The organism is Burkholderia sp. HI2500 (genome assembly GCF_002223055.1).
Lineage (GTDB): Bacteria > Pseudomonadota > Gammaproteobacteria > Burkholderiales > Burkholderiaceae > Burkholderia.
Window position 1 is genome coordinate 2007334 of the sequence record NZ_NKFL01000006.1, and the last position, 55833, is coordinate 2063166.

A 55833-nucleotide genomic window follows, 5' to 3' on the forward strand; every position below is an offset into this window, starting at 1 on the left:
CACCCAACAGCACACCGACCAGGGTCAACAGGTCCATGCGTGCCTCCTCGTCATGCGTCCGATGCCGATGCGACCGGCACCGTGCCCGCCGCCGGCGCCTTCGCCGCGCGCACGGCATCCAGCACGCGTTGCTCGATGTCCTCGATCTCGACCGGATCGAGCTTGAGCTCGCGGCGCATCACCCACGACACCTCGTTGCGCCGCGCCTCGGTCATCACGGAGAACAGCTTGTCGGCTACCGCGCGATCGTCGAGATTCGCGATCAGCTTCGCGAGATCGTAGGTATCGAACGCGCTGATGACGTCGAACAGCGTGCGCTGGTCGATCGACACGAGATCCTCCAGCGCGCGCACCTCTCCCCGTCGCGCGTTGCGTCGCGAGAAGTACGTCACGCCCTTCTGTTCGACGTAACTGAGCACCTTCGATTTGCGGAACGCGAACAACTCGTCTGCGATCTCGCCGTTCGACAGTTTGTTGAGCAGCATCGTCTTCTCGACACCGATCAGCGCTTCGAGATCGGCCAGTTCGATGAGTTCGAGTTCGCTGTTGATCGACAGGTCGAGATCGTGATCGGCCACCTGCTGCGCGCGATCGATCACGCGCGCGGCGTCGAACGTGACGACTTGGCGCGCATCCGACGACGCAGAATAATCGACCGCTCCGCCCGCATGGTCCGCCTGCGCGGCCTCGATCGTGACGAGATTGAGCTTCTCCATGCGTCGCAGCATCGCGAGCACGTGCGGCCGCGAGTGGCCGGCAATCGCGCGGCATTTGCGGATCACGTCGGCGAGCGGCACCGAGGTTTCGGCCGCATGGGCCTGCATCGGCCGGCGCGCCCAAGCGTCGCCGCCATCGCGCGCTTCGGCCCCCGCCATCAGCGACAGCACATGCGCATACGACAGCACGCCCGGCATGAAGTCGGCATGGGTGTAGGTGGCGAGTTGGTCGTCCTTGCGCTTCACGCGGCGGATCATCGTTCGCACGATGTGACGCAGCAGCGCCGATACACGCTCGATTTCCTCGTCGAGCATGCCGGCCGGCACGACCGTCAGCTGACAGAATGAAAGTGCCTTCGCGGTATGAGCACGCGGCTCGGCTGCGAGCAGCGCCGATTCACCGAAGAACTCGCCGCGGCCGAGTGTCGCGACGACGACGCGCTTGTCCTCGCATCGCGTCGACAGCTCGACCTTGCCGTCGGTGATCAAGAAGATGACGGGCTCGCCCGCAAAACCCTCGGAGTAAATGATTTCCCCGGGCGCCGCTGTACGCGTCCACGATTGCTGACGATTCACGTCGATTCCCCTGCTGCGCTGATTTTTTCGGACTGCGCGTCACACGTCGAAAGCATGTGATCGCGAGTCATCCCCGTGACTCGTTTACGTCAGCGGGCTCAACATCCTTTAGGGAATTCGTCCTCGTTTCGAACCGAAATCAAGGTAAAACGTTTGCGGATCCTGCGGCCACACCGGAAAGTTCATTTCGATGCCTGCGCGTGTAGTGCAATTGAAAGCGCCGGACGAACCCGCGCGTCAGAACTCCATGTCGAGTTCGTCGATGTCTTCGTGCTCCGCCTTCGCCGCATCGATCCATTCCGTCACGAACGGATGCGCGAGCACCTGCATGCAGTACTCGGCGATATCGGGTTCCAGTTTCACGTCGTAGGTCAGGAAGCGCGTGACGACCGGCGCATACATCGCGTCGGCGATGCCGATCTCCGCGCCGAACAGCCAGGGGCCGCCGTACGCGGCCAGGCACTCGCGCCAGATCGTCACGATCCGCTCGATGTCGTGCTGCGCACGCGACCAGATGCGGAAGCCGGGGAAGTGCGCGCGCAGGTTCATCGGCAACGCGGAGCGCAACGCGCTGAAACCGGAATGCATCTCGCCGCAGATCGACCGGCAATGCGCGCGGGCTCGCCGGTCTTCAGGCAGCAGCCGCGCCTGCGGCCGGATTTCATTCAGGTATTCGGCGATCGCGAGCGTGTCCCACACCGTATTGCCGTCGTGGGTGAGGCACGGCACGAGAATCGACGGCGACAGCAACAGCAACTCCGCGCGCGACGCGGCGTCGATCGGTACGCTGACCGTCTCGAACACGAGGCCGCTCAGCTTCGCGAGCAGCCAGCCGCGCATCGACCACGACGAGTAATTGCGGCTGCTGATGGTCAGCGTCGTCTGTCTTCCGGTGACGTCCATGTCGTTCCCCTGTTCAAAACCGTTCGTGCCCCTGCACCGAAAACAGACGCTGCGTGGTGCCGCCCGCACCATGCCGGTGCCGCGCATTCGCCGAACTGGCGCAGCGCAGCACGCTGTCGCGTCACGTGCCGCACGACAGGTCGGCCGGGCAACGCATCACGTGCGGCTGCCGTGTGTCGCGTGCCGCCTGCGTCGCCGCGTTTCCGAACCGCGTGCAACGCGCGTGCCAGCCGCAGGCTGGCACATCGCTTGCCTCGTTCCATGCAACGCGGCACAACGAGCGACAGCCATGAATCTGCTTGCCTATCCGTTCTATCAATGGTCTGCAGAATGCACGCGCCCGGCGCGCGCATGGGCCGCCGCCGCACGCGCGACGATGTCGCTGTGGCCGCCCGCCACCGCGACGCCGACCGGCCGCATGCTCGACGCGCTGTGCGAACTGCTCGAATGCTGCGCGTTCTCGCATCGGCGTCCGCCGTTCGGCATCGCGTCGATCGTCGTCGACGGTGAAGCGGTGCCGATCGTCGAGGAAGCCGCCGCGGGCACACCGTTCGGCACGCTGCTGCATTTCCGCAAGGCATTGCCGGTGGCGCGCCAGCCGCGCGTGCTGATCGTCGCACCCATGTCCGGGCATTTCGCGACGCTGCTGCGCGGCACCGTGCACACGATGCTCGCCGACCACGACGTGTACATCACCGATTGGCACAACCCGCGCGATATCCCGCTGACGGCCGGACGGTTCGGCTTCGACGAATACGTCGCGCACGTGATCGACTTCATCCACCAGATCGGCCCGGACGCGCATGTGCTCGCGATCTGCCAGCCGACCGTCGCCGCGCTCGCGGCAGTCGCGTTGATGGCTGCCGGCGGCGATCCGGCGCAGCCCGCGAGCCTGACGCTGATGGCGGGCCCGATCGATTGCCGCGTGAATCCGACGAAGGTCAACGCGCTCGCGACGAGCCAGCCGATCGAATGGTTCGCGCGCAACCTGATCAGCGTCGTGCCGGCGGGCTTCGTCGGTGCGCAGCGCTGCGTGTATCCGGGCTTCGTGCAGGTGGGCGCGTTCATGTCGATGAATCCCGATCGCCATGCGGCGTCGTTCGCCGATCTGTATTACGAACGCGCGAAGGGCGACCCGGCAAAAGCCGACACGCTGCGGCACTTCTACGACGAATACTTCGCGACCGCCGATCTCACCGCGGAGTTCTATCTGGAAACGGTCGAGAAGGTGTTCCAGCAATACGCGCTCGCGCGCGGCGAGCTGACGGTCGGCGACCGGCTCGTCGAGCCGGCGGCGATTCATCGCACCGCCCTGTTGACGATCGAAGGCGAGAAGGACGATATCTGCGCGGTCGGCCAGACGGTGGCCGCGCAGGAGCTGTGCTCGGGGTTGCCGCCGTACCTGAAGACGCATCACGTGCAGACGGGCGCAGGTCACTACGGCGTGTTCAACGGCAGCCGCTGGGAAAAGCAGATCTATCCGATCGTGCGCGCGACGATCCACGACAACGAGCCATACGATCGCACTGCCGATGCAGACGGTCACGCGGACGGCACACACTACGTGACGCTGCGCGCGCTGCTCGACGCCCGCGCAACCGCGCCCGATGCAGCGACCGACACGCAATCGCAGCTCGCCCACTGAAGCCGGACGGCGCTGAAAATGAAACGCCCCGCCGGGGGTGGCGGGGCGTGAGGTGCTGCAGCGTGCGGACGACGCGCGAGGGAGCGGCTCGCGCGTCAGCCTGCGTTACGAACAGGCCTTGCCGTGCGACGCGTGGTAGCCCTTCGCCTTCGCGTCGGCTTCCGACATGTAGCTGCCGTGCTTCGTCTTGCCGTAGTACTTGTCGGTCGAGCAGTGATAGACCTTCGTGCTGTCATTGGCCCATACCTTGCCCGCGCCGCCGCCCGGCGCTGCCGCCGCGGTCGTCGCTGCCGCGCTCTTCGCCGGCGCGGTGGCGGATGCCGGGGCTGCCGTTGCCGGTGCGGCGGCCGGTGCGCTCGCGGCTGCCGCCGACGATGCGCCGTACCAGGTCTTCACACCCTTGTGGCCCGCGCATGCGCCCTTCTTCGATGCGCCCGAGTAGAACGAGCCGTCCTTGCACAGACCGGTCGTGCCGGCCGGCGCGCTGGCCGGAACCTGCGCGAACGCACCGATCGACATACCCATGCCGGCGACCAGCGCGGCGATCAACATCGTCTTTTTCATAGTCCTCTCCTGATTTGCCTGAATGAAGCCTGCGTTCCGGGTATCCCCGGGAAAGTCGCGGTTACCGCACCCAGCGGCACACGCGATGGTGGTGATGATCGAAATGACACACACGGTGCGAATGCGCTTCGGCCAGTGCCGGAGCAAGAACGGCACATGCCACTGCGGTGGCCGTCAGGATCTTCGCGATGCGCTTCATGAAACTCTCCCGGGTAACTCAACCGGTGATCCGGCTGGTACTTCCTTAACGCCGGTCGTCGACTAGCCGTGCACCGCATCCACGCGCAATTGACGATCTTTGACATCGCGGCGCCGTCAACGCAGCGAAGCTGACGAATGTCTTTCTTTTCTTTCTGGATCTTCAGCTTCGCGACCTTTCGGAATTCGAAAGAATGTGAAGCAGGAAACGCGGATCGCACGGAAACCTCCGTGGAACGCGCAAGAAAAAACCGCCACGAAGGCGGTTTGTCACAAACAGGCGTAAGGACGATGCACGCGAATGCACGGCGGCAGCTACGCCCCCGCCTCGCCCCACGGTGTCGGCGGCGGCACCGCGCACGGCCCTTCGACGTCGATCGACTTGAAATCGGCGGGCCCGACGATCTCCAGATACTCCATGTCCGGCGAGTAGTCGAACAGATAGTGGACGATCCCCGGCGCCTGGTGCACGCAGTCACCGGCCGCCACCAGCGTTTCCTGGTCGCCGTACATGAAGCGCGCCCAGCCCTTCAGCATGATTACGATATGGAACTCGGCCTCGTGACGGTGCCAGCCGGTGCCCGCCTCCGGTGCATGATTCGCCCTGACGAGTTGCGCGACGACCTTGCCGTTCGTCGCGGCCGCGATACCGAGATCGCGATACAGGAAGAAGTCGCGCAGGCCTTCGCCGCGATACGCGGTGTCCTGCGGCTTCACATGGGAAAAGGCGGTGGTGGTCGGCGTGCTCATCGCGGTGCTCCTTCATCGAAAGGATCCCGCGTGACAAGCATTTAGCGTTCCAGTATGCGGCGTCGCGGATGATGCGCGACGCCGCCTGCCGGCTTACTTCAACCGCCCCGACAGAAACTGCCCGAGCCGTTCGCTCTTCGGATTCACGAGAATCTCCTGCGGATTCCCTTCCTCCTCGATCTTCCCCTGATGCAGGAAGATCACGTGATTCGACACGTTGCGTGCGAAACCCATCTCGTGCGTGACGACGACCATCGTGCGGCCTTCCTCGGCGAGCTTCTGCATCACCTTCAGCACTTCGCCCACCAGCTCCGGGTCGAGCGCCGACGTCGGCTCGTCGAACAGCATCACCTCCGGCTCCATCGCGAGCGCGCGTGCAATCGCCACGCGCTGCTGCTGGCCGCCCGACAGGTGCGACGGATACATGCCCTCGACGCGCGGCGCGAGGCCGACCTTCTCCAGGTACTTGCGCGCCCGCGCGATCGCTTCGTCCTTGCTGACGCCGAGCACGGCCATCGGCGCTTCGATGATGTTCTCGAGCACCGTCATGTGGGCCCACAGGTTGAAGTGCTGGAACACCATCGACAGCTTCGTGCGCATCCGCTGCAGCTGCTTCTGGTCGGCCACGCGCAGCGAGCCGTTGCGGTCGCGCGTGGTCTGGATCGGCTCGCTGCCGATCGTGATCTGCCCGGAGCACGGCTGCTCGAGGAAGTTGATGCAGCGCAGGAACGTGCTCTTGCCGGAGCCGCTCGAGCCGATGATGCTGATCACGTCGCCGGCCTTCGCCTTCATCGACACGCCCTTCAACACCTCGTTGTCGCCGAACTTCTTGTGCAGGTTGTCAACGGTAAGCTTGTACATGCTGGGTCCTTCCTTGCGAATCTTGCGAATGCGTTAATGGCCGCGCGGCGAGAGGTACGCGAGCCAGCGCGTCTCGAGCTTGCGGAACGCCCAGATGAGCGTGAACACGACGGCGGCGTACAGCACGGCCGCGATGCCGTAGGCCTGGAACGACATGTAGGTGGCCGAATTGACGTCGCGCGTGATCTTCAGGATGTCGGGCACGGTCGCGGTGAACGCGAGCGTCGTCGCGTGCAGCATCAGGATCACTTCGTTGCTGTAGCTCGGCAGCGAGCGGCGCAGCGCGGACGGCAGGATGATCCGCGTATAGAGCTTGAAGCGCGACATCCCGTAGGCCATGCCTGCCTCGATCTCGCCGGCCGACGTCGCCTTGATCGCGCCCGCGAAGATCTCGGTGGCATACGCGCATTCGTTCAGCACGAACGCGAGCAGCGTGCAGTTCATCGCGTTGCGGAAGAACGTGTCGAGCAGCACGTGGTTGTGCACGACCTGCAGGCTGTAGATGCCCGTGTAGCACATCAGCAGCTGCACGTAGAGCGGCGTGCCGCGGAACACGTACGTATAGAGCCACACCGGGCCGGAGATCCAGCGGTTCGACGATGCGCGCGCGATCGCGAGCGGCACGGCGAGCGCGAAGCCCAGCGCGATCGACACGACCAGCAGCCACAGCGTGATCGCGAGGCCGCTGAAGCGGTAGCCGTCGGTGTAGAGATAGCTTTGCCAGTACTGGCTGACGAGTTCGATCACAGTGCGAGCCTCCGGACGCCGACGGAATAACGCTTCTCGAGGTGATGCAGCACGACGTTGGACACCGTCGTGATCGCGAGGTAGATCGCGCCTGCAGCCAGCGTGAAGAAGAAGAAATCGAGCGTGCTCTTGCCGGCGTCCTGCGACGCCTTGACGACGTCGGCGAGGCCGATGATCGACACGAGTGCGGTGGCCTTCACGAGCACCTGCCAGTTGTTGCCGATGCCGGGCAGCGCGAAGCGCATCATCTGCGGGAACAGGATGCGGTGGAACACGCGCCAGCCGCTCATCCCGTACGCGAAGCCCGCTTCGAGCTGGCCGCGCGGCACCGCGAGGAACGCGCCGCGGAACGTCTCGGTGAAGTACGCGCCGTAGATGAAGCCGAGCGTGATGACGCCGGCCACGAACGGGTCGATGTCGATCTGGTCCCAGCCGAGCATGTCGGTGACGTTGTTCAGCAGGATCTGGATCCCGTAGAACAGCAGCAGCATCAGCACGAGGTCCGGCACCGCGCGGATCAGCGTCGTGTAGAAGGTGCCGATCGACTTGAGCATGCGGTTCGTCGACAGTTTGGCGCTCGCGCCGATGAGGCCCAGCACGAGCGACGCAGCGAGCGACAGCACCGCGAGCTTCACGGTTTCCACCGTGCCGGCCCACAACAGCGGGCCAAATCCTTGGAAGATCATATGAGGGATCCAGAACGATGTGGCTGGATTGTCAATAGCCATTACCCGGGCATCAAACGATATCTACGCACTACCTGATGCAGCCTGCTCATCAAGTCGGACGCATCGCGCGAAGCGGGCTGCACCCACGACAGACGCGGCACGCACCGCAACCGATGCGCGCCGCATGGAAGATCAGCCGCCGTAGACGTCGAACGCGAAGTACTTCTTCTCGAGCTTCTTGTACGTGCCGTCCTTGATGATGTCGGCGATCGCATGGTCGATCTTCGCCTTCAGGTCGGCGTCGTCCTTGCGCAGCCCGATGCCGGCGCCGTTGCCGAGCGTCTTCGGATCGTCGATGTCCTTGCCGGCGAATGCGAAGTTCGCGCCGCGCGGCGTCTTCAGGAAGCCGATGTCGGCCTGCACCGCGTCCTGCAGCGCCGCGTCGAGGCGGCCCGACATCAGGTCCTGGTACACGCCGTCCTGGTTCTGGTACGGCACGACCTGCACGCCCTTCGGCGCCCAGTAGGCCTTCGCGTAGGTTTCCTGGATGGTGCCCTGCTCGACACCCACCGACTTGCCCTTCAGCGATTCGGCCGTCGGCTGCAGGTTCGCGCCCTTCTTCGTGACGAGGCGCGTCGGCGTGTTGAACAGCTTGTCGGAGAACGCGATCTGCTCGGCACGCGCCGGCGTCATCGACATCGACGACAGCACGCCATCGAACTTCTTCGCCTTCAGCGCGGGAATCATCCCGTCGAAGTCGTTCTCGATCCACACGCATTTCGCCTTCAGGCGGGCGCAGATCTCGTTGCCGAGATCGACGTCGAAGCCGACGACCTTGCCGCTTGCGTCTTTCGATTCGAACGGCGGATAGCTGGCGTCGACGCCGAACCGGATCGTCGACCAATCCTTGGCGTGGGCACCGACCGCGATGCAGGCAAGGGCAATACTGAGCGCGAGTTTCTTCATGGCGTTCCTGTCAGAGGCGAACGGGGCCGGGTTCCGTCGGGCAGCGCCGCCGTGAACCCTTCCAACCCGGAAGCCGCCCGTTCCGGCGACACTCCAAGTTGTACATACAACTTTGCCTTTTCGGAGGGTGCGCCAGCAATCCGTGTTTATCTCTAATTGTCGGACCAATAGGATCGTGGGTCGCAAATTTCCTTATATTTCAATTAATTGCGAATTACATCGAGCTAAACAACCGCTTTCTCCGCGCGCCGGCGCACGGCCGGGAGCGGGATTTCAGTTGTCTAGACCTGCCGATGCCGCACCACGCGGCCCGTCCGCCATGCCGACCGTTTCCAGACCGACCAGCCGGTAGCCGAACTGCAACTCCGTCAGCAGGTGCCGCGGGCGCGCCGGCACCGGTTCGAGCTTTTGCCGCAGGTTCGTCATGTACACGCGCACGTAATGCGCGCGGTCCGCATCATGGATGCCCCACACCTCCGCCAGCAATTGCCGCGCGGCGATCACGCCGCCCCGCGCGCGAATCAGCGCGGCGAGCAGCCGGAATTCGAGACGCGTCAGGTGGACCGGCGTGCCGCCGCGCGCGACTTCGTGCTTGCCGAGATCGACGGTCACGTCGCCGAACCGCACGATCGACGACGATTGCCCGTCGGCCGATACGAACGCCGCGCGCCGCAACTGCGCGCGTGCCCGCGCGAGCAGTTCGGGCACGCCGAACGGCTTCGGCAGGTAGTCGTCCGCGCCCGCGTCGAGCGCCGCGACCTTCTCCACTTCCTGCTGCCGCGCCGACAGCACGATCACCGGCACCGTCGACCACTTGCGCAACTCGCGGATGAAGGTCTTGCCGTCGTCGTCCGGCAGCCCGAGATCGACGATCACGAGATCGGGCTTGCTGCTCGACGCATACATCCGCGCCTCGCGGGCCGTCGATGCCTCGCAGGTGTCGAGCCCCTCCTGTTCCAGCGCCATCCGCACGAAACGGCGGATGTCCGATTCGTCCTCGACGATAAGTACGCGCGATCTGATCATGTCCGGCTCTCGTGTTCGATATCGGGCGGCGCACCCAGTGGCAGGCGAACCTCGAACCGCGCGCCGTGCGGATCGAGCGGCACCGCGCGGATCGAGCCGCCGTGCGCATTGACGATGCTGCGGCACAGCGCGAGCCCGAGGCCGACGCCGCTGATCGACGATTCCTTGCGTTCGCGCTCGAACGGCTCGAACAGCGGCTCGGTGTTGCGCGCGATGAAGCCGGGGCCGTCGTCCTCGACGAACACGTACAGCGTTTCGCCGAACACGCGCGCCCGCACCGCCACGGCCGCGTCCGTGCCCGCATATTTCGACGCGTTGTCGAGCAGGTTCATCAGCACGCGCTCGATCAGCAGCGCGTCGACGTCGATCAGCGGCAGGTCGGCCGGCAAGTCGGTGCTCACGTCGCGGCCGGCCAGCACGCCGGCCGAATGCGCGAGCGCGCTGCCGACGATCTCGTCGAGCATGTGCCATTCGCGATTCAGCCGCACGCCCTCGCTCTGCATGCGCGCGAGATCGAGCAGGTTCACGACGAGCCCGTGCAACGCCTCGGCCTGGTTGCGGATGCCGTGCGCGAGCGCCGCCGGCTGCCCGTCGGCGAGCCGCTCGGGCCGTTCCAGTGTCTCGGCGAGCCCGCGGATCGCGGTCAGCGGCGTCTTCAGGTCGTGCGACACCGCGGCGAGCAGCGCGTTGCGCAGCCGCTCGCCTTCGATGCGGACCAGCGTGTGCTGCGCGACGCCGACGTAGTGCACGCGTTCGAGCGCCATCGCGATCGACGAGCACAATGCGTCGATCAGGCGGCGATCGTCGGGGTCGGTGGGGACCGGCTGTGCGTCGCCGAACAGCACGAGCACGCCGCGCACGCGCATCGGCGCCTTCAGCGGCAGGTACTGCGCGGCCGCGCGCTCGAACGGCGGCAGCCCGCCCCCCGCGCCACGCGCATTCTCGTAAACCCAGCGGGCGATCGGTGCTTCGACGAACCGGGTGTGCTGCGCCGGCATCAGGTGATCATCCGCATCCGGCAATACGAGCGCGACGCGCACGCCCAGCAGCGGCGCGATCGTGCCGGTGCAGATCGATGCGATCTGCTCGGTCTCGATCGCCGCCGACAGGTCATGCGCGACCCGGGCCAGCGCCGCGGAGCGCTTCTCGTTCGCGCGCGCGGCCCGCGCCTCCGCACGCAGGCGCGCCGCGAGCTGGCCGATCGCGAGCGCGACGGCCAGCATCAGCGCGAACGTGAACACGTACTGCGTATCGGACACCGCGAACGACAATCTCGGCTCGACGAAGAAGAAGTCGAAGCAGCCGACGCACACGAACGCGGCCCAAGCGCCGGCGAGCCGGCCGAGCCGCAGCGCGATCAGCACGACGGTCATCAGGAACAGCATCACGACGTTCGACAGGTCGAACACGCGCAGCAGCGCGCTGGCCGCGAGTGTTGCCAGCGCGCACACGAGCGTGGCGAGCAGCAGCGGCACCGCGTACTGCGACATCCACACCTGCGTGCGCGGTCGCGCTTCGCGCACGGCCAGCATCGGCTGCGTGTCGGGCCCGGCGCCCGCGATGCGGTCGGCCAGCATCGCGCATGCGCGCAGCACGCCGCGCCAGCGGTCGCGGCGCACGCCGTCCCCGCCGCCGCGGGCGGCGGTGTCCCGCGGCCCCGTTGCCCGTCGATTCGCTTCGCTCACGTTCACATTCACATCCATGATCGCTTCCGGCAATTGAAACGCCGAACGGCCCCGCGCACGCCGCGAAGGCGTGAGCGGGGCCGCGACGGCGCGTTCGGTCAGATAAACGGCGTCAACAGCATGTCGATCAGCTTGATGCCGATGAACGGCGCGATGATGCCGCCCACGCCATAGATCAGCAGGTTGCGCCCCAGCAGCTTCTCGGCCGGCTCCGCGCGATACTTCACGCCTTTCAGCGCGAGCGGGATCAACGCAACGATGATCAGCGCATTGAAGATCACGGCCGACAGGATCGCCGACGTCGGGCTGTGCAGCCCCATCACGTTCAGCGCGCCGAGCGCCGGATACGTCGCGACGAACGCGGCCGGAATGATCGCGAAATACTTCGCGAGATCGTTGGCGACGCTGAACGTGGTCAGCGCGCCGCGCGTCATGATCATCTGCTTGCCGACCTCGACCACCTGCATCAGCTTCGTCGGGTTGCTGTCGAGGTCGACCATGTTGGCCGCCTCCTTCGCCGCCTGCGTGCCGCTGTGCATCGCGACGGCCACGTCGGCCTGCGCGAGCGCGGGCGCGTCGTTGGTGCCGTCGCCCGTCATCGCGACGAGATGGCCCTTCGCCTGGTGCTCGCGGATCAGCCGCAGCTTGTCCTCGGGCGTCGCCTCGGCGAGGTAGTCGTCGACGCCGGCTTCCGCCGCGATCGCGGCCGCGGTGAGCCGGTTGTCGCCGGTGATCATCACCGTCTTCACGCCGACCTTGCGCAGCTCGGCGAAACGCGCGGCGATCCCGTGCTTGACGATGTCCTTCAGCTCGATCGCACCGAGCACGCGGGCACCGTCGGCCACGACGAGCGGCGTGCCGCCGCGTCGCGCGATGTCGTTGACCGCCGTCTCGACCGCTTGAGGAAACACACCGCCGAGCGCATCGACGTGTGCGCGGATCGCCGACGCCGCGCCCTTGCGCACCTGACGCTCGCCGATGTCGAGGCCGCTCATGCGCGTGCGTGCGCTGAACGGCACGGTGATGCTGCCGGCCGTCGCGGCCACGTCCAGCGAAAAGCGTTGCTTCGCGAGCGCGACGATCGAGCGCCCCTCAGGCGTTTCGTCGGCGAGCGACGACAGTTGCGCGGCCTCGGCCAGCGCACGCTCGTCCACGCCCGGCGCCGGCCGGAACTGCACGGCCTCGCGGTTGCCGAGCGTGATCGTGCCGGTCTTGTCGAGCAGCAGCACGTCGACGTCGCCGGCCGCCTCGATCGCGCGGCCCGACGTCGCGAGCACGTTCGCCCGCATCATCCGGCTCATCCCCGCGATGCCGATCGCCGACAGCAGCGCGCCGATCGTCGTCGGGATCAGGCACACGAGCAACGCGATCAGCACGGTCAGGCTCACCGCCGTGCCCGACGCGTTCAGCAGCACGCTGAACTGCGAGAACGGCAGCAACGTCACGCACACGAGCAGGAAGATGATCGTCAGCGCGACGAGCAGGATCGTCAGCGCGACCTCGTTCGGCGTCTTGCCGCGCTTCGCGCCTTCGACCATCGCGATCATCCGGTCGAGAAATGCCTCGCCCGGTTGCGCGGTGATTTTCACGATGATCCAGTCGGACAGCACGCGCGTGCCGCCCGTCACCGACGAAAAATCGCCGCCCGACTCGCGGATCACCGGCGCGGATTCGCCGGTAATCGCCGATTCGTCGACCGACGCGACGCCGTCGATCACTTCGCCGTCGGCGGGAATCGTGTCGCCGGCTTCGACGAGCACGATGCAGCCGGCCGCGAGCTCGTCGCTCGGCACGCGATGGCTGGTGCTGCCGAATTGCTTCGGCTCGTCGAGCACCTTCGCATACACGCGCTTGCGCGCCGCGCGCAGCGCATCGGCCTGCGCCTTGCCGCGCCCTTCGGCCAGCGCCTCGGCCGCATTCGCGAACAGCACGGTGAACCACAGCCAGCACGCGACCGCGAAGATGAAGCCGGCCGGCGCGTCGCCCGTGCCGGCCAGCGCCTGCAACCACAGCACGGTCGTGACGATGCTGCCGAGATACACGACGAACATCACGGGGTTCTTCAACTGCACGCGCGGCGCGAGCTTGCGGAACGCCTCGCGCAGCACGGCCGTCCAGCGCATCGGCGGCACGCCGCCGACCGGCATCGCCGCTGGATTGATCGGGGTTTCGATATGGGACATGAGTGACTCCGTGGTTCCTGCTATTGCTTCGCGCCGGCCGCGTGGCCGAATGCGCGGTCCAGCGCGAGGTTCAGGTCGAGCACGCGCACGCGCGGTTCGCCGAGCACGCCGAGCTGGCGCGGCAACGCGATCCGATCGACCAGCGCCGTGACCTGTGCGGCATCGACGCCGCGCGCCTGCGCGACCCGCGCCGCCTGCAGCCGCGCGTTCGCGACCGAGATCTCGGGATCGAGCCCGGACGCCGATGCGGTCACCGCATCCGCCGGCACCGGCGTGCCGACGGCGAGCGCGTTCTCCTGCCGGTAGGTACGCACCCGCTGCGCGATATCCGCGAGCAGCTTCTTGCTGGTGGCGCCCTGGTTGCTGGCGCCGCTACCGGCCGCGTTGTACGGCTGGTCGACCGTCTTCGACGGATCGGCCGGATCGGTGCCGACCGTCGCGCTCGGCCGCCCGTGGAAGTAGCCGGCACGCGTGAACTGCTGCCCGATCACCGCCGAGCCGACCGTCGTGCCGTGCTGCTGCACGAGACTGCCGCGCGCCTGCGACGGGAACAGCACGTTCGCGACGCCGGTGGTGAGCAGCGGATACGCGATGCCCGTGACGAGCATGAACAGCACCGACGACGCGATCACGGGCCGCACGAGGCCGCGCGTCGCCGCGCCGAACGAAGAACCGGGTGCCGGCGCGGCGGCGGCCGCTGCCTGGCGATTGCCTTGCATCATGATGTTTTCCTCAGAACAGTTGGCCGCCCGACATCATCAGGTGCTCGACGATCGGGCCGAGCGCGAGCGCCGGCAGGAACGTGAGGCCACCGACGACCAGGATCACGAAGACCAGCAGGCCGGCGAACAGGCCCGTCGACGTCGACAGCGTGCCGGCGCTTTCCGGCACGCGCTTCTTCGCGGCGAGGCTGCCCGCGACCGCGAGCATCGGCAGCAGCGTCAGGTAGCGGCCGATCAGCATCGCGAAGCCGATCGTCGTGTTGAAGAACGGCGTGTTCGCGTTCAGGCCCGCGAACGCGGAGCCGTTGTTGGCCGTGCCCGACGTGTATGCGTACAGCACTTCGCTGAAGCCGTGCGGGCCGAGGTTCGCGAGGCTGTCCATCGTCGAATGCAGCATCGCCGCCACCGCGGTGAAGCCGAGGATGCTGAACGGATGCGCGAGCACCGCGAGCATCACGAGCTTCATCTCGCGCGCCTCGATCTTCTTGCCGAGGAATTCCGGCGTGCGCCCGATCATCATCCCGACCAGGAACACCGTGAGGATCGCGAACGTGAACAGGTTGATCAGCCCGACGCCGTCGCCGCCGAACACGTTGTTCAGCATCATCTGCGCGATCGGCACGAGCCCGCCGAGCGGCGTCAGCGAGTCATGCATCGCGTCGACCGACCCGGTGGTCGCGGCCGTCGTGACGGTGGCGAACAGGCTCGTCTGCGCGATGCCGAAGCGCATCTCCTTGCCTTCCATGTTGCCGCCCGGCTGCGTGGCGCTCAGCTGCGGATCGACGCCGAGCCCGGTCACGAGCGGATTGCCGTGCTGCTCGGCCGAATAGATCACAGCCAGGAAGCCGACGAACATCACCACGAACGCAGCGAGGATCACCCAGCCCTGACGGCGCCGGCCGATCATCGTGCCGAGCGCATAGGTCAGTGCGGACGGTATCAGCAGCATCGACAGCATGTGCAGCGTGTTGGTGAGCGGCGTCGGGTTCTCGAACGGATGCGCGGCGTTCATGCTGAAGAAGCCGCCGCCGTTCGTGCCGATATGCTTGATCGATTCGAGGCTGGCTACGGGCCCCATCACGATCTGCTGGCGCGCGCCTTCGAGCGTGGTCGCCCACGCGTCGGACGCGAGCGTCTGCGGCATGCCCTGCCACACGTACACGAGCGCCATCACGAAGCTGAGCGGCAGCAGCACGCGATAGGTCACGCGCGTGAAATCGACCCAGTAGTTGCCAAGGTCGGCCGCGCTCTTGCGGCTCAGCCCGCGGATGAAGCCTCCCGCGGCCGCGACGCCGGTCGCCGCGCTGACCACCATCAGGAACGTGATGACGGCCATCTGCGAGAAGTTCGACAGGCTGCTTTCGCCCGCATACGCCTGCCAGTTCGTGTTCGTGATGAACGACGCGGCGGTGTTGAACGCGAGGTCGGGGCTTTGCGACGCGCGCTGCAGCGCGTCGAACGGCAGCGTGTCCTGGATGCGCAGCAGCAGGTAGCCGAGCAGCATCATCCCGGCATTGCTGAGCAGCAGCACCATGCCGTAGCGCTGCCACGACATCGCTTCGTCGGGATTCACGCCGAGCAGCGCATAGGTCCGGCGTTCGACCCACGCGTGGCGCGGGCTCGTCAAGGCATGCGCGAGCCACTTCCCGACGATGGGCACCAGCGCCAGCATGATCGCGAGAACGATCGCGAATTGAATGAGATTGTTGAACATGTCGACGCTCGCTCAGATCCGGTCAAGGCCGGTGATGAAACCGGCCGTCAAGGCAAAGAACGCGAGCGTGAACAAGATGAAAAGCAGATCGCTCATGACATTCACCGATATTTTCGAATTCCTGTTGAATCGCGCCGATCAATACCGCTCGGGTTGGATCAACGCATGAAACAGATAGATAAAGAGCGCGAGCGACAACGCGCCGGTGATCCACAACATGGCTTTCCCCTTTTTCCTATGCGCGGCAACGCCGCGCGATCGTCGGCGCATCGGGCCTTGCCGTGTCGGCGCAAGCCCGCGTGACGCCCCCATGCTCAGTTGGCGAATGGGATGCGACAGTGTAGAAATCCGCGTATCAAAGCGGTGTTCAATTTCTTTACGCGGAGTAAAAAAGCTGTAAAGACGAAAGCCGGCGGCGATGGCGTTTTTATGTGTTCTTTTCAGGGCCAATACGAGTCTATACACCGTATCTTCACCGCGATTCCTAGAATGGGCGACATGTCCAAGACGAGATCTCCGCGGTGCGGAACACGATGCGACCCGGGGATGCCAGCATGAAACCGACCAGAACCGAAACCGCCGCCTCACGCGACCTGCCGCCCGTTCGTTCACGGCGCCGGTGCTCTGCCGACGCGCTCGTGCTGCTGTCGATCCGCGTCGAATCGGACAACCTCGTCGTCGTGCGGCGCCTGCTGCACCAGGCGGTCGGCACCGCGCTCAATTTCTATACGGCCGCGATCGACAACCGCACCGGGCGCGCGTGCATCGAGCTCGAAGTCGCGCGGTCGCAGGCGTCACCCGCGATCCTGTCGATTCTCCGCCTGCTGCCGGCCGCCGAATTCGGCACGATCCGCCTGCTGCAGCACTAGCCGGCCTCCGATGCGGCCGCGCGTGACACGCGTCACGCGCCCGCTCCCCCTTTCATCGATTCGAACGCGCGTTGCCGACGCGAACGCGTGCGGTTCGTCTTCGTCACGAGCCGCGCTCGTTCGCCGCCGGCATGCGCGCCGGATCGTCGTTCCCGTCGCTACGGGCCTTTCCAGGAAGCACACTCAATGAAAAAAGCAGTCGCCGGTACCCTCTCCGTCGCGTTCCTCAGCGCCGCCGCGCAGGCGCAAAGCAGCGTCACGCTCTACGGGATGCTCGATGCGGGTATCGTCTATACGAACAACCAGTCGGGTAAAAGCGCATGGCAGCAAGGCAGCGGCCTGCTGTCGAATACGGTCTTCGGCCTGAGCGGCAACGAGGATCTCGGCGGCGGCCTGCATGCGCTGTTTCGCCTCGAAAACGGCTTCAACCTGAACAACGGCACGCAGTCCTACAAGAACACGATGTTCGGCCGCCGCGCGTACGTCGGCCTGCAGAGCGACCCGTACGGCACGCTGACGCTCGGCCGCCAGTACGATGCCGTGGTCGATTATCTCGGCCCGCTCGCGATGGCGAACAACGGCGACGGCAACAACCTCGCGTCGCATCCCTTCGACAACGACAACCTCGACGATTCGTTCTACATCGACAACGCGGTGAAATACACGAGCCCGACGCTCGCCGGCTGGCAGTTCGGCGGCCTGTACGGGTTCAGCAACGCGGCCGGCGGCTTCGCGAACAACCGCGCATACAGCGCGGGCGTGTCGTATGCGAACGGGCCGGTCAGCCTCGGCGCCGCGTACCTGCAGCTCAACCGCGGCGGGCTGACGGCCGGCGGCGCGCTGTCGACCAACGACGGGCCGAACTTCCCGGCCGTGCGCCAGCGCGTGATGGGCGCGGGCGGCAGCTACGCATTCGACCGGCTGACGGTCGGCGCGCTGTGGACGCATTCGATGTTCGACGAAACGGCCGCGTCGTCGCTGCCCGGCGCGCTGAACGCGCTGCGCTTCGACAACTTCGAGGTCAACGCGCGCTATGCGCTGACGCCGGCCGTTTCGTTCGCGGGCGCCTATACGTTCACCAACGGCCGCTACGACGACGCAACCGGCAGCCATCGGCCGAAATGGCACCAGGTGACGCTGATGGCCGACTACGCGCTGAGCAAGCGCACCGACGTGTACGCGGAAACCGTCTACCAGCACCAGTTCGGCGTGCCGGCGGGCGCGACGCTCGGGTTCGCGAACGTCACGGGGCTCGCGCCTTCGTCGAACAACACGCAGGTGGTCGGGACGGTCGGCATCCGGCATCGGTTCTGACCGCACGCCCGCCGCCGAAAGCCGGCCGCTCTGTGCAATCCCGCATGGACGCGGGCCGGCCGAACAGGGATCATTCGGGGAATCCGGGCCCGCGCGCCTGCGAAACCGGTACACTCGGCGCCGGGCGCGCGCCGGATCGGCATTCGGCGGCGGGCCGCTGCCGACTCTGGAATCGTGATCCCATGACCACACCGATCTATCAGGAAATCAAGGACTTCATCCTCGCGCGCATTCATGCCGGCGAATGGGCGGAAGGCGACCAGGTGCCGTCGGAGAACGAGCTCGCGCGCGAATTCAACGTCGCGCGGATGACCGTCAACCGCGCGCTGCGCGAGCTGACCGCCGAGCAGGTGCTCACGCGCACGCGCGGCTCCGGCACGTACGTCGCGTCGCCGAAGTACGAATCGACGCTCGTCGCGATCCGCAGCATCTCGGACGAAGTCGCCGCGCGCGGCCACGGCTATCGCGCGCAGGTGCTGCAGGTGGGCGCGGCCGTCGCCGATGCGAAGCTCGCCGACGAGTTGCAGATCGACACGGGCAGCCCGATCTTCCATTCGCGCGTGCTGCACTTCGAGAACGACACGCCGGTGCAGCTCGAGGAACGCTGGGTCAATCCGGCCTGCGCGCCCGAGTATGCGTTGCAGGACTTCACGACCACGACGCCGAACCAGTACCTGACACGCGTCGCGCCGCTGCAGCGCGTCGAATACCGGATCGAGGCCGCGATGCCCGACGCCGAAACGCGCCGCCACCTGACGATGGACGACCGCGAGCCGTGCCTGCTGCTGCATCGGCGCACGTGGTCGCAGGGAATGGTCGCGTCGGTCGCCAATCTGTGGCACCCGGGCAGCCGGTACCGGTTCACTGGGCATTTCTGAGCTGGGGTGGATGCCCGGGCTTACCGCGTGCCCGGCTGCCCCCACCGCTCGATCGCACCAACGGCCCGCTTCAAGCCTTCCTCTTGTGCGATGCTCGCGCCGAGTTCGATCGCGCGCGCTTGCGTGTCGTCCCGTTCGGCAAACGCGATGGCTCGCGTCAGTGCGGCGGCGTCCACGCGTCGCCCCGCCACCGGCGCATCCGCCACGCCGAGTCGCTGAAGCCGGTTCGCCCAGAAGAACTGATCGCCCGCAAACGGCACGACGACCGACGGAATGCCGGCCCGCGCAGCCGAATGCGTAGTACCCGATCCGCCGTGATGGATTGCCATCGATACCTGCGGGAACAGCCAGTCATGCGGCGTATCGCCGATCACGTGAACGTTCTTCGGCAGCATCGACGCGTCGATACCGCTCCAGCCCGGATAGAACAATGCACGGCGACCGGCGAGCGCGTGCGTCAGCGCTCCGACCATCGCGGTGCGATCGAAGCCGGCCATACTGCCAAAACCGATGTACACGGGGCGATCGCCCGCTTCGAGAAATGCCGAGAGTTCGGACGATGGCGCCCAGGCATGCGCATCGATCCGCCACTGGCCGCACGCCTGTATATTCGACGGCCAGTCACCCGGGCCGGACAGCAGCGCCGGCGACACGCCGTACAGCATCGGATGATCGGTCCACACCTGCTTGCGCGGCGGCAACCCGCACACGCTCGCGCGTGCCGCATTCGTCGCCTTCCTGAACGCCTGCCACAGCAGCGCGTTCACGAACCGGTGGCTCGCGCGGTTCAGCCAGCGTGGCACCTTCCCCGGCGGCAGGAACGGCGACGCGAATTCCGCAGTGGGCGTGATCGGGATCATGCCGGTGCCGATCGCCGGCACGCCGCGATACTCGGCGACCGACAAGCCGACGAACGATGCGAGCCCGGACACGAGGATCGCGTCGCAGCCTTCCGACGCATCCGCGATTTCGCGCATCCACGCAGCCGTGTTCGCATTGGCGATCGCCGCGAGCGCCTTCGACGTGTCATTGAAGCCGCCGCGCCCGCGCACCGCATCGGCCAATGCGCCATCCGGCGCAATCGCGCGGCGGATATCGCCGGACAACGACGCCGACGGCACGCCAAGCGCCACTGCCGACCCGAGCGTCGCCGCATCGGCCAGCAGCCGGATATCGTGGCCGGCTTCGATCAGCGCACGACCGAGCGCCGCGAGCGGGCGCGTGTCGCCTTCGGTGCCGTAGGTGGCGATGACGAGCTTCATGCGTGACTCCTCGTGCACGGCGGCAATGGGTGGATTCATAAAAATGCACGTCGTATACTAATGCAACTCGTGTACTTTCAGTCAATCCCCGCCATGCCGACTCCGACCGACGATCCGGGCCGCCGCGCTCGCAAGCGCATCCAGATGCTCGCGCATCTCGCCGCCACCGGTGCACGCCTGTTCGACGCGCACGGCTATGAAGCGGTCACGATGGAACAGATCGCCGCGCAGGCCGATGTCGCGAAGCGCACGCTGTACAACCACTTTGCAACGAAGGAAGCCGTGCTCGCGCACTGGCTGGAGGGTGAACTCGCACGCGATCTCGCGCATCTGCAGCGCGACGTCGCGCGGCGCAAGACCTTCGCGTCACGCATCGGCTGTGTGCTCGATGCGTCGGCTGCTTGGTGCGAGCAGCATCCCGCGTATCTGCTCGCGTATTTGCGCCATCGCTTCCTGAGCATCGGCGCGATCGAACCGGCAAGTGGTGGAGAGAACGGCAGCGATATCGCGCTCGTGTGGCAGCAACTGATCGCGGCCGGGCAGCAATCCGGCGAACTGAACGGCACGCTGCGGGCCGACCAGCTCGCGACGTGGTTCCATCACCTGTATCTCGCGGCGATGCTGCGCTGGCTGAGCCTGCCGGGGCTGTCGCTGAAACGGGAGTTCCAGGCGGTCGCGAAGCTGTTCGTCGAAGGTGCTCAAGCGAAAGGGTGAGCGGCGCCGGTAAGCGATGGTCGGTGGCCAGTCGGCCGCTCGCCGGGTGCAAGCGCCCCGGCACGACCGCGAGGAGCGAACGCCACTGAGGCGGCCGGTGCCGCACATCCGGCGCATCCGGCGCATCCGGCGCATCCGGCGAATACGGCGAATACGGCGAATACGGCGAATACGGCACGATAGACGCGTCGCGCGACGCCGATGCATTTTCACGACGGCCACACGCATCGCATGCCAAATTTCCCGTGCAGCAGTATGCTGATGTCGTACGGCCGCGCGCGACGCTTCGGGTAATCCCTTCGTTTGCACGTTGTCGCGCCGCCGTCGCGACCGCAATCATGCGTTGCAAGGAGGGATTCGTGATGGCAACCACGCATCAGCATTTCCACCTCGAACTACGGCACGCCACCGCGCCGACCTATTTCATCAGCTACCTGTTTCCCGCCTTGCTGTTCGTGTACGAACTGCTGCGCGTCGGCCAATGGATCCGCGATCACGGGATGCAATTCGCCGCGTTCAAGCAGATGGGTTACGAGTATTTGCTGATGCTGCTGTTCGTCGGACTGCAGATCGTCGTCGAGGCAATCTTCCTGCTCGGCGCCGCAATGCGTCGCGACAATCGCGACTTCGAGCACCGGCTGCCGAACGTGGTCCTCGGGATCGGCCTCTCGATCGCCGTGCTCGCGATCGACCTCGCGATCCAGCTCGCGTTCTGACGGCCGGCGGGCACCTGCCCGCCGGTGGCAGCAGCGCTCAGGCGAGCGCGTCGCGCAGGAACGTCGTCACGGCGGCCAGCACGTCGCCGGTTCGCTCGCGGTGCGGCATGTGCCCGCACTGGCCGAGCAACAGATACGACGATGGCCCCGCGACGCGCGCGGCGATCCGCTTCGGATGCACGTCGGACCCATATTCGTCGTCTTCGCCGTGAATCGCGAGCGTCGCGCATTGCACGCGCGGCAAGTCGTCGTCGAGATTCCAGTCGCGAAAAGCCGGCGACAGCCACGTGTCGACCCACGCGCGCAGCACCCATTCGGCCTTGTCGCCGTGATAGCGCGCGAGCCGGTCGAGCTGGCCCGGTTCGTCGAACTGCTGCCCCGCGTCGCGGATGCCGGCCAGCGTGCGATCCTCGACGAATGCCTGCGCGGCGATCGTCACGAGCGCGCGGCAACGATCCGGATGCGCGGCCGCACACCCGACCGCCATCCCGCCGCCGACGCTGTGCCCGAGCGCGACGAACGCGTCGACGCCCAGTTGTTCGAGCAGCGCCGCGAACGCGTGATCGGCCTCGTCGCGCACGAACGTCGTGCCGAGTGTCCCCGGATGGCGATCGGACCGACCGAAGCCGAGGCGATCGTAGGCGATCACGTCGCGCTGCGTGGCGCGCGCGAGCTGCACGGGGAAGTCGCGCCACAGTTCGACGCAGCCCAGCGAATCGTGCAGCAGGACGATTGGAGCGACCGCCTTCGACGCACCCGTCTGTTGCGCAAGACCATCGCGCCAGCGTTTCGCAAAGAGGCGCCCTTGCGGCGTCTCGACGGTTGTCTCCTCAAACGGGATATCGGTCATGTGTGTGTCGTCTGCATGAAAGCGGCCGCCCCTCGGCGGCCGTACCGGATCCTGCGATGTTGGCCCGCGCCCGCACGCAGCGTCAAGCAAGCCCCCACCGTCCGCGCGTTCATTCGGGCTGCGGCGGCAGATACTCCATCTGCGCCTCGTCGTACAGCCGGTAGATCAGCGCCTGCATCGCGCGGAGATCCTCCGATTCGTCGAGCATCCGCATGCTCATGATGATCGGCGACACGAGATTCGGATCGTCGAGCGGCTTGTAGCTGATGTCGTCGCGCTTCAGCCCGTACACGCTGTGCGGCACGACCGACACGCCCTCTCCCATCGCAACGAGGCCGAGCGCGATCTGCAGTTCGCGCGTCTCGTAGATCTTGCGCGGCTGCAACGCGCGATCGTGAAACGCCGCGAGCACCTGGTCCGCATAGCTCGGGCGCGGCGCCTTCGGAAAGATGATCAGCGTGTCGTTCACAAGATCGTGCAGCGACAGCACCGGCTTCGCGCTGTCGAGCGGATGGCCGACCGGCAGCGCGACGATCATCCGCTCCTCGCGCAGCACGACGCGCCGCACGCTCGGATCCTCGTGGCGGATGCGCCCGAACCCGACGTCGATGCGCCCTTCCTTCAGCGCCTTGATCTGGTCCATCGTCGACATCTCGTGCAGGCTCAGTTCGACCGCCGGATACTCGCTGCGAAAGCGCCGGATGATCTTCGGCAGCATCCCGTACAGCGTCGAACCGACGAAGCCGACCGACATGCTGCGCTCGATCTTGCCGACCCGCTTCGTCATCGATTCGAGCTCGGTCGTCTGCGCGAGCAGCTGCACCGCGTGCGAATAGAAGAAGCGGCCCGCGTCGGTCAGCTTCAGCGGCCGCGCGTTGCGCTCGAACAGCGGCACGCCGAGCGCTTCCTCGAGCTGCTGGATCTGCCGGCTCAGCGGCGGCTGCGCGATATGCAGCCGTTCGGCCGCCCGCGTGAAATTCCGCTCTTCGGCGACCGCGACGAAGTAGCGGAGGTGTCTCAACTCCATGTTCGAATCCTCCCGGGCAGGCGACGGATGTTCATTCGGCACCGCGCACAGCGCGGGCGCCGGCCGTCCACACCGGCCCTGCCGGTCACCTGCTTCCCGATCCCGTCACGATACCTCAGCCGGCACCGATCCCGGCGCGAACCGCATTGCGCGCGCAGCGGCGGCCGGCGCCGCGCAAAGCAAAACGGGAAGCGACAACGCTTCCCGTTCGTTCACCGATACCGCGCCGCGGCACCGTGTGGGCCGAGCATCACACCTCGGTCGCGTAGAGCGCGTCGCGCTGCGCGTCGCTCAGCGAGTCGAGCGGCACGTCCGGCAATTGGTAGCAGATCATCGTGCCGTACAGCTCGGCGAGGCAATTGCTGCCGGCGTCGAGTGCGTAGCCGTCCTCGCCGTCCGGCGCCGGCGGGTACACTTCGCGCCACGCGTTGATCGCGGCTTCGAGTCGCACGATGGAAACGGGTCCGGCCTTCCGCTCGGCGGGTGATGCGCTCATGGATTCCTCTGGGTTGCGCGCTCCGCGGGCCGTATCGGCCCGGATGGAACGATGAAAACGCCGGGCGTTTCGCCGGCCGCCGCGTGTCGCGCGCGCCGGATGCCGATCCGCGCGACGCGCCTCGCGCCGGCCGGGCCGTGGCCCGGTAGGGTCGGGCAATATAACCGGCTTTGACCCCGTGCAGGCAAAAGCCGGGCAAAAAAACGGGAAGCGCGAGGCTTCCCGTTTCGTCGTACGTCACGCGGCCACGTGCCGCGCCCGCGTCAGCCCGCGGTTTCGCGGTTCGCCACCGGCTGCCGCTGCGCGCCACGGCTCGCGGCGATCCACGGCGCGATTTCCATGTCTTCGTAGCGCACGAAGCGGCTCTTCTTCAGGAACCGGAAGCCGAGCCACACGACCAGGAACAGCGGAATGCCGACGTAGGTCGCGGCGACGCCCGCCCAGTCGATCCGGTTCGCGAGGAACGCCTGATAGTCCTGGCCGAGCGCGATCACGAGGCACAGCACGAACGCGAACAGCGGGCCGAACGGGAACCATTTCGACTGGTACGGCAGCTGGTCGAGCGCGTAGCCCTGCTTCACGTAGCCCTTGCGGAACCGGTAGTGGCTGACCGCGATGCCGAGCCACGCGATGAAGCCGGTCATCCCCGACGTGTTCAGCAGCCACAGGTACACGGTCTTGTCGCCGTACAGCGACGTGAAGAAGCACAACGCGCCAACCGCCGTCGTCGCGTACAGCGCATTGCGCGGCACGCCGCCCGCCGACAGCTTCGCGAAGATCTTCGGCGCGCGGCCTTCGGTCGCGAGGTTGTAGAGCATCCGCGTGGACGCGTACATGCCCGAGTTGCCGGCCGACAGCACGGCCGTCAGGATCACCGCGTTCATCACGCCGGCCGCGAACGCAAGGCCCGCGTGGCGGAACACGAGCGTGAACGGGCTCACGCCGATGTCGGTCACGTCCGTCTTCAGCAGGTTCGGGTCGGTATAGGGAATCAGCACGCCGATCACGAAGATCGCGAACACGTAGAACAGCAGGATCCGCCAGAACACCTGGCGCACCGCGCGCGGGATCGTCGTGCGCGGGTTTTCCGATTCGCCGGCCGCGACGCCGATCAGCTCGGTGCCCTGGAACGAGAAGCCGGCGATCATCGCGACACCCATCAGCGCCGGCAGGCCGCCCGCGAACGGTGCGTCGCCGATCGTCAGGTTGCCCCAGCCATTGCTCGGCGCGCCCTTCAGAATGCCGAAGATCATCAGCAGGCCGACGCCGATGAACGCGACCACGGTGACGACCTTGATCAGCGCGAACCAGTATTCGGCTTCCCCGAAGCCTCGCACGGTCAGCGCGTTGAGCAGGAACATCACGCCGAGGAACGCCGCGCTCCACCACACGCCCGGCACGTCCGGGAACCAGTAATGCATCACGAGCTGCGCGGCGACCAGCTCCACCGCGATCGTCACGGCCCAGTTGTACCAGTAGTTCCAGCCGAGCGCGAAACCGAAGCCCTCGTCCACGTATTTCGCGCCGTAAGTCGCGAACGAGCCCGACACCGGCATGAACGCGGCCATCTCGCCGAGGCTCGTCATCAGGAAATAGACCATCAGGCCGATCGCCATGTACGCGACCATCGCGCCGCCGGGGCCGGCCTGCGAGATTGACGCGCCGGACGCGACGAACAGGCCCGTGCCGATCGAGCCGCCGATGGCGATCATCGTCAGGTGGCGCGCCTTCAGCGCGCGATGAAGCTTGGGTGGGTTCGCTGACGAACCGGATGGGTCGGATTTCGGAAGTGCGGACATAAACGAGACGAACGTTGAGCGGGCCGGCATCCGTAGCCGGCGCATGCGAAATCGGAGCGCGGTGCGCGTCCTGCGATGCATTCGATGCGGCCCCGATACGCGTTGCGCGGTGGGCGCCTGCGGCGAAGCGCGGATTCTACCTGATTCGTCACGGGGACAGCTCAGGTGCCGCCGCCCGCCGCAGCCGTGGAGATTTCGCAGAATCAAGGGGTTGGCCGCGTCGAACCGGGCCGCCGTCGCAGGTCGGCTCAAAAACCCCGCGCCCTGGATGGTTATCCGGTTCTCCGATCCCATCGATGTTTCGCAACCGCCCCGTCGCCGTCCGCCCGATACCGCACCGGCACGCATAATCGCCGGGTAATCACGGGATTATTCAGACAATACAACCGATATCGACGATTGATTCAAATCAAATCACCCGCGTGTAAAGCGGTAACGATGCGTAATCGTTGGGAATCGCCGTATCCGCATGCATGTTTTGCATGTGCACACGAATCTCCGGAATTCGCGAGATAATGCGGCCCGATTCAAAATAAACAGCGTACGGAATCGCCAACGACGCGAAAATCCGCCGCCCGCCCCCATCGAGGATGAAGTCATTCACGCTGCCCGCCGCGCTGCGCCGCCATACCGCGTCGATCGTGGCACGCATTCTGTCGCCCCGCGGCGTACTCGTGGCGGGGATCGTGCTGCTGATGTTCAGCTGGGGGCTTTCCACGTCGCTTTTAATCGAGGCGCGGCGCGATGCATACGACCATGCGGTCGAAAATGCACGCAACCTGATGCTGCTGATCGAACGCGATATCGCGCGCAATATCGAGCTCTACGATTTGTCGCTGCAGAACGTCGTCGACGGCATTACCGATCCTGAACTGGCGGCCCTGCCCCCGCGCCAGCGTCACCGGCTGCTGTTCGACCGCGCGGCGACCGGCGAGTATCTCGGGTCGATCTTCGTGATGGACGCGCACGGCAATATCGTGATCGATTCGAGCGCATCGCCCGCCCGGCAAGGCAATTTCGGCGACCGCGACTATTTCGCCGTGCATCGCGACCAGCTCGCCCAGGGCCTCTACATCAGCCGGCCGTATGCGTCCCGGCTGCGCGGCGGCGCCTTGACGATCGCCCTCAGCCGCCGGATCAACCGGCCCGACGGCGCGTTCGCCGGCATCGTCGTCGGCACGCTCAGCATCGACTACTTCCGCGCGCTGCTCGACGGCCTGGCGGTCGGCAAGCACGGCAGCGCGGCGATCGTCGAGGACAACGGCACGCTCGTGTCGCGCCTGCCATTCGACCCGCACGTGGTCGGCCTCGACCTGCACAGCTCGCCGCTGTTCATCGAATCGCAGCGCGCCCGCGACGGCGCGCTGACCGGAGTCGGCGCGATCGACGGCATCCGGCGCATCTACGTTTACAAGCATCTCGCCGCCCTGCCGCTGATCGTCGACGTCGCGCCCGCCGAGATCGACATCTACGCGTCGTGGCACCACCGCGCGATCTGGACCGTCGTGCTGATGTGCCTGTTCACCGGGTTCATCGCGTGGGGGTCGCTGGCGCTGTCGCGCGAACTGAAGCGCCGCCAGGTCGCCGAATCGAAGCTGTACCGGCTCGCGCACACCGATGCGCTGACGGGCCTCGACAACCGCGGCACGTTCGACACGGTGCTCGCGAAGGAGGCGCAGCGTGCGTCGCGCAGCGGCCGCCCGCTGTCGGTGCTGTTCGTCGACGTCGATCACTTCAAGGCCTTCAACGACTATTACGGCCATCCCGCCGGCGACGACGTGCTGCGGCGCGTCGCGCAAACCGCGTCGCGCTGCCTGCGCCGCGACAGCGATCACGTCGCGCGCTACGGCGGCGAGGAATTCGTCGTCACGCTGCCCGACACCGATGCGCCAGGCGCGTTGACCGTCGCCGAGGGCATCCGGCGCGCGATCGCGGCGCTCGACATCGAGCACGCGAAAAGCCCGTACGGACGCGTCACGGCGAGCATCGGCGCGGCGACCGCCACCGACGGCCGCGTGAACGCCGCGACGCTGCTGCAGCGGGCCGACGAGGCGCTTTACCGCGCGAAGTCCGGCGGCCGCAACCGCGTGCTGGAGGCGCAGCCGAGCGCCGCCGGCGCATGACATCGCCGTGACATGGCGTGAAGTCGCACGTCGGCCGGCCGGGCCGGATGACCGCACCGTGGACAGTCCTCCCGCGTTCGGTTAGCGTGACACCTGCTGCGCATGCGGCGCGGCGCCGGCCCGCGCAGGCCGCCGTGCGCGTTCCGGCCACTCCCGTTCCGCCATGACCACCCCGTTCCCTGCCCGGCTGCCGCCGTTCCTGCGCCACGCGCTCCGCCCGCTGCTCGACCCGTACCGCCGCTACCGGCACGCGAAGCTGATCCATGCGGCGCGCGTCTCGCTCGCGATTCTCGTGTCGATCGCACTGTCCACCGGCCTGAACGTGCCGCACGGCGAGTGGTCGACGATCACCGTGCTGATCGTCGTCGGCGGGCTGCAGCACCACGGCAACATCCGCAAGAAGGCGGCCGAGCGCGCGCTCGGCACGTCGATCGGCGCGCTCGCGGGGCTCGGGCTGATCCTCCTCTACTCGTTCCTGCACGCGCCGTTCGCGATCTACCTGCTGATGGCCATTGGGTGCGGAATCTGCGCGTATCACGCGATCGGCAAGGCCGGCTACATCGCGCTGCTGTCGGCGATCACGATGGTGATCGTCGCCGGGCACGGCGACAACGAGATCGTCGACGGCCTGTGGCGCGCGGTGAACGTGCTGGTCGGCATCGCGATCGCGCTGGCGTTCTCGTTCGCGCTGCCGCTCTACGCGACCTATTCGTGGCGCTACAAGCTCGCCGATGCGCTGCGCGCGTGCGCGGCCGTGCATGCGCGGCTCGCGGGCGATCGCCAGGTCAGCGACGACGCGCACCTGAAGGAAATGGCCGCGCTGAGCGCGCTGCTCGTCCAGCTGCGCTCGCTGATGCCGTCGGTGTCGAAGGAATGCGAGACGTCGATGATGCAGCTCGAGGCGATCCAGCGCAGCCTGCGCCTGTGCATCGGTTATCTGGAGATCCTGTCGAGCGCGCTGCCGGCCCGCGACGACATCGCGGCCCGCGAGTACATGCGCGTCGACATGAAGGCCGTGAACCGACGCATCCGCGACACACTGGTCGGCGCGAGCCGCGCGCTCAAGTTCGGCACGCCGAGCCGGCTCTCGCCGCGCCGCCGGCCGGTCGACCCGCCGCACGACGCGCCGCCGCCGCAGTTGTCCGGCTACGTGTCGATCACGGCCAAGCTGGCCGCGGAAGTCGATCAGCTGCGCGAGAAGCTGCTCGACACCGCGCAGTCGTGGAACATCTGACGTCGGCGGGGATCCGGGCTTCGCGCGCTCGCCTTTCATATACCTTTCAGATTGACATATCGACATCCTGACGGCGGGCCGCCCCACCCGTCAGCCGATCCGGCCCCGGAAACACGGCCCGCGCCGCGCGCGTCGATGCCTGTTTCTGCCGCGATTTCGCACCGGCGAGCGCGATGTTCTCCACCCGGCTCACCGCCCGCCAGGCCCGCCGCGACAGGCTCGACGACCGTTCCGCGCGAAAATCAGCCCTTGCCCCAACCTCCCGGACAGCCGATACTCGCATATTCCGCGAAATACGATCCCACCGGCTTCAATCCACGGTAATTCCTATGAGCACGATTCTCGAAAGCCTCCCGACCGGCCAGAAGGTCGGTATCGCCTTCTCCGGCGGCCTGGACACCAGCGCTGCATTGCACTGGATGAAACTCAAGGGCGCCGTCCCGTACGCATACACGGCGAACCTCGGCCAGCCCGACGAAGACGATTACGACGCGATCCCGAAACGCGCGATCGAATACGGCGCAGCCGGTGCCCGCCTGATCGACTGCCGCGCGCAGCTCGTCGCCGAAGGCATCGCGGCGCTGCAAAGCGGCGCGTTCCACATCACGACGGCCGGCGTCACGTACTTCAACACCACGCCGATCGGCCGCGCCGTGACGGGCACGATGCTCGTGGCCGCGATGAAGGAAGACGGCGTCAACATCTGGGGCGACGGCAGCACGTACAAGGGCAACGACATCGAGCGCTTCTACCGCTACGGCCTGCTCGTGAACCCGGATCTGAAGATCTACAAGCCGTGGCTCGACCAGACGTTCATCGACGAGCTCGGCGGCCGTGCCGAAATGTCCGAATTCATGAACCAGGCCGGTTTCGCGTACAAGATGTCGGCCGAGAAGGCCTACTCGACCGATTCGAACCTGCTCGGCGCGACGCACGAAGCGAAGGATCTCGAAAGCCTCGAAAGCGGCATCAAGATCGTGAACCCGATCATGGGCGTTGCATTCTGGCGCGACGACGTGAAGATCGCCGCCGAAGAAGTGACGGTGCGCTTCGAAGCCGGCCAGCCGGTCGCGCTGAACGGCGTCGAGTTCACCGACCCGGTCGAGCTGCTGCTGGAAGCGAACCGCATCGGCGGCCGCCACGGCCTCGGCATGAGCGACCAGATCGAGAACCGGATCATCGAGGCGAAGAGCCGCGGCATCTACGAAGCCCCGGGCCTCGCGCTGCTGTACATCGCGTACGAGCGTCTCGTCACCGGCATCCACAACGAAGACACGATCGAGCAGTACCGCGAGAACGGCCGCCGCCTCGGCCGCCTGCTGTACCAGGGCCGCTGGTTCGACCCGCAGGCGATCATGCTGCGCGAAACGGCACAACGCTGGGTCGCGCGCGCGATCACCGGCGAAGTGAAGATCGAACTGCGCCGCGGCAACGACTACTCGATCCTGAGCACGAAGTCGCCGAACCTCACGTACCAGCCGGAACGCCTGTCGATGGAGAAGGTCGCATCGACGTTCTCGCCGCGCGACCGGATCGGCCAGCTGACGATGCGCAACCTCGACATCACCGATACGCGCGACAAGCTGCGCGTGTACTCGCAAGTCGGGCTGCTGACGCCGGGTGAAGCGTCGGCGCTGCCGCAGATCAAGGGCGACGAGAAGTAAGTCGCTTCGCTCGACGCCGTGCCGCATCGCTGGATGCGGTACGGTTGGGCAGGCTGGGGGGCGCATCCTCTTCGCGCACTCGGCCTGCCGCTCCTTCCGCCTCTCCCCCGCCTGTCTGCTTTCCCCTCCGCAATCGCATCACCTCGCGTGACGTACCAACGGCACGGCATCGCCACACCCGCCATGGCAAGCTGCGAGTCTTCCAATTCCTGCGCTGACTCATGACCGCCCTCACCGTCATCCACCTGAACGGCCCGATCAACAGCGGCAAGACGACGATCGGCCTTGCGCTCGCACGCTTGCTGCCCGACGCACGCTTCATCGACGGCGACGATCACGATGCGCCCGAAGACGCACCGTTCGACGTGCAGTGGGCGATCGCGCTCGAACGTCTCGTCACGCAGATCACGCACGCACGTGAGCGTCATCTGGTCATCGCCTATCCGATCGGCGAAACGGAATTCGAGCGGCTGCGCGCCGCCTGCGACGCGCGCGATGCGCGGCTGTTCATCGTGACGCTCGCACCGCCCGAAGCGGTCGCATCGTCGAATCGCGGCTCGCGTGCGCTGACGGACTGGGAGCGCAACCGGATCGCCGAGATGTATCGCGAAGGCTATGCGTCGCGGCCGTTCAGCCAGATGGTGCTCGATACATCCGATGCGACGCCTGATGCTTGTGCGGCGCGTATCGCACAACAAGTCGCGGCGACTGAGCCGTAACCGGCACACCTGACCGCGCCCTTCACGCCGGCACGCGGATACCTCGCAGCAGCCGGCGAAAGACAGCTTCTCCGGCTTAAATAGGAAAACGTTTACCCTTCCGACACTTCTTGCTAGCATCGTCCTCGATCGGCTTGAGCGCATTCACGGAAAGCCGATTGCAAGCCTTGAAAATCCCGCAATTCCCGGCATCACTGTTTCAGCCTTCGAGCCTCATCTGCTTTCTGTATTTTGGAGTGAATCCTGCGGGCGACCGATCTCGTTTCGACGATCAGGCGCCAGAATAGGAAAACGTTATCCACAACGTGGCGCCCAGCCACGGACCATCAGAGAGAGACACCATGAAGAACAGGATCATCCCGTGCGTCGTCGCCGTTCTGTCCGTTGCGTGCCTGTCCGCGTGCGGCGGCGACGATCCGGCCAGCCCGGCCGCCGCCGCCCGCCAGCAGGCCACCGTGATGGCGCTCAGCCCGTCGAACCCGCCCGGCTCGAACTTCAACCTCGCGCCGTTCACGCTGCAATTGCCGACCGGCGCGTCCGGCAAGGTCGACACCGTGAGCGGTTCGTCGCTCGCGGGCGGCTACGTGAACCCGACGTATTTCTACACGGACGGCAGCGACGGATCGATGGTGATGATGGACCCGACGCAGGGCTGGACAACGTCCGGCTCGCTGCATCCGCGCACCGAACTGCGCGAGAACGCGATCTGGCCAACTTCCGGCACGAACCGGCTGAATGCGACGGTGGCCGTCACGCAGGTGCCCGATCACACGACGATCGGCCAGATCTTCCAGGGCACCGGCCCGAGCAAGCCGCTGTGCGAGCTGCAGTTCACGTCGGGCGGCGTCGTGCAGCTGCTGCTCGAAAGCACCAACCAGGGCGGCAAGTCGACGACCACGCCGATCACCACGGTCGGCGTCGGCAAGAAGTTCAGCTACGCGCTGAGCCTGAGCGGCACGACGATCACCGTCACGGCGAACGGCACGACCAAGACCTTCACGATGGATTCGAGCTTCAACGGCGAAAGCTTCTACTTCAAGGCCGGCGACTACGACCAGACGGCCGTGTCCGGCACGCCGCTGACGACGCCCGGCACCGTCGTGAAGTTCTATGCGCTGACGCTCACGCATAGCTGATCGCGCGGCACGACGCATGAAGCCGGACGGGCACACGTCATGCGCGACCGTCCGGCGTTTCGATGCATACGTCGCGCTTACGAGTGATGCCGCACCCCCGACACGGCGGCTTGCCTCGCGCCCTTGCGGCTCAAGATCAGCGTGACGACCGCCGACACCGCGAGCGTGCCCGCCACCACGTAGAGCCCCGCCGCATACCCGCCCGTCACGTGCTTCAGCCAGCCGATCGCGAACGGTCCGACGAACCCGCCGAGATTGCCGATCGAATTGATCATCGCGATGCCCGCCGCCGCGCCGGCGCCGGACAGGAACGCGCTCGGCATCGCCCACAGCGGCGCCTTCGCGGCGCTGATCCCGATGTTGACGACGACCAGCGCAAGCACGGTCAGCAGCGCGGTGCTCGCCTGCCCCGCGAACACGAAACCGACGCACGCGAGCACGCACGGAATCACGACGTGCCACGTGCGCTCGCCGGTACGATCCGAATGCCGCGCCCACGCGATCATCGCGACGACGGCGGCGATGCTCGGAATCCCGGTGAGCAGGCCCGTCTGCAGCGCGGTGAAGCCGAACTGCTTGACCATCAGCGGCGCCCACAGGCCGAGCGTGTACAGCCCCGCCGACGTGCCGAAGTAGATCAGCGCGAGCGCCAGCACGCGTGGGTCGCGCAGCGCCTGCCACGCGCCGGCCGTATGCCCGGCATGCGTGTGGCGCGCATCGGCTTCGGCTTTCAGCTTCGCGACCAGCCAGTCGCGCTCGTCCGCGCGCAGCCACGCCGCTTTCGACGGTGCATCGGCCAGGCACCTGAGCACGACGAAGCCGAGCACGACCGCCGGCAGCGCTTCGACGATGTACAGCATCTGCCAGTCGGCGAGCCCGAACATCGGCGGCATCTGCATGATCGCGCCCGACAGCGGCGAGCCGATCGCGGTCGAGATCGGCGCGGCCGCCATGAACCACGCGGCGGCCACCGCGCGCTGCTTCGCGGGAAACCACAGGCTCAGGTACAGGATGATGCCGGGGAAGAACCCGGCTTCGGCCATGCCGAGCAGGAAGCGCAGCACGTAGAAGCTCGTCGGCCCGGCCGCGAATGCGGACACGGCCGACACGATCCCCCACGTGATCATCACGCGCGCGATCCAGATGCGCGCGCCGACGCGATGAAGAATCAGGTTGGACGGCACCTCGAACAGGAAGTAGCCGATGAAGAACAGGCCGCCGCCGAACCCGAACGCGGTCGGCGACAGGCCGATCGCCTTGTTCATCGTCATCGCGGCGAAGCCGACGTTGACGCGATCGAGAAAGCTGACGAAGTAAAGCAGCATCACGAACGGAATGATGCGCCACATCAGTTTCCGCGCGACGCGGGTTTCCAGATCCGCTTGCATGTGTCTCCTCCTTCGAGGTCGAGCCGGCTAGTTGTCGAGTCGTGCTCGGTGTATGAATGCTCGCCGGCACCGCGACGAAGCGCGTGGGCCGGCGCGCCCCGCTCGCGTCGGGCGCGCGAGTCTCGGGACAGGAAAATCCGGGGACGATGAACGGGCGACGAACGGTAACCGGTTGCGCTCGCGCGCCGCCGCTGGTCGCTGGCCGCCCTGTCGCGGCCCGCCGGCCCATCGCCGCGCTTGTCGTCAGGCGGCGACCGCCGCGTTCGCGACGCGCTCGCACACAGCCGCCGTCACCTGCGCGGTCGTCGCGCTGCCGCCGAGGTCGCGCGTATGCAGCGACGGGTCGACCGTCACGGCCTCGATCGCCTGCATCACCCGCGCGGCGGCGGCCGTTTCGCCGAGGTGCTCGAGCAGCATCACGACCGACCAGAACGTGCCGACCGGATTCGCGAGCCCCTTGCCCATGATGTCGAACGCGGAGCCGTGGATCGGCTCGAACATCGACGGATAGCGGCGCTCGGGATCGATGTTGCCGGTCGGCGCGATGCCGAGGCTGCCGGCGAGCGCGGCCGCGAGATCGCTGAGGATGTCCGCATGCAGGTTGGTCGCGACGATCGTGTCGAGCGACGCCGGCCGGTTGACCATGCGCGCGGTCGCCGCATCGACGAGCTCCTTGTCCCACGTCACGTCGGGGAATTCCTGCGCGATCTGCTTCGCGATCTCGTCCCACATCACCATCGCGTGCCGCTGCGCGTTGCTCTTCGTGATCACCGTCAGCAGCTTGCGCGGGCGCGACTGCGCGAGCCGGAACGCGAAGCGCATGATGCGTTCGACGCCCGCACGCGTGAGGATCGACACGTCGGTCGCGGCCTCGATCGGATGGCCCTGGTGCACGCGGCCGCCGACGCCCGCATATTCGCCCTCGGAGTTCTCGCGGACGATCACCCAGTTCAGGTCGTCGGGCCCGCAGCGCTTCAGCGGCGCGTCGATGCCGGGCAGGATGCGCGTCGGGCGCACGTTCGCGTACTGGTCGAAGCCCTGGCAGATCTTCAGGCGCAGCCCCCACAGCGTCACGTGATCAGGCACGTCGGGGTCGCCCGCCGAGCCGAACAGGATCGCGTCCTTGCCGCGCAGCGCATCGAGGCCGTCGGCCGGCATCATCGCGCCGTGCCGGCGGTAGTAGTCGGCGCCCCAGTCGAAATCCTCGAACTCGAACGCAAAGCGGTCGCTGCCGCGGGCCAGCGCTTCCAGCACCTGCTTGCCCGCAGGCACCACTTCCTTGCCGATCCCGTCGCCGGGAATCGTTGCGATACGGTAGGTCTTCATGCGCACATCCTCGATTGATTGTCAGCGTGGAGGCACTTTACCGAACCAGGAGTGCGGGAACCGGTGCTAGACTCAAAGCATCTTTAACTTTAATTCACGAATCCCGACATGGCGGATACCGTTCAGCCGGCCGATCTCGGCTTCTTCTCGACGCTGGCCGCGTCGGGCAGCCTGAGCGCGGCCGCGCGCGAACTCGGGCTGACCGCGGCGGCCGTCAGCAAGCGGCTCACGCAGATGGAGCGGCGCGCGGGCGTGACGCTCGTGAACCGCACGACGCGGCGGATGATGCTGACGCCCGAAGGCGACGTGTATCTCGACTACGCGCGCCGGATCCTCGACCAGATGGACGAACTCGGCGAACTGCTCGGCAGCGCGAAGCAGCGCCCGAAGGGGCTGCTGCGCGTGAACGCGACGCTCGGCTTCGGACGCAACCAGGTCGGCCCCGCGATCTCGCGCTTCGTCGCGCGTTATCCGGAGGTGTCGGTGCAACTGCAGTTGTCGGTGATGCCGCCGCCGCTCACCGACGACGCGTTCGACGTATGCATCCGCTTCGGCGAGCCGCCCGATACGCGGGTCGTCGCGCGACGGCTCGCGCCGAACCGCCGGCTGCTGTGCGCGGCGCCCGCGTATCTCGCGCGGCACGGCACACCGGCGACGCCGCACGACCTGACGCGGCACAACTGCATCGGCATCCGGCAGGGGGACGAAGGTTACGGAATCTGGCGCCTGACGAGCGGGCGCGGCGCGGCACGCCACACGGAGGCCGTGCGCATCAACGGCAACCTGACGACGAACGACGGCGAGATCGCCGTGAAATGGGCGCTCGACGGGCACGGGATCCTGATGCGCGCGGAATGGGATCTGCGCGACTATCTCGCCGACGGCCGCCTGGTCGTCGTGCTGCCCGACCACGAAACGCCGAGCGCCGACATCTATGCGGTGTATGCGCAGCGCCACCAGATGTCCACGCGGATCCGGGCGTTCGTCGATTTTCTGGCGGACGAGCTGGGGCGGTGATCGGGACGCACGAAACGACGTCCGTCGATTCAGCAGAGACCAACGTGCGGCTCGGTCAAAAGCACCAATGTTTCAGCTATTTCGTCAAAAAATCGCCGAAATATTGCCACTGTCATATGAGCCGGCAGCGCCCGGCCGCCGCCGTCCGCTTCGCCACGGCAACCCGGCGGGATCATCGATCCGCTTGCGCAATCTCGTCGGTCAAGCGCGCGCACCCACGACGAATGCGAACCGTTGACCGCACCTGACTCGACACTTGCTGATCAAGCTGCGGCCATCTGGGCGTCGACCTGATCAACCCTGTCCGCGGCGCCCACCGTCGGCCGCCACACCCGTGCGGTGATCAGGCCCGCATGGCCGCTCACCGCCGCCTCGAAACGCTCACCGATCCAGTCGACGAACGCGCGCACGCCGGGCGACACATGCGGCCGCTTCACGTAGACGGCCGACACCGCGATCGCGTCGGGCCGCCAGCGCGGCAGCACTTCCCGCAACCGCCCCGCGTCGATCAGCGGCTGCGCGGCGACGCGCGGCGGCTGGATCAGCCCGAGGCCATGCATGCCGCACGCCAGATACGCCTGCTCGTCGTCCACGCTGACGATCCCGTCCATCCGCACCTTGCGCACCGCGCCATCGACGACGAAATCGAGTTCGGCGGTGCGCTGGCCCTGAACGGACGACATGCTGACCGCGCGATGCACGGCCAGGTCTTCGAGCGTACGCGGCACGCCATGGCGATCGAGATACGCGGGGCTCGCGCAGGTCACGCGCTCGAGCGTGCCGAGCCGGCGCGCGACAAGCGACGAATCGGGCAGTTCGCCGAGCCGGACACTGCAGTCGATCGCATCGCCGACGCGATCGGCCGCGCGCCCGGATACACCCAGCGTCAGCACCAGATCGGGATGCCGCGCATGAAACGCGCCGAGCGCCGGCAGCACGATCGCGTCCGCGACCGCCGCCGGCAGCTCGACGCGCAGCGGCCCGCTCGGACGCAGCGCGGCGCCGCGAATGCTGGCTTCGAGTTCGTCGACATCGGCCGTGATGCGCACGCAGCGCCGGTAGTACGCGTCGCCTTCGGGCGTCGCCCGCAGCGCGCGCGTGGTGCGCACCAGCAAAGGCATGCCGAGCGCCGTTTCGAGCTCCTGCACGGTCCGCGTCGCGGTGGCGCGCGAAATGCCGAGCGCCTGCGCCGCACGCGTGAAGCTGTTCATTTCGACGATGCGCGTGAAGATGCGCATCGCGCGGATCGGATTGTCCACCGGACACCCCTGCATGTTTGCCGCATGCCACGGCGCGCGCTTGCGCGCCGTGCATGCGTATCGAGGAACGCCGCGCCGCCGGCGCGGCAGCGTGGCTTCAGCCATTCGCCGCCACGGCGCCGCGCGCCGGTTCGTCGAGCAGCTGCTGCGCCAGCGCGAGCGCGTCGTCGCGGGTGGCTGCCGCGTTCAACGGATAGCCCCATACCTTCTCGAACGCACCCGAGAATGCGTTGAGCGCCACGCGCCGCGCTGCGTCGGGCTCGATCGCGATCATCGCGGGGATCCATTCGCGCGACTGCGCGCGGTTGGCCTTGCTCCACTTCGCGAGCTGCTTGCGCAACTCGTGATCGTCCCCGCCGCGATCGTCGCCGGACGGCGCATCGTCGGTCAGAAGAACGAACGGTTCGCGACGCGCCAGCAACGCGTCGAGTTCGGCGATCAGGCGGGCGGGATCGGTGTGCGTCGAACCGGTGTAACGCAACCAGACAAACGGGAATTCAGTCGTGAAGATTTGCATGTCGGCCTCCAGATGAGAGCGATTCTCATTTTATGGATCGAGGCCAGCGGCGTCATTTATCGTCCCGGCCAACCGCTTGCTCAATCCGGCCAATCGCGCACGCGTGGCGGCACGGCCGTCACCGCTCAGCGTTGCCGGTCGGTCAGGAATTGCGTCGGCGACTTGCCGGTCGCCTTGCGGAACATCGTCACGAAGCTGCTCGCGCTCTCGTAGCCGAGATCGGTCGCGATCTGGTGCACGCGGCGGCCGGCCGTCAGCATTCGCAGCGACAGCGCGACGTGCAGCCGCCGGCGCCAGTCGCCGACGCTCATCCCGAGCTCCTTCGCCGCGAGCCGCGTCAGGCTGCGCTCGCTGATGCCCACGCGCCGCGCGAGTTCGGCCAGCGGCGACTTGTCGGCCGGATCGTCGAGCAGATGGTCAATCAGCTTGCGCAGCCGCCGGTCGACCGGCATCGGCAGGTACAGATCCTCGACCGGCGCCGCGACGAGTTCGTCGAGCAGCGTCGCCATCAGCCGCCCCTGCGGCCCGTCGACGTCATACAGGTTCGGGAAGCTCGCCGCCCTCAGCAGCAGCTCGCGCAGCAGCGGCGACACCGACAGCGTGCAGCAGCGCGCAGGGAGGTCGAGCGCGGCGTCGGGTTCGACCAGCACCGCGTAGAACGTCGCGCCGGCCGAGCCGCGCGCCGAATGCGGGACATCGCCCGGAATCCACACCGTGCACTGCGGCGGCGCGCTCCATACGCCGCCGTCGATCTCGCAGTAGATCACGCCGCTCAGCGTGTAGAGCAGTTGTGCCTGCGGATGACTGTGCCGCTCGTGCAGCCATTCGGGCTCGACGACCGAGCCGCCGAACACGACGAGCGGACGCGGCACGTGGAAGACTGCGTCATCCGCTGCGGGATCGGTGGTCGGTGGAAGCTGGCGCATGAAACGGTAGATGAGGAAGGAAGCCGGACGCGCTGCCCGCGCGCCTTTTCGTGCTTATACCAGAAAGGGGTTGATCCGGCCGTGCCGGTGCACGGGCGGCGTCTGCGGTCGCGCGCCGAAACGAATACAATGCCCCGATCCCCCGCCGCTGTGCCCACCTGCCGGAGCCGCCATGTTCGACCTGACCACGCTGACCACCTTCACGGCCGTCGTCCTGGGCCTGTTCCTGATTCCCGGCCCCGCCGTGCTGCTCGTGCTGAGCCGCACCGTGCAGGGTGGCCGCAAGACCGGCATCCTGACCGGCCTCGGCGTCGCCAGCGGCGACTTCGTGCACACGCTGTTCGCAGCCGTAGGCCTGTCGGCGCTGCTGATGACGTCGGCGCTCGCGTTCAACGTCGTGAAGGTGGTCGGCGCCGCGTACCTGATCTATCTCGGCGTGCGCGCGCTGATCGAGAAGCCGTCCGATCCGTCGCTGCCGAGCGTGTCGCCGGTCACGCCGCTCAAGGCGTACCTGCAGGCGATTCCCGCCGAAGTGCTGAATCCGAAGACCGCGCTGTTCTTCCTCGCGTTCATGCCGCAGTTCGTGCATCCGGAACGCGGCTCGACGTTCGTGCAGTTCGCGGTGCTCGGGCTGATTTTCGTCGTGCTCAGCTCGCTCTACACGACGCTGATCGCGTGCTCGATCCGCCCGCTCGGCCGCATCGTGAAGCGGCTCACGTGGCTCACGCGCTGGCAGGGGAAGATCATCGGCTCGATCTTCATCGCGCTCGGGCTGCGCGTGGCGGTGCAGCAGCGCTGATACGCGCAGCCGCATGACGTCTGCCGCCGCGCCCGCCGGCGAAGTCCTCTACACCGACTCGCGCCTCGTCGCGCTCTACGACCTGTTCAATGCGGGCGACCAGGACTTCGCGTTCTACACCTCCGTGATCGGTGCCGCGCGGCAACGCATCCTCGATCTCGGCTGCGGCACCGGCACGTTCGCGCGCCGGCTGGCGGCAGCCGGGCACGACGTCGTCGCGATCGATCCCGCGCCGGCGATGATCGAATACGCGCGACGCCAGCCAGGCGCCGACACCGTCCACTGGCTCGCATGCGGGCTCGACAGCCTGCCGCCTGGCGCACCACCGTTCGATGCGGTCGTGATGACCGGGCATGCGTTCCAGTGCCTGCTGACCGACACCGAAATCGACGCGACGCTGCGCGGCGTGCGGCGCGTGCTCGCGGACGGCGGCCGCTTCCTGTTCGACACCCGCAATCCGCGCATCCAGCCGTGGCGTGCATGGACACCTGAGCATTCCGCACGCAGCGTCGAGTCCCGCGAAGCGGGCATCGTCGATCTTCATCATGCGGTGCGCTCGGTGGACGGTGTGATCGTGACGTTCGACACGCACTACCACTTCCGTCGTGACGCTACGTTGCTGACGAACACGAGCCGGCTGCGTTTCATCGCGCAACCCGACCTGCAGGCACGCGTGATCGCAGCCGGATTCTCGTCGGCCGACTGGTACGGCGACTGGCAGCACGCGCCGTTCGATGATGCAACCAGCGCGGAGATCATCGCGATCTGCCGCGCCTGAGTGCGTGCGCTGCTACCGCGTCAACCCGCCACGGGCAGCGTGTCCACCACATACACATGCCGCAATGTGCGCCCCAGCACCGGATCTTCCAGCTCGACCTCGAACCGCTCGGCCGGCCGGATGCCGCCGATCGCCGCAAGCGTGCCGCACAGCATCGCGGTGCCGTCGACGAAGCGGCCGTCGTGGCGTGCGAACTGCGCGAGCAGGTCGTCGGGCGCGCGCATCGCGGTCACCTTGCCCTCCTGATACAGCACGCGCTCGCCGTCGATCGTCGCGTACGCGCGCAGCACGAGCTGATCCCAGTGCCCGGCCACGTCGTCGAACTTCCACAGCGTGTTCGCGCACGGCTTGCCGCACATCTGCTTCGACACCGTGATCCCGTAGGTCTCGACTTCACGGTCGGTATGGTCGGACGCGATGCCCACGAAGGTCTCGCCGCCGTCGCGCAGCAGCACGAATTCCGCTTCGCCGCTGCTCTGCCCGCCCGATACCTGGATCGCGGGCGACGGATCGAGGCGATCGGCCGCGACGCGGTAGAACACGGGCGTCGTCGCCGGGCGCTTGACGCCGAGTTCCTCCAGTTCGCGGATGTGCTGCTCCATGGCGACCGTGTCGCGGCCGGTCCAGCCCGCGATCACGAGCGTGTCGATCGCGATCGCGCGCTCGGTGCGGCCGTCGCGACCGTCGATCGCGAACGTGATGGTTTTCATCGAATGCTCCTCGTGGCGGGCAGCGCACGCGCTGCGCGCTGCCGCCCGCCGTGTGTCGTGGATCGGCCGGGCTTACGCCGGGTCGTAGTAGTGGATCTCCAGCAGCACGCAGCCGCCGTTCGACTTGAACGGGCCGTGCCATGCGCCGGGCGGACGCACCGCGTACGTGTAGCCCTTGAACGGCGTACCGCCGTTGCCGTGCTCGTCGTTGCCGACGGTCAGGTCGCCCTCGACGAGAAACACCTCTTCCCAGTAGTCGTGCACGAACGGCTTCTTCGTATGCAGCCCGGCCGGCAGGCGCAACAGGCGCGTGCGGCTGCCGCGCTTGCGCTCGGTGTCGAGCGCGCCGGACAGGATCAGCTCCTGCGCGCCGGACGCGGGGTCATAGCCTTCCGGCAGCCGCCAGTCGCGCTGCATGTCCAGCGTATGGAATTCGTCGTGAAGCTTGTTGATGGCCATCTGTCTCTCCTGTGGCGATAGCGGATGAATCGGATGCAAGGCGACGCGTCAGGCGGCGCGCGGCGTCGACAGTTCCTGGTTCAGCGAATAGCTGCCGAGCATCGAATCGACGAGATGCGACGCGCGCTGCCAGTCGTACGTGCGATACGCGTGCCCCTTCGTGACGAACGACGCGCCCGCATAGAACAGCTCGTACTGGTTGTGGCGCGAGGCGAATTCGGAGCCGACCGCATCCCACGCGAGCTTGAAGAACTTCACGCGCTCCTCCGACGAACACACGGGCGATTTCTGTGTTTTCTCGATGATGCGCAGCAGGTCGGGATTCTCGAAATCGCGCACGCTGGACGGCAGCATGATCATTCCGCCGCCGGCGAGCTCGCGCAGCGTGTTGAGCACCTTCGAATAGAGCTGCTGCGTGACGACCTGCGAGCCGTACAGCATGTTGCGGTCGGGCACGTAGAAACCGTTGACGACGTTGCCCTTCGCTTCCATCCCGTAGACCCACGCCTCGACCATCGACGCTTCGGCCGCGAGCTGGCCCAGCGTTTCGCGCACCTGCGGGAACGTATTCGTGCCGTTGACCTCGGAAATCTTCAACCCGAGCCCGACGAGGAAGCGCAGCTTCGTCATCAGCCGCACCTGGCACTGGTAGTTCTGGTACACGTGCGCGGGCGTCGCGTGGAACTGCTTCGCGCACATCGCCGTATTGCCGGCGACGAAGATCCGTTCCCACGGCACCTTCACGTCGTCGAAATACAGCACCGCGTCGTTCTCGTCGAAGCGGCTCGACAGCGGGTTGTCGAACACCGACGTCGCGTTCTCCTCGTACGACTTGCGCGACAGGATCTTCATGCCCTTCGCGTTCATCGGCACCGCGAACGACAGCGCGTACATCTCGTCGCCTTCGCGCAGCGGCTGGATGCAGCTGCAGAACACCTCGTTCGCCATGATCCCGCTCGTCGCGAGCATCTTCGCGCCGCGCACCGTGATGCCTTCGGCATCCTGATCGACGATGCCGACCGCGAGGTACTTGTCCTCCTGCTCGTGTGCGGACTTCGACTGGTTCGCCTGCGGATTCACGATCACGTAGGTCAGGAACAGGTCGTTGTCGCGCGCATGGCGGTAGTAGTCGCGCAGCGCGCCCGCTCGCGCCGGATCGTATTGCTCGAACACGTCGGCGCCCATGAACATGCCGGAAAGACAGGATGCGACGTGATCCGGCGAACGCCCCATGAAGCCATAGTGCAGCTCCGACCACGCTTCCAGCGCGGCACGGCGCTCGACGAGTTCGTCATAGGACGTCGGCAGTTGCCAGATCCGGCTGACGCGGTTGCCCGAGTCGGGCGAGACGAACGTCATCTTCTCGACGTTCTCGTCGCGCGCCTGGTAGTCGTACAGGCTCGCGTAGCTGCGGATCGAATTGCGGAATGCCGCGTGCGCGGTCACGTCGCCGACCGGCTGGCCGTTCAGGTAGACCTGCCGCCCGTCACGCAGCGACGCGATGTGCTGAGTCCCGTTCTTGATCATGGTGTCCTCCAGGGTGGAATGAAACGTGGATTGCATTCAGGCAGACGGCGCGTGCATGCCGTCGAGCGTGCGGTAGCGGCCGCCGAAGAAGATCAGCGGGCGCCCTTCCGAACGCGCGCAGTGCCGCGTCACGCGGCCGACGAAGATCACGTGATCGCCGCCGTCGTACTGCGCATAGGGTTCGCATTCGAATGTCGCGAGCGCGTCGGGCAGCAGCACCGCGCCATCGTCGTCGGCTGCGTCCGCACGCCAGCCCCACTTGTCGCCGTTCGCCTTCGCGAAGCAGTTCGACAGGTGCTGCTGCGTCTCGTCGAGCACGTTGACCGCATAGCCTTCCGCGCCGGCCAGGTCGCCGAGGCTCAGGCTGCGACGGTCGACCGAGAACAGGATCAGCGGCGGATCCAGCGACACCGAATTGAACGACGCGACCGTGATGCCGATCGGCATCCCCTCCTTGCGCGGTGCGGTAATCACCGCGACGCCCGTCGCGAACATCGACAGCGCCGTGCGAAAGCGCCGCTGCTCGTCGGCGCCCGCGCCGGTTCCGGCATGGTTCTCGCTCATCTCGTCCTCCTTGGGTTGCATCGCCGGATTCCGCAGTGGAATCCGGCCCAACAAATCACCGTTATTTAGCTTTGTTATTTAGCTTTTATTAAATGTAAACACAAAGGCGGGTTCAAGTTGTCGTAAACCCTGAACTTGAAAGCTTTGTTTGAAAGACAACCCTACTGGCGGGATGGATGTTGCGCGACGTCCGGGAATGTCCACGTACACTGCGGCTACCCTGTTCCCCGGTGCTTTCGGGCACCGCGGGAGACACCGTCTTCCGGAGCCGCATCGATGCAATCCCGTCCGATCTACATGGACTACAGCGCGACGACGCCCGTCGATCCGCGCGTGGTCGACAAAATGGTGCCGTTCCTGCACGAGCAGTTCGGCAACCCGGCGTCACGCAGCCACAGCTACGGCTGGGCGGCCGAGCAGGCCGTCGAGGAAGCGCGCGCGCACGTCGCCGCACTGCTCGGCGCCGACCCGCGCGAAATCGTGTGGACGTCCGGCGCGACCGAGGGCAACAACCTCGCGATCAAGGGTGCCGCGCACTTCTACCAGGGCAAGGGCAAGCACCTCGTCACGGTGAAGACCGAGCACAAGGCCGTACTCGATACGTGTCGCGAACTCGAACGCCAGGGCTTCGACGTCACGTATCTCGACGTGCGGGAAGACGGCCTGCTCGATCTCGATGCCGTGCAGCAGGCGCTGCGCGCCGACACGATCCTGGTGTCGGTGATGCTCGCGAACAATGAAACGGGCGTGATCCAGCCGGTGGCGGAGATCGGTGCGCTGTGCCGTGCGCGCGGCATCGTGTTCCATTGCGACGCGGTGCAGGCGGCCGGCAAGATTCCGGTCGACGTGAATGCATTGAACGTCGACCTGCTGACGGTGACCGCACACAAGGTCTACGGCCCGAAGGGAATCGGCGCGCTGTACGTGCGCCGCAAGCCGCGCGTGCGGATCGAAGCGCAGATGCACGGCGGCGGCCATGAGCGCGGGATGCGTTCGGGCACGCTGCCGACGCACCAGATCGTCGGGATGGGCGAGGCGTTCCGGCTCGCGAAGGAAGAGATGGCGGAAGAAAGCCGTCGTGTCGGCGCCTTGCGCGACCGGTTGCTGGCCGGCCTGTCGACACTCGACGAGGTTTACGTGAACGGCGATCTCACCCGCCGGATTCCGCACAACCTGAACGTCAGCTTCAATTTCGTCGAAGGCGAGTCGCTGATCATGGGAATCAAGGGCGTCGCGGTGTCGTCAGGCTCCGCGTGCACGTCGGCATCGCTGGAGCCGTCGTACGTGCTGCGCGCGCTGGGCCGCAGCGACGAGCTCGCGCACAGCTCGATCCGCTTCACGCTCGGCCGCTTCACGACCGAAGCCGAAGTCGACAGCGTGATCGCGCAGGTGCGCGACACGGTCGGCAAGCTGCGTGCGCTGAGCCCGCTGTGGGACATGCATCTCGAAGGGGTCGACCTGAATACGATCGAGTGGGCCGCGCACTGAGCGCAGTCGATGCGTCAGGCCGGCCGGCGAGCGCGGGCGGGCCCGCGGCTCGCGCGCGTCAGCCTTTCTCCTGGCGCGCGATCAGGTGGGCGAGATCGAGCGTCGCGCGGTCGCCATTGGTGACGAGGCGGTCGATCACCGAGCAGAGCGCCTTGAATTCGGTCTTCGTCACGCCCTCGAACAGCACGTTGTTGATGCGCTGCTGCGTATCGGCGAACGCCTTCAGCAGCTTCGAGCCGGCCGGCGTGACCGTGAGCCGCATCTTGCGCTTGTCGTCGGGGTCGGAGCGTTTGTCGATCAGGCCGAGCTTCTTCAGCTTGCCGGTCTCGATCGTGACGAATGCGCCGCTCAGGTGCAGGTGATCGGCGAGGCGATTGACGGTCACGACATCGTCGTGCGACAGATGCGAAACCGAGACGAGCAGCGAATACTGGATGCCGGTGAGGCCGATCAGCGAGCCGAAGCCGTCGCGCACCGACAGCAGGCGGGCCGCGAACGGCAGCAGCCCGTTGATCAGATGGCGAAATTCCGTGTCCGTGCCGTCGATCAGGCAGGCCGGGTTGGTAATGGTCAGAACGGACTCCTCTTGCTGCTTGGCCATGACTTCGACGCTCCGTACGGTCATGCGAATTTAGCTTTGAAACGAAATTATACGTTAAAGGCACATCCGTCCCTGGCCTGGCCCGGCCGGCGAATGTGTCCCGATTTCCCGATACAGGAGGCGCGTCCATGCCCTTTCCGCTTCATCCCGCAACGGTTCGCGCGCTGCTCGAGTGCTATCTGCGCGCGAAAGACCTGAACCGCCCCGCGCTGATCGCCGACTGCTTCGCGGCCGATGCCGAGCTGAGCTTTTCGCTCGCGAACGACGACATCGATTTTCCGCCGCGCGTGACGGGCGCGGCTGCGATTGCGCGCACGCTGGTCGAGGAATTCGGCGAGCGGTTCGAACGGTGCCGGACCTATTACGTTTGCACGGCGCCCGAAGTCGACTCAGAGAGTGCCAGCGAGATGTCGTGGCTCGTCGTGATGCGTCAGCAGGACAACGGCGCGTTGCGGATCGGGCATGGCACGTACCGCTGGCAGTTCGCGGGCAACGGCGAAAGCGACCACGCCGCGCGGATTGCCGCGCTGCATATTCACATCGAACGGATGGATACGATCGATGATCCGCAGTCGGTGAAGCTCGATGCACTGCATGCGGCGTTCGGCTATCCGTGGCTACCGGCGCACGCATTCGCGCGCGGGCTCGCGGATGTGGCGGCTGCGCAGCCGGAGTGGGCATTCCTCGCGCCGTTTCACGAGGCAGCGGCGGCGTAACCCTTCCCGCTCAATGGCCGCGTGCCGCGCGCTCCAGCTGCACGCGGCACCCGCGCCGCCGTACGCGTCACGCTCCGTCAAGCGCCTGCCGCACCCCGTCCCAATCCAGCCCGAATCGCGCCAGATACTTGCGCAGCCGGTCCGCATCGTTCGGCTGCTTCTTGCTCTGCCGCGACACCGCGAACAGCGTGCGTCCCGCCTCCGACAAGCTTGCCGACATGCGGCACACGTCCAGCACGCGTTCGAGCTGCGCACGGTCGAACAGGTCGAGTTCTTCCGCACGCGCACCGAACACCGCATCGACGCATGCATCGGACGCACCCGCGCCGCCCGGCGACGACCACGTGCGCGTCAGCCGTTCGACTTCCTGCTCGGCGAGCGCTTCGGTAATCCGCCCCGCATCGGCCAGCGTCGCCATCCGCGTGACCGACGCGGACAGCTCACGGAAGTTGCCGGCCCACGCCGCGCGCGGCGACGCAGCGAACGCGAGATAACGCCGCTTCGCCTCGACGTTGAACCGCACCTGCTCGCCCTGCTCGCGGCCGAAACGGTCGAGTTCGAATTCGAGGTTCGGCTCGATGTCCTCGCGCCGCTCGGCCAGCCCCGGCAGTTCGTACGTCCACAGGTTGATCCGCGCGTAGAGATCCTCGCGGAACGTGCCGGCCGCCACCATCTGCCGCAGGTCGCGGTGCGTGCCCGCGATCAGCTCGAAATCGCTGGTCGCCTCGACGTCCGCGCCGACCGGCAGGAAGCGCTTCTCCTCGATCGCCTTCAGCAGCATCGCCTGTTCGTCGAGCCCGAGTTCGCCGATCTCGTCGAGAAACAGCAGCCCGCCGTCCGCCGCGCGCAGCAGCCCGGCCCGCGCCGACTGCGCGCCCGTGAACGCGCCCTTCACGTGACCGAACAGCGTCGACATCGCCGCGTCGCCGCGCAGCGTCGCGCAGTTGATCTCGATGAACGGCCCCGCGAGCCGATGGCGGCCGCGCTTCAGCTCGTACACGCGCTTCGCGAGAAACGACTTGCCGGCGCCCGTCGGCCCGACCAGCAGCATCGGCGCGCGCGAACGCACGGCCACGCGCTCCAGTTGCTCGATCAGCGCGTTGAAGCGCGCGTTGCGCGTCGCGATGCCGGCCTTCAGGAACGACACCGTTTCGTCGCGTTCGCGCGTGAAGCGCTGCGCGATGCGGTTGTAGCGCGACAGGTCGAGATCGATCACCGACATCGTGCCGGGCCCGCTCGGTCCTTCGTCGGTCTTCTGCGGCGGCGCCGTCTGCGCGAGACGCGCAGGCAGGTAGCGCGCCTCCGCCAGCAGGAACCAGCAGATCTGCGCGACGTGCGTGCCCGTCGTGATGTGGATCAGGTAGTCCTCGCGGTCGAGATCGAACGGGTACGCGCGCGCGAAATCGTGCAGCGTGGCGTAGACCTCCTCGAAATCCCACGGATCGCGAATCTCCATCGGGATCAGCCGCACGTCGGTGTGCGGCGACACACGCTCGAGATCCTGCTTCACGCGGTTCGCGAGCCGCGCGTAGTTTGGCGAGTGCAACAGTTCGAGCCGGTCGATCGGCGTGTCGCGCTGCTCGCACAGCGAAATCGTCGGCCGCCAGTTGCGCCAGCGGCGCTGCGAGCCGCCGCCCTGGTCGAGCACGGTACCGAGAAAACCGATCGCAACAGTCTTTCGCATGTTTATCTCATAGGATAAGAAGCGATCCGATTGTATCGAATATTCCGGATCGAGCCACCATCGGAGATTCAAGCCTCACCTGCCGCTTGAAATAATTTTCCCTTTTACTTCAATGGCTTGAGATTTTTCTCGAGCATCGAGTCACCCGCTGGCACGCTCCTCGCTAAATAGAAAGCGCCGGATGTCCCGCTGGCCCACGAGTCAGGGTTCACAAAGCCCTGCTGGTGCGCCGCCGCCGAACCTCGTTCGTCGCGGCAGCGCATGTCGCCATGGGCAGACGAAGGCAAACGGGCGCGTACTGGAACTTCGCCCGGGTTCGAGTCCCAGGGCGCCCTCCGTTCGGAAGCTCATAGGTAGAGCAGCCGGCGCAAGCCGGTGTGTAGCGGGTTCGAATCCCGCTCGAACACTGTCCGCAAGGACAGTCTCTTGATAGAAGCAGTACCCGCCGGTGCGGGCCGCAAGGCCCGCCGCGCGTCGGACCGGTTGCGGATCCGCGCGATCGGCCGGACGGCCGCACGGCCCGCGCGAACGTGCACGACGACGCGATGCAGGATGCGTCGCCGTGCACGTCGACGCCGGGCCAGCGCGCCGCCCGCCCGGTTGCGTCGCCCCGCGATCCGCACGATGCGTGTCACCCGGCGGTCATTGAAGAAAAGGACAAGAATATGTGGATGCGACATGTTGTGAAAAAGAACGAACGCGCGCTGCTGATGAACGAGGGCGATTTCGTGAAGGTGCTGGAACCGGGCGTGTTCAAGGCCTTCGATCCGTTCAAGCGCCTGTCGGTGCAGACCGCGCGCCTCGACGCGCCGCTCGCCGATGCGGCACTGGCCGATTACCTGCGTCACGACGCGCCGGACGTGCTCGCGCAGCACTTCGTCGCGATGGACCTCGCCGACGATGAAGCGGGCCTGCGCTACGAAGACGACGTGCTCGTCGAGATCCTGGCGCCGGGCACGCGCCGGCTGTACTGGCGCGGCCTGACCGCGCACCGCCTCGAACGCGTCGATCTCGCGCAGGACAGCCTGCTGCCGGCCGCGCTCGTGAAGCGCATCGCGCAACCGGCGCTGCGTGCACGCGGCGTGGCGGGCCTGACGGGCGTGCTGCTGGCGCAGGTGCCGGCGTACCACGTCGGCGTGCTGAAGATCGACGGCAAGATCGAGCGGTTGCTGGACGCGGGCGTAGCGGCGTTCTGGCGCTTCAACCGCGACGTCGCGGTCGAGCTCGTCGACCTGCGTTTGCAGGCGATCGAAGTCGGCGGACAGGAAATCCTGACGCGCGACAAGGTCGCGCTGCGGCTGAACCTGTCGGCGACGTGGTGCTATGCGGACGTGCTGCACGCGTTCGGCCAGCTGCAGAAGCCGGTCGAGCACCTGTATCGCGAGCTGCAGTTCGCACTGCGATCGGCCGTCGGCACGCGCTCGCTCGACGAACTGCTGGAAGACAAGCAGTCGATCGACGACGTCGTGATCACGCAGGTGCGTGCCCGTCTCGAGCATTCCGGCGTGGACGTGCGCAGCGTCGGCGTGAAGGATATCGTGCTGCCGGGCGACATGAAGACGATCCTCGCGCAGGTGGTCGAAGCGGAGAAATCCGCGCAGGCGAACGTGATTCGCCGCCGCGAGGAAACGGCGGCCACGCGTTCGCTGTTGAACACCGCGAAGGTGATGGAAGAAAACCCGACCGCGCTGCGGCTCAAGGAGCTGGAAACGCTCGAGCGCGTCGCGGAACGGATCGACCGCATCTCGGTGTTCGGCGGTCTCGACCAGGTGCTGAACGGACTCGTCAGCATCAAGGGCGCGTAATGAATGGACAGGCACGGCGCACACGCGCCGTGCCTCATGAACAAAGCAGCAAGGTGATGAACATGAGTGAAATGGATTATCAGGTCATGGAACTGGCGAACGGCAAGCCGGTGAAGATGTGGACGCAAGGCGTGGCCGTTGAAGACGAGGCGCGCGCCCAACTGCGCAACACCGCGCAGATGCCGTTCATCTTCAGCCACGTCGCGGTGATGCCCGACGTCCACCTCGGCAAGGGCTCGACGATCGGCAGCGTGATCCCGACGAAGGGCGCGATCATTCCGGCCGCGGTCGGCGTCGACATCGGCTGCGGGATGATGGCCGCGCGCACGACGCTGACGGCGTCCGACCTGCCGGATTCGCTGGCGGGGCTGCGCAGCGCGATCGAACGCGCGGTGCCGCACGGCCGCGCGCCGGGCCGCCGCGATCCGGGCGCGTGGGGCGACCGCACGCCGGCCGCCGTGACCGAATCGTGGAAGGCGCTGCAACCGGGCTTCCAGCGGATCGTCGACAAGTATCCGAAGCTGGAAAAGACGAACCACTACGCGCATCTCGGCACGCTCGGCACCGGCAACCACTTCATCGAAGTGTGCGTCGACGAAGCGGACCACGTGTGGTTCATGCTGCACAGCGGCTCGCGCGGCGTCGGCAATGCGATCGGCAGCCTGTTCATCGAACTCGCACAGGCCGACATGCGGCAGCACATCGCGAACCTGCCGGATCGCAACCTCGCGTATTTCACCGAGGGCAGCCGGCACTTCGACGACTACGTCGAAGCGGTCGGCTGGGCGCAGGACTACGCGCGCCGCAACCGGCAGGCGATGATGGACGCAGTAATCGGTGCAGCACGCGGCGTGATCGCCAAGCCGTTCGCGGTCGACGAACACGCGGTGAACTGCCACCACAACTACGTGCAGCGCGAACGCCACTTCGGCGAAGACGTGCTCGTGACGCGCAAGGGTGCGGTGTCGGCGCAGAAGGGGCAGCTCGGGATCATTCCGGGCTCGATGGGGGCGAAGAGCTTCATCGTGCGCGGGCTCGGCAACCCGGACAGCTTCTGTTCGTGCAGCCACGGCGCGGGCCGGACGATGAGCCGCACCGAAGCGAAGCGCCGCTTCACCGTCGACGACCAGGTGAAGGCAACCCAGGGCGTCGAATGCCGGAAGGACTCGGGCGTCGTCGACGAAATCCCGATGGCCTACAAGGACATCGACGCGGTGATGGCGGCCCAGCGCAGCCTCGTCGAAGTGGTGCATACGCTGCGCCAGGTGGTGTGCGTGAAAGGATAGCGCGGTGCGCGGCCGATGGCCGGCGGCCGCGCACCACGAAAGGGAAACGACAACAATGAAAACGGAAAAAATGACGACCGTGCGCAGCGCGCATCCGGTCGATCCGACCGTGCGGGCGCGTGTGATGGCGGAGCTCGCGGAAGTCGAGCGCCGCCACGACGTGAGCGTGCTGTTCGCGTGCGAATCGGGCAGCCGCGGCTGGGGGTTCGCATCGCCGGACAGCGACTACGACGTGCGCTTCGTGTACGCGCACCGGCGCGACTGGTACCTGAGCGTCGAGCCGCAACGCGACGTGATCGAACGGCCGCTCGACGACGAGCTCGACGTCAGCGGCTGGGAGTTGCGCAAGGCACTGCAACTGCTGCGCCGCTCGAACCCGACGCTGCTCGAATGGCTCGACTCGCCCGTCGTGTATCGCGAAGACGCGCGCTGGGCGCCGCGGCTCAGGTCGCTCGCGTCGGCGTTCTTCTCGCCGGTGCGCGGGCGTCACCACTACCTCGCGATGGCGAAGAAGAACTTTCGCGGCTATCTGCAAGGCGACACGGTGCGTTACAAGAAGTACCTGTACGTGCTGCGGCCGCTGCTCGCGGTGCGCTGGATCGACATGGGGCTCGGGATGCCGCCGATGCGCTTCGTGGATCTCGTCGACGGCACCGTGCACGAGCCGGCGGTGCGCGCGGAACTCGACGCCTTGCTCGCGCTGAAGATGAGCGCGAACGAAAGCGAGTACGGGCCGCGCCGGCCGGCGATCCACGCGCTCGTCGAGACGATGCTCGCCGATGCCGAACACGATCGCGAATACAAGCGGCCGTGGGGCGACGTGGCGATGCTCGATGCGTTCCTGCGCGACGTGGTCGACGGTCGATGAAAAGTGAACGGCGCGATGCCTTCGGGTGTCGCGCCGTTTTCCGCATCCGCACTCGTCCGATCAATGCAGGCCCGCAATGAACGTGCCCGCACGTTACGCGTCGCCGTCGCGATTGCAGCCCATTGCGGCGGTATACTCGATGCCGTTCGCCAAAGCGCGCCGCCGCATGCGCCGCAGCCTTCGACCTGCCCCGCTTGCTGACGATGCGCTTGCAGCCCGACGTCTTCCGCCCGCCCATCCACAGTCGATACGAACCGTCATGTCGCACCGCCTTTCGCTCGCCATCGCCGCCCTCCTCGCCGTTTCCCCGATCGTTGCCCAGGCTCGCCCGCTCGCGCGGCCGCCGGTCGAGCGCGATTTCAAGAACTGGTCAGTCGTCTGCGACAACGGCAACCGCTGCATTGCCGAAAGCCACGCCGACGATATCGACGACGCCCGCGCCCGCCTCATCCTGCGCGTGACGCGCGATGCCGGCCCCGATGCTCAAGCATCGCTCGACCTCTACGCGACAGTGCCGCTGGACCTGCGCACCGCACGCGTCGACGGCCGGCCGTTCGATGCGGCTCCCGCACAATGGCAGGCGTCCGGCGACAAGAATGACGACGCGCCCTCGTACTGGACGCGTGCCCGGATGCGGACCAGCGATCCGGCAACGGTTGCCGCCTGGCTCGCCGCGACGCGCAACGGGCAACTGCTGAGCTTCGGCGATCCCGCGTCGGCCCGTGCCGCCCGCACGCCGCTGTCGGGATTGAGCGCCGCGCTGCTGCTGATCGACGACACGCAGGGCCGCGTCGGCACGGTCACGGCGCTGCTGCGCCCCGGCACCCGGCCCGCGTCGTCGGTGCCGGCCGCACCGGTACTCCCGCCCGCCGTCGTGCCGGCGCCGCTGCCGGCCGCCGCCGTGTCGGCCGCCGAACAGGGCCCGCTCGTCGACGCGGTGCTCGCGAAATTCGGCAGCGACGTGAAGCAATGTGCGGCCGACGTCGAAGACGAAATGTCCGCCAGCGATCGCAGGAAGGCGTCGTCCGCCTTCGCGATCTCCGCCGACGAGGCGCTCGTCTCGATTCCGTGCCAGACCAGCAGCCTGTATAACCACACCGGCCTGTGGTATCGCGTGCGACGGACGGCACCGTTCATGCCGACGGCGATGAATTTCGGCGAGAACGCGAATGCGGGACTCGATTCGGCATCCTTCGCGAACGAACTGACCGACGCCGGCTACGCGACGATCGGCGCGATGCTGTCGAGCAAGGTCAGGCTGCGCAGTGCCGGCGATTGCGGCTCGACCGCAACGTGGATCTTCGACGGCCGGCACTTCGTGCTCAGCGATATCGCCACGCACGGCACGTGCAACGGCCTGTTCGACGATCAGTGGCCACGCCTGTATCGACGGGCCGATGCGGCAGCCAGCCCGCGCTGACGCACCACGTCACGCGCCGACGATCGAGATCGAGAACCCGTCCCAGCCCTTCTGCCCGACCGTCTGCACGGCCGTGGTCGTGACGTTCGGGGCCGCCGCGAGACGCGCGAACCCGTCGCGCACGCCGACCACGTCGGGTTCGTGATTGTCCGGATCGGCCACGCGCCCGCCGCGCACGACGTTGTCGACGACGATCACCGTGCCGGGCCGCGACAGCTTCAGCGCCGCGTCGAGATAGACCGGGTTGTTGTCCTTGTCGGCATCGATGAAGATGAAATCGAACGGCGCTTCGCCCGCGCCGATGAGCCGCGCGAGGCTGTCCTTCGCGCTGCCGACCACCACCGTCACGACTTCCGCGAACCCGGCACGCGCGATGTTCTGCGTCGCGACCTTCGCATGCTCCGGATTCAGTTCGAGCGTCACGAGCGCGCCGCCCGGCGGCAACGCGCGCGCGAGCCAGATCGTGCTGTAGCCGCCGAGCGTGCCGACCTCGAGAATCCGCCGTGCGCCGCGGATCGTCGCGAGCAGTTGCAGCAGCTTGCCCTGGTTCGGCGCGACGTTGATCGCGGGCAGCCCCGCGGCGTCGCTCGCCGCGAGCGCGGCGTCGAGCACGTCGTCGGACGGCACGAGCGTCGCGGAGAAATACGCATCCACCTGGTTCCAATGATCCTGATTCATCGAGCGCCCCTTGTTTGCGGAACAGGCATTTTATGCGCCGCCCTGCCATAAGCAACAAACCATTCGTTCTAAGGACAGTTGCGCACGTGCTCCTATAATCGCTCGACCACCACAACAACAGACGGAGCACCCATGACCGATCAGGCCGCATCGAACTGGCGCCTCGAAACCATCGCCGTACACGGCGGTTATCGTCCCGACCCGACCACGCGCGCGGTCGCCGTGCCGATCTACCAGACCGTTGCGTACGCATTCGACGACACGCAGCACGGCGCCGACCTGTTCGACCTGAAGGTGCAGGGCAACATCTACACGCGGATCATGAACCCGACGACGGACGTGCTCGAGCAGCGGATCGCCGCGCTCGAGGGCGGCATCGGCGCGCTGGCGCTGGCCTCGGGGCAATCGGCCGTCACGTATGCGATCCAGACGATCGCCGAAGCCGGCGACAACATCGTGTCCGCGAGTTCGCTGTACGGCGGCACCTACAACCTGTTCGCGCATACGCTGCCGCAATACGGGATCACCACGCGCTTCGCCGATCCGCGCGACCCCGCGTCGTTCGAGCCGCTGATCGACGCGCGCACGAAGGCGATCTTCGCGGAATCGGTCGGCAACCCGCTCGGCAACGTCACCGACATCGCCGCGCTCGCGGAAGTCGCGCATCGCCACGGCATCCCGCTGATCGTCGACAACACGGTGCCGTCGCCGTATCTGCTGCGCCCGTTCGAGCACGGCGCGGATATCGTCGTGCATTCGCTGACGAAGTATCTCGGCGGGCACGGCACGAGCCTCGGCGGCGCGATCGTCGATTCGGGCAAGTTCCCGTGGGCCGAGCATGCGGACCGCTTCAAGCGGCTGAACCAGCCCGACGTCAGCTATCACGGCGTCGTCTATACGGAAGCGTTCGGGCCGGCCGCCTATATCGGCCGCGCGCGCGTGGTGCCGCTGCGCAACATGGGCGCGGCCATTTCGCCGTTCAATGCGTTCCAGATCCTGCAGGGCATCGAAACGCTGGCGCTGCGCGTCGAGCGGATCAGCGACAACGCACTGAAGATCGCGCAGCATCTCTCGCGCCACGAAAACGTCGAATGGGTGAACTATGCGGGCTTGCCCGATCACCCGGACCATCCGCTCGTCGCGCGCTACCTGTCGGGCCGCGCGCCGGGCATCCTGACGTTCGGCGTGAAGGGCGGCCGCGACGGCGGCGCGAAGTTCCAGGACGCGCTGAAGCTGTTCACGCGGCTCGTCAACATCGGCGACACGAAGTCGCTCGCGACGCACCCGGCATC

Annotated in this window: 56 protein-coding genes and 1 tRNA gene (2 of these 57 cut by a window edge); 23 read left to right on the forward strand and 34 right to left on the reverse strand. The window is 66.8% G+C overall.

The window, feature by feature from the left end:
* The 3 genes from CFB45_RS26710 to CFB45_RS26720 form a co-directional block, all read right to left on the reverse strand.
* Positions 1-37, reverse strand: partial view of a flagellar motor protein gene (locus CFB45_RS26710; protein WP_089428125.1) — the 5' end (the start) only. The gene continues 728 nt to the left of window position 1, outside the view; only the first 37 of its 765 coding nucleotides appear in the window; the start codon lies at positions 35-37; its stop codon lies off the left edge, out of view.
* 13 nt (positions 38-50) lie between these two features.
* The gene (locus CFB45_RS26715) at positions 51-1292 is read right to left on the reverse strand and encodes a cyclic nucleotide-binding domain-containing protein (protein WP_089428126.1); all 1242 of its coding nucleotides are present in this window, start codon (positions 1290-1292) and stop codon (positions 51-53) included.
* A 237-nt stretch (positions 1293-1529) separates the two neighbouring features.
* The gene (locus tag CFB45_RS26720) at positions 1530-2195 is read right to left on the reverse strand and encodes a glutathione S-transferase family protein (protein ID WP_089428127.1); all 666 of its coding nucleotides are present in this window, start codon (positions 2193-2195) and stop codon (positions 1530-1532) included.
* A 289-nt stretch (positions 2196-2484) separates the two neighbouring features.
* Here CFB45_RS26720 and CFB45_RS26725 point away from each other — a divergent pair, with 289 nt between their 5' ends.
* Positions 2485-3840: a polyhydroxyalkanoate depolymerase gene (locus CFB45_RS26725; RefSeq protein WP_089428128.1), complete on the forward strand. Its 1356-nt coding sequence runs from the start codon at positions 2485-2487 to the stop codon at positions 3838-3840.
* Between the two features lie 105 nt (positions 3841-3945).
* On the opposite strand, the gene CFB45_RS26730 is transcribed toward CFB45_RS26725, so the two are convergent.
* From CFB45_RS26730 to kdpA, 12 genes are all read right to left on the reverse strand, one after another.
* Positions 3946-4404 (reverse strand): DUF3761 domain-containing protein, encoded by a 459-nt coding sequence (locus tag CFB45_RS26730; RefSeq protein ID WP_089428129.1) that lies wholly within the window; start codon positions 4402-4404, stop codon positions 3946-3948.
* A 61-nt stretch (positions 4405-4465) separates the two neighbouring features.
* Positions 4466-4603 (reverse strand): HHHH-motif protein, encoded by a 138-nt coding sequence (locus CFB45_RS39125; protein ID WP_167347852.1) that lies wholly within the window; start codon positions 4601-4603, stop codon positions 4466-4468.
* A 314-nt stretch (positions 4604-4917) separates the two neighbouring features.
* Entirely contained in the window at positions 4918-5352 is a 435-nt protein-coding gene (locus CFB45_RS26735) for a cupin domain-containing protein (RefSeq protein WP_089428130.1), read from the reverse strand.
* 93 nt (positions 5353-5445) lie between these two features.
* On the reverse strand, positions 5446-6213 hold the full coding sequence (locus tag CFB45_RS26740) for an ABC transporter ATP-binding protein (protein WP_041493635.1): 768 nt from the start codon (positions 6211-6213) through the stop codon (positions 5446-5448).
* Between the two features lie 33 nt (positions 6214-6246).
* Positions 6247-6960, reverse strand: coding sequence for an ABC transporter permease (locus CFB45_RS26745; RefSeq protein ID WP_089428131.1), 714 nt, complete (start codon positions 6958-6960; stop codon positions 6247-6249).
* On the reverse strand, positions 6957-7646 hold the full coding sequence (locus CFB45_RS26750; RefSeq protein WP_089428132.1) for an ABC transporter permease: 690 nt from the start codon (positions 7644-7646) through the stop codon (positions 6957-6959). The genes CFB45_RS26745 and CFB45_RS26750 overlap by 4 nt, the downstream gene beginning before the upstream one ends.
* Before the next feature lie 174 nt (positions 7647-7820).
* Positions 7821-8594, reverse strand: a complete 774-nt coding sequence (locus CFB45_RS26755; protein WP_089428133.1) for an ABC transporter substrate-binding protein — start codon at positions 8592-8594, stop codon at positions 7821-7823.
* Between the two features lie 273 nt (positions 8595-8867).
* Positions 8868-9620: a response regulator gene (locus tag CFB45_RS26760; protein WP_089428134.1), complete on the reverse strand. Its 753-nt coding sequence runs from the start codon at positions 9618-9620 to the stop codon at positions 8868-8870.
* Entirely contained in the window at positions 9617-11323 is a 1707-nt protein-coding gene (locus tag CFB45_RS26765) for a DUF4118 domain-containing protein (protein ID WP_089428135.1), read from the reverse strand. Before CFB45_RS26765 ends, CFB45_RS26760 begins: the two co-directional genes overlap by 4 nt.
* 80 nt (positions 11324-11403) lie before the next feature.
* The gene (gene kdpB, locus CFB45_RS26770) at positions 11404-13452 is read right to left on the reverse strand and encodes a potassium-transporting ATPase subunit KdpB (protein ID WP_089428136.1); all 2049 of its coding nucleotides are present in this window, start codon (positions 13450-13452) and stop codon (positions 11404-11406) included.
* A gap of 56 nt (positions 13453-13508) precedes the next feature.
* Positions 13509-14210, reverse strand: coding sequence for a potassium-transporting ATPase subunit KdpC (kdpC, locus tag CFB45_RS26775; protein WP_179255105.1), 702 nt, complete (start codon positions 14208-14210; stop codon positions 13509-13511).
* Positions 14211-14220: 10 nt separating this feature from the next.
* Positions 14221-15924, reverse strand: a complete 1704-nt coding sequence (kdpA, locus tag CFB45_RS26780; protein ID WP_089428137.1) for a potassium-transporting ATPase subunit KdpA — start codon at positions 15922-15924, stop codon at positions 14221-14223.
* Between kdpA and CFB45_RS39130 the strand changes: the two genes are divergently transcribed.
* Entirely contained in the window at positions 15923-16093 is a 171-nt protein-coding gene (locus tag CFB45_RS39130; RefSeq protein ID WP_174975849.1) for a hypothetical protein, read from the forward strand. The two genes, kdpA and CFB45_RS39130, sit on opposite strands and share 2 nt — an antisense overlap.
* Here CFB45_RS39130 and kdpF read toward each other — a convergent pair.
* Positions 16063-16389 carry a K(+)-transporting ATPase subunit F gene (gene kdpF / locus CFB45_RS39280; RefSeq protein WP_206147752.1) on the reverse strand — a complete coding sequence of 109 codons (327 nt, stop codon included), beginning with the start codon at positions 16387-16389 and terminating at the stop codon, positions 16063-16065. The two genes, CFB45_RS39130 and kdpF, sit on opposite strands and share 31 nt — an antisense overlap.
* An 89-nt stretch (positions 16390-16478) precedes the next feature.
* Here kdpF and CFB45_RS26790 point away from each other — a divergent pair, with 89 nt between their 5' ends.
* From CFB45_RS26790 to hutC, 3 genes are all read left to right on the forward strand, one after another.
* Complete coding sequence (locus CFB45_RS26790) at positions 16479-16793, forward strand: hypothetical protein (RefSeq protein WP_089428139.1); 315 nt, start codon at positions 16479-16481, stop codon at positions 16791-16793.
* Between the two features lie 186 nt (positions 16794-16979).
* Positions 16980-18107 (forward strand): porin, encoded by a 1128-nt coding sequence (locus tag CFB45_RS26795; protein WP_089428140.1) that lies wholly within the window; start codon positions 16980-16982, stop codon positions 18105-18107.
* A 182-nt stretch (positions 18108-18289) separates the two neighbouring features.
* Entirely contained in the window at positions 18290-18985 is a 696-nt protein-coding gene (gene hutC, locus CFB45_RS26800) for a histidine utilization repressor (RefSeq protein WP_089428141.1), read from the forward strand.
* 20 nt (positions 18986-19005) lie between these two features.
* Here the strand turns inward: hutC and CFB45_RS26805 are convergent, their stop codons facing one another.
* Complete coding sequence (locus CFB45_RS26805) at positions 19006-20247, reverse strand: glycosyltransferase (protein ID WP_089428142.1); 1242 nt, start codon at positions 20245-20247, stop codon at positions 19006-19008.
* A gap of 93 nt (positions 20248-20340) precedes the next feature.
* Here CFB45_RS26805 and CFB45_RS26810 point away from each other — a divergent pair, with 93 nt between their 5' ends.
* Both CFB45_RS26810 and CFB45_RS26815 read left to right on the forward strand, forming a co-directional pair.
* Entirely contained in the window at positions 20341-20961 is a 621-nt protein-coding gene (locus CFB45_RS26810) for a TetR/AcrR family transcriptional regulator (protein ID WP_089428143.1), read from the forward strand.
* A 362-nt stretch (positions 20962-21323) separates the two neighbouring features.
* Positions 21324-21677, forward strand: coding sequence for a hypothetical protein (locus CFB45_RS26815; RefSeq protein ID WP_069250955.1), 354 nt, complete (start codon positions 21324-21326; stop codon positions 21675-21677).
* Positions 21678-21714: 37 nt separating this feature from the next.
* Here CFB45_RS26815 and CFB45_RS26820 read toward each other — a convergent pair whose 3' ends face one another.
* From CFB45_RS26820 to CFB45_RS39135, 5 genes are all read right to left on the reverse strand, one after another.
* Positions 21715-22527 carry an alpha/beta fold hydrolase gene (locus CFB45_RS26820; RefSeq protein WP_089428144.1) on the reverse strand — a complete coding sequence of 271 codons (813 nt, stop codon included), beginning with the start codon at positions 22525-22527 and terminating at the stop codon, positions 21715-21717.
* A gap of 109 nt (positions 22528-22636) precedes the next feature.
* On the reverse strand, positions 22637-23554 hold the full coding sequence (locus tag CFB45_RS26825) for a LysR family transcriptional regulator (RefSeq protein WP_011355987.1): 918 nt from the start codon (positions 23552-23554) through the stop codon (positions 22637-22639).
* 250 nt (positions 23555-23804) lie between these two features.
* Complete coding sequence (locus CFB45_RS26830; protein ID WP_043178075.1) at positions 23805-24050, reverse strand: DUF3717 domain-containing protein; 246 nt, start codon at positions 24048-24050, stop codon at positions 23805-23807.
* A gap of 263 nt (positions 24051-24313) precedes the next feature.
* Complete coding sequence (locus CFB45_RS26835) at positions 24314-25849, reverse strand: amino acid permease (protein WP_089428145.1); 1536 nt, start codon at positions 25847-25849, stop codon at positions 24314-24316.
* Positions 25850-26258: 409 nt separating this feature from the next.
* Entirely contained in the window at positions 26259-26501 is a 243-nt protein-coding gene (locus tag CFB45_RS39135) for a hypothetical protein (protein ID WP_179255076.1), read from the reverse strand.
* Here CFB45_RS39135 and CFB45_RS26840 point away from each other — a divergent pair.
* The 5 genes from CFB45_RS26840 to CFB45_RS26860 all read left to right on the forward strand — a co-directional run bounded on the left by CFB45_RS26840 (position 26440) and on the right by CFB45_RS26860 (position 32725).
* Positions 26440-27972: a GGDEF domain-containing protein gene (locus CFB45_RS26840; RefSeq protein ID WP_089428146.1), complete on the forward strand. Its 1533-nt coding sequence runs from the start codon at positions 26440-26442 to the stop codon at positions 27970-27972. The genes CFB45_RS39135 and CFB45_RS26840 overlap by 62 nt on opposite strands.
* Before the next feature lie 163 nt (positions 27973-28135).
* Positions 28136-29206: an FUSC family protein gene (locus CFB45_RS26845; protein WP_089428147.1), complete on the forward strand. Its 1071-nt coding sequence runs from the start codon at positions 28136-28138 to the stop codon at positions 29204-29206.
* Positions 29207-29535: 329 nt separating this feature from the next.
* A complete protein-coding gene (gene argG, locus CFB45_RS26850) occupies positions 29536-30870 on the forward strand; it encodes an argininosuccinate synthase (RefSeq protein WP_069250949.1) in 1335 nt (444 codons plus the stop codon).
* A 221-nt stretch (positions 30871-31091) separates the two neighbouring features.
* Complete coding sequence (locus CFB45_RS26855) at positions 31092-31589, forward strand: shikimate kinase (protein ID WP_089428148.1); 498 nt, start codon at positions 31092-31094, stop codon at positions 31587-31589.
* A gap of 341 nt (positions 31590-31930) precedes the next feature.
* Complete coding sequence (locus CFB45_RS26860) at positions 31931-32725, forward strand: polysaccharide lyase family 7 protein (RefSeq protein ID WP_089428149.1); 795 nt, start codon at positions 31931-31933, stop codon at positions 32723-32725.
* A gap of 77 nt (positions 32726-32802) precedes the next feature.
* Here the strand turns inward: CFB45_RS26860 and CFB45_RS26865 are convergent, their stop codons facing one another.
* Together CFB45_RS26865 and CFB45_RS26870 are read right to left on the reverse strand one after the other, a co-directional pair.
* On the reverse strand, positions 32803-34113 hold the full coding sequence (locus CFB45_RS26865) for an MFS transporter (RefSeq protein WP_089428150.1): 1311 nt from the start codon (positions 34111-34113) through the stop codon (positions 32803-32805).
* Between the two features lie 243 nt (positions 34114-34356).
* Positions 34357-35439 carry a tartrate dehydrogenase gene (locus CFB45_RS26870; protein ID WP_089428151.1) on the reverse strand — a complete coding sequence of 361 codons (1083 nt, stop codon included), beginning with the start codon at positions 35437-35439 and terminating at the stop codon, positions 34357-34359.
* Between the two features lie 108 nt (positions 35440-35547).
* Between CFB45_RS26870 and CFB45_RS26875 the strand changes: the two genes are divergently transcribed.
* Positions 35548-36456 carry a LysR substrate-binding domain-containing protein gene (locus CFB45_RS26875; RefSeq protein ID WP_089428152.1) on the forward strand — a complete coding sequence of 303 codons (909 nt, stop codon included), beginning with the start codon at positions 35548-35550 and terminating at the stop codon, positions 36454-36456.
* Positions 36457-36719: 263 nt separating this feature from the next.
* On the opposite strand, the gene CFB45_RS26880 is transcribed toward CFB45_RS26875, so the two are convergent.
* The 3 genes from CFB45_RS26880 to CFB45_RS26890 form a co-directional block, all read right to left on the reverse strand.
* Complete coding sequence (locus CFB45_RS26880; RefSeq protein ID WP_256978367.1) at positions 36720-37715, reverse strand: LysR family transcriptional regulator; 996 nt, start codon at positions 37713-37715, stop codon at positions 36720-36722.
* A gap of 97 nt (positions 37716-37812) precedes the next feature.
* Entirely contained in the window at positions 37813-38232 is a 420-nt protein-coding gene (locus tag CFB45_RS26885; RefSeq protein WP_089428153.1) for an ATP--cob(I)alamin adenosyltransferase, read from the reverse strand.
* Between the two features lie 125 nt (positions 38233-38357).
* Positions 38358-39158: an AraC family transcriptional regulator gene (locus CFB45_RS26890; RefSeq protein WP_089428154.1), complete on the reverse strand. Its 801-nt coding sequence runs from the start codon at positions 39156-39158 to the stop codon at positions 38358-38360.
* A 172-nt stretch (positions 39159-39330) separates the two neighbouring features.
* Between CFB45_RS26890 and CFB45_RS26895 the strand changes: the two genes are divergently transcribed.
* Positions 39331-39957, forward strand: coding sequence for a LysE family translocator (locus tag CFB45_RS26895; RefSeq protein WP_069250940.1), 627 nt, complete (start codon positions 39331-39333; stop codon positions 39955-39957).
* A 13-nt stretch (positions 39958-39970) separates the two neighbouring features.
* Positions 39971-40735, forward strand: coding sequence for a class I SAM-dependent methyltransferase (locus tag CFB45_RS26900; protein WP_089428155.1), 765 nt, complete (start codon positions 39971-39973; stop codon positions 40733-40735).
* A 20-nt stretch (positions 40736-40755) separates the two neighbouring features.
* Here CFB45_RS26900 and CFB45_RS26905 read toward each other — a convergent pair whose 3' ends face one another.
* The 4 genes from CFB45_RS26905 to CFB45_RS26920 form a co-directional block, all read right to left on the reverse strand.
* Positions 40756-41445: a DUF2848 domain-containing protein gene (locus tag CFB45_RS26905; protein ID WP_089428156.1), complete on the reverse strand. Its 690-nt coding sequence runs from the start codon at positions 41443-41445 to the stop codon at positions 40756-40758.
* 72 nt (positions 41446-41517) lie between these two features.
* A complete protein-coding gene (locus CFB45_RS26910) occupies positions 41518-41904 on the reverse strand; it encodes a hypothetical protein (protein WP_011356002.1) in 387 nt (128 codons plus the stop codon).
* A gap of 48 nt (positions 41905-41952) precedes the next feature.
* Complete coding sequence (locus tag CFB45_RS26915) at positions 41953-43431, reverse strand: 4-hydroxyphenylacetate 3-hydroxylase family protein (RefSeq protein WP_089428157.1); 1479 nt, start codon at positions 43429-43431, stop codon at positions 41953-41955.
* Positions 43432-43467: 36 nt separating this feature from the next.
* Positions 43468-44016, reverse strand: a complete 549-nt coding sequence (locus tag CFB45_RS26920) for a flavin reductase family protein (RefSeq protein ID WP_089428158.1) — start codon at positions 44014-44016, stop codon at positions 43468-43470.
* Between the two features lie 255 nt (positions 44017-44271).
* On the opposite strand from CFB45_RS26920, the gene CFB45_RS26925 reads away from it, so the two are divergent.
* Positions 44272-45483 carry an IscS subfamily cysteine desulfurase gene (locus CFB45_RS26925; protein ID WP_089428159.1) on the forward strand — a complete coding sequence of 404 codons (1212 nt, stop codon included), beginning with the start codon at positions 44272-44274 and terminating at the stop codon, positions 45481-45483.
* 58 nt (positions 45484-45541) lie between these two features.
* On the opposite strand, the gene CFB45_RS26930 is transcribed toward CFB45_RS26925, so the two are convergent.
* Complete coding sequence (locus CFB45_RS26930; protein ID WP_069252868.1) at positions 45542-46084, reverse strand: MarR family winged helix-turn-helix transcriptional regulator; 543 nt, start codon at positions 46082-46084, stop codon at positions 45542-45544.
* 128 nt (positions 46085-46212) lie between these two features.
* Here CFB45_RS26930 and CFB45_RS26935 point away from each other — a divergent pair, with 128 nt between their 5' ends.
* The gene (locus CFB45_RS26935) at positions 46213-46800 is read left to right on the forward strand and encodes a nuclear transport factor 2 family protein (protein WP_089428160.1); all 588 of its coding nucleotides are present in this window, start codon (positions 46213-46215) and stop codon (positions 46798-46800) included.
* 67 nt (positions 46801-46867) lie between these two features.
* On the opposite strand, the gene rtcR is transcribed toward CFB45_RS26935, so the two are convergent.
* The gene (rtcR, locus tag CFB45_RS26940) at positions 46868-48484 is read right to left on the reverse strand and encodes an RNA repair transcriptional activator RtcR (RefSeq protein ID WP_089428161.1); all 1617 of its coding nucleotides are present in this window, start codon (positions 48482-48484) and stop codon (positions 46868-46870) included.
* 336 nt (positions 48485-48820) lie between these two features.
* Here rtcR and CFB45_RS26945 point away from each other — a divergent pair.
* The 5 genes from CFB45_RS26945 to CFB45_RS26965 all read left to right on the forward strand — a co-directional run bounded on the left by CFB45_RS26945 (position 48821) and on the right by CFB45_RS26965 (position 53863).
* A tRNA-Cys gene (locus CFB45_RS26945) sits at positions 48821-48891 on the forward strand.
* Between the two features lie 258 nt (positions 48892-49149).
* Positions 49150-50289 carry a slipin family protein gene (locus tag CFB45_RS26950; protein ID WP_089429163.1) on the forward strand — a complete coding sequence of 380 codons (1140 nt, stop codon included), beginning with the start codon at positions 49150-49152 and terminating at the stop codon, positions 50287-50289.
* Between the two features lie 62 nt (positions 50290-50351).
* Positions 50352-51575, forward strand: coding sequence for an RtcB family protein (locus CFB45_RS26955; RefSeq protein WP_089429164.1), 1224 nt, complete (start codon positions 50352-50354; stop codon positions 51573-51575).
* A 55-nt stretch (positions 51576-51630) separates the two neighbouring features.
* Positions 51631-52443, forward strand: coding sequence for a nucleotidyltransferase domain-containing protein (locus CFB45_RS26960; protein WP_089428162.1), 813 nt, complete (start codon positions 51631-51633; stop codon positions 52441-52443).
* 259 nt (positions 52444-52702) lie between these two features.
* Positions 52703-53863, forward strand: a complete 1161-nt coding sequence (locus CFB45_RS26965) for a DUF1176 domain-containing protein (protein WP_256978368.1) — start codon at positions 52703-52705, stop codon at positions 53861-53863.
* A gap of 9 nt (positions 53864-53872) precedes the next feature.
* Here the strand turns inward: CFB45_RS26965 and CFB45_RS26970 are convergent, their stop codons facing one another.
* Entirely contained in the window at positions 53873-54541 is a 669-nt protein-coding gene (locus tag CFB45_RS26970) for an O-methyltransferase (protein WP_089428163.1), read from the reverse strand.
* Positions 54542-54673: 132 nt separating this feature from the next.
* On the opposite strand from CFB45_RS26970, the gene CFB45_RS26975 reads away from it, so the two are divergent.
* Positions 54674-55833 carry the 5' portion of an O-acetylhomoserine aminocarboxypropyltransferase/cysteine synthase family protein gene (locus tag CFB45_RS26975; protein ID WP_089428164.1) on the forward strand. Its footprint extends 136 nt past the window's final position, so 1160 of the gene's 1296 nt are visible here — the first part of the coding sequence; its start codon is at positions 54674-54676; the stop codon falls past the right edge of the window.

What these genes read in the sequence shown, in the direction of transcription:
- CFB45_RS26960 (WP_089428162.1), top strand. Translation starts at nt 51,631, where the DNA reads ATGAAAACGGAAAAAATGACGACCGTGCGCAGCGCGCATCCGGTCGAT.
- CFB45_RS26740 (WP_041493635.1), bottom strand. Translation starts at nt 6,213, where the DNA reads ATGTACAAGCTTACCGTTGACAACCTGCACAAGAAGTTCGGCGACAAC.
- CFB45_RS26805 (WP_089428142.1), bottom strand. Translation starts at nt 20,247, where the DNA reads ATGAAGCTCGTCATCGCCACCTACGGCACCGAAGGCGACACGCGCCCG.
- CFB45_RS26865 (WP_089428150.1), bottom strand. Translation starts at nt 34,113, where the DNA reads ATGCAAGCGGATCTGGAAACCCGCGTCGCGCGGAAACTGATGTGGCGC.
- CFB45_RS39135 (WP_179255076.1), bottom strand. Translation starts at nt 26,501, where the DNA reads ATGCGTGCCACGATCGACGCGGTATGGCGGCGCAGCGCGGCGGGCAGC.
- CFB45_RS26905 (WP_089428156.1), bottom strand. Translation starts at nt 41,445, where the DNA reads ATGAAAACCATCACGTTCGCGATCGACGGTCGCGACGGCCGCACCGAG.
- CFB45_RS26760 (WP_089428134.1), bottom strand. Translation starts at nt 9,620, where the DNA reads ATGATCAGATCGCGCGTACTTATCGTCGAGGACGAATCGGACATCCGC.
- CFB45_RS26750 (WP_089428132.1), bottom strand. Translation starts at nt 7,646, where the DNA reads ATGATCTTCCAAGGATTTGGCCCGCTGTTGTGGGCCGGCACGGTGGAA.
- argG (WP_069250949.1), top strand. Translation starts at nt 29,536, where the DNA reads ATGAGCACGATTCTCGAAAGCCTCCCGACCGGCCAGAAGGTCGGTATC.
- CFB45_RS26885 (WP_089428153.1), bottom strand. Translation starts at nt 38,232, where the DNA reads ATGCAAATCTTCACGACTGAATTCCCGTTTGTCTGGTTGCGTTACACC.
- CFB45_RS26955 (WP_089429164.1), top strand. Translation starts at nt 50,352, where the DNA reads ATGAGTGAAATGGATTATCAGGTCATGGAACTGGCGAACGGCAAGCCG.
- CFB45_RS26765 (WP_089428135.1), bottom strand. Translation starts at nt 11,323, where the DNA reads ATGGATGTGAATGTGAACGTGAGCGAAGCGAATCGACGGGCAACGGGG.
- CFB45_RS26875 (WP_089428152.1), top strand. Translation starts at nt 35,548, where the DNA reads ATGGCGGATACCGTTCAGCCGGCCGATCTCGGCTTCTTCTCGACGCTG.
- CFB45_RS26935 (WP_089428160.1), top strand. Translation starts at nt 46,213, where the DNA reads ATGCCCTTTCCGCTTCATCCCGCAACGGTTCGCGCGCTGCTCGAGTGC.
- CFB45_RS26790 (WP_089428139.1), top strand. Translation starts at nt 16,479, where the DNA reads ATGAAACCGACCAGAACCGAAACCGCCGCCTCACGCGACCTGCCGCCC.
- CFB45_RS26825 (WP_011355987.1), bottom strand. Translation starts at nt 23,554, where the DNA reads ATGGAGTTGAGACACCTCCGCTACTTCGTCGCGGTCGCCGAAGAGCGG.
- CFB45_RS26735 (WP_089428130.1), bottom strand. Translation starts at nt 5,352, where the DNA reads ATGAGCACGCCGACCACCACCGCCTTTTCCCATGTGAAGCCGCAGGAC.
- CFB45_RS26890 (WP_089428154.1), bottom strand. Translation starts at nt 39,158, where the DNA reads ATGCGCCAGCTTCCACCGACCACCGATCCCGCAGCGGATGACGCAGTC.
- CFB45_RS26840 (WP_089428146.1), top strand. Translation starts at nt 26,440, where the DNA reads ATGAAGTCATTCACGCTGCCCGCCGCGCTGCGCCGCCATACCGCGTCG.
- CFB45_RS26860 (WP_089428149.1), top strand. Translation starts at nt 31,931, where the DNA reads ATGAAGAACAGGATCATCCCGTGCGTCGTCGCCGTTCTGTCCGTTGCG.
- CFB45_RS26815 (WP_069250955.1), top strand. Translation starts at nt 21,324, where the DNA reads ATGGCAACCACGCATCAGCATTTCCACCTCGAACTACGGCACGCCACC.
- CFB45_RS26950 (WP_089429163.1), top strand. Translation starts at nt 49,150, where the DNA reads ATGTGGATGCGACATGTTGTGAAAAAGAACGAACGCGCGCTGCTGATG.
- CFB45_RS26895 (WP_069250940.1), top strand. Translation starts at nt 39,331, where the DNA reads ATGTTCGACCTGACCACGCTGACCACCTTCACGGCCGTCGTCCTGGGC.
- hutC (WP_089428141.1), top strand. Translation starts at nt 18,290, where the DNA reads ATGACCACACCGATCTATCAGGAAATCAAGGACTTCATCCTCGCGCGC.
- CFB45_RS26720 (WP_089428127.1), bottom strand. Translation starts at nt 2,195, where the DNA reads ATGGACGTCACCGGAAGACAGACGACGCTGACCATCAGCAGCCGCAAT.
- CFB45_RS26870 (WP_089428151.1), bottom strand. Translation starts at nt 35,439, where the DNA reads ATGAAGACCTACCGTATCGCAACGATTCCCGGCGACGGGATCGGCAAG.
- CFB45_RS26930 (WP_069252868.1), bottom strand. Translation starts at nt 46,084, where the DNA reads ATGGCCAAGCAGCAAGAGGAGTCCGTTCTGACCATTACCAACCCGGCC.
- rtcR (WP_089428161.1), bottom strand. Translation starts at nt 48,484, where the DNA reads ATGCGAAAGACTGTTGCGATCGGTTTTCTCGGTACCGTGCTCGACCAG.
- CFB45_RS26830 (WP_043178075.1), bottom strand. Translation starts at nt 24,050, where the DNA reads ATGAGCGCATCACCCGCCGAGCGGAAGGCCGGACCCGTTTCCATCGTG.
- CFB45_RS26845 (WP_089428147.1), top strand. Translation starts at nt 28,136, where the DNA reads ATGACCACCCCGTTCCCTGCCCGGCTGCCGCCGTTCCTGCGCCACGCG.
- CFB45_RS26730 (WP_089428129.1), bottom strand. Translation starts at nt 4,404, where the DNA reads ATGAAAAAGACGATGTTGATCGCCGCGCTGGTCGCCGGCATGGGTATG.
- CFB45_RS26795 (WP_089428140.1), top strand. Translation starts at nt 16,980, where the DNA reads ATGAAAAAAGCAGTCGCCGGTACCCTCTCCGTCGCGTTCCTCAGCGCC.
- CFB45_RS26755 (WP_089428133.1), bottom strand. Translation starts at nt 8,594, where the DNA reads ATGAAGAAACTCGCGCTCAGTATTGCCCTTGCCTGCATCGCGGTCGGT.
- CFB45_RS26915 (WP_089428157.1), bottom strand. Translation starts at nt 43,431, where the DNA reads ATGATCAAGAACGGGACTCAGCACATCGCGTCGCTGCGTGACGGGCGG.
- kdpB (WP_089428136.1), bottom strand. Translation starts at nt 13,452, where the DNA reads ATGCCGGTCGGCGGCGTGCCGCCGATGCGCTGGACGGCCGTGCTGCGC.
- CFB45_RS26835 (WP_089428145.1), bottom strand. Translation starts at nt 25,849, where the DNA reads ATGTCCGCACTTCCGAAATCCGACCCATCCGGTTCGTCAGCGAACCCA.
- CFB45_RS26925 (WP_089428159.1), top strand. Translation starts at nt 44,272, where the DNA reads ATGCAATCCCGTCCGATCTACATGGACTACAGCGCGACGACGCCCGTC.
- CFB45_RS26910 (WP_011356002.1), bottom strand. Translation starts at nt 41,904, where the DNA reads ATGGCCATCAACAAGCTTCACGACGAATTCCATACGCTGGACATGCAG.
- CFB45_RS26820 (WP_089428144.1), bottom strand. Translation starts at nt 22,527, where the DNA reads ATGACCGATATCCCGTTTGAGGAGACAACCGTCGAGACGCCGCAAGGG.
- CFB45_RS26965 (WP_256978368.1), top strand. Translation starts at nt 52,703, where the DNA reads ATGTCGCACCGCCTTTCGCTCGCCATCGCCGCCCTCCTCGCCGTTTCC.
- CFB45_RS26725 (WP_089428128.1), top strand. Translation starts at nt 2,485, where the DNA reads ATGAATCTGCTTGCCTATCCGTTCTATCAATGGTCTGCAGAATGCACG.
- kdpC (WP_179255105.1), bottom strand. Translation starts at nt 14,210, where the DNA reads ATGATGCAAGGCAATCGCCAGGCAGCGGCCGCCGCCGCGCCGGCACCC.
- CFB45_RS39130 (WP_174975849.1), top strand. Translation starts at nt 15,923, where the DNA reads ATGTCGACGCTCGCTCAGATCCGGTCAAGGCCGGTGATGAAACCGGCC.
- CFB45_RS26900 (WP_089428155.1), top strand. Translation starts at nt 39,971, where the DNA reads ATGACGTCTGCCGCCGCGCCCGCCGGCGAAGTCCTCTACACCGACTCG.
- kdpA (WP_089428137.1), bottom strand. Translation starts at nt 15,924, where the DNA reads ATGTTCAACAATCTCATTCAATTCGCGATCGTTCTCGCGATCATGCTG.
- CFB45_RS26920 (WP_089428158.1), bottom strand. Translation starts at nt 44,016, where the DNA reads ATGCAACCCAAGGAGGACGAGATGAGCGAGAACCATGCCGGAACCGGC.
- CFB45_RS26970 (WP_089428163.1), bottom strand. Translation starts at nt 54,541, where the DNA reads ATGAATCAGGATCATTGGAACCAGGTGGATGCGTATTTCTCCGCGACG.
- CFB45_RS39125 (WP_167347852.1), bottom strand. Translation starts at nt 4,603, where the DNA reads ATGAAGCGCATCGCGAAGATCCTGACGGCCACCGCAGTGGCATGTGCC.
- CFB45_RS26810 (WP_089428143.1), top strand. Translation starts at nt 20,341, where the DNA reads ATGCCGACTCCGACCGACGATCCGGGCCGCCGCGCTCGCAAGCGCATC.
- CFB45_RS26855 (WP_089428148.1), top strand. Translation starts at nt 31,092, where the DNA reads ATGACCGCCCTCACCGTCATCCACCTGAACGGCCCGATCAACAGCGGC.